This window comes from Micromonospora sp. U56, assembly GCF_018070095.1.
Classification (GTDB): Bacteria; Actinomycetota; Actinomycetes; order Mycobacteriales; family Micromonosporaceae; genus Micromonospora; species Micromonospora purpureochromogenes.
On sequence record NZ_JAGPYL010000003.1, the window covers coordinates 112,866 to 167,629 of the forward strand.

The 54,764-nt window shown below is 72.3% G+C and carries 58 protein-coding genes, 3 tRNA genes, 1 pseudogene and 1 riboswitch (2 of these 63 cut by a window edge); of the genes and pseudogenes, 31 read left to right on the forward strand and 31 right to left on the reverse strand.

Annotation, left to right across the window (positions count from 1 at the left end):
• The 3 genes in view from KBX37_RS02780 to KBX37_RS02790 are tightly spaced (at most 13 nt apart) and all read left to right on the forward strand, a layout consistent with a single transcriptional unit that may run on beyond the window.
• Positions 1-1,107, forward strand: the final stretch of a protein-coding gene (locus KBX37_RS02780; RefSeq protein ID WP_374103636.1) for a ribonucleoside-diphosphate reductase subunit alpha. The gene continues 1,254 nt to the left of window position 1, outside the view; 1,107 of the gene's 2,361 nt are visible here — the last part of the coding sequence; its start codon lies beyond the left edge, outside the window; it ends in the stop codon at positions 1,105-1,107.
• A gap of 2 nt (positions 1,108-1,109) precedes the next feature.
• On the forward strand, positions 1,110-2,105 hold the full coding sequence (locus KBX37_RS02785) for a ribonucleotide-diphosphate reductase subunit beta (protein WP_210774419.1): 996 nt from the start codon (positions 1,110-1,112) through the stop codon (positions 2,103-2,105).
• Positions 2,106-2,118: 13 nt separating this feature from the next.
• Entirely contained in the window at positions 2,119-3,189 is a 1,071-nt protein-coding gene (locus tag KBX37_RS02790) for a DNA glycosylase AlkZ-like family protein (protein WP_210774278.1), read from the forward strand.
• Between the two features lie 60 nt (positions 3,190-3,249).
• Here the strand turns inward: KBX37_RS02790 and bluB are convergent, their stop codons facing one another.
• Entirely contained in the window at positions 3,250-3,876 is a 627-nt protein-coding gene (bluB, locus tag KBX37_RS02795; RefSeq protein ID WP_210774280.1) for a 5,6-dimethylbenzimidazole synthase, read from the reverse strand.
• A 34-nt stretch (positions 3,877-3,910) separates the two neighbouring features.
• Positions 3,911-4,109, reverse strand: a riboswitch (cobalamin riboswitch).
• A 73-nt stretch (positions 4,110-4,182) separates the two neighbouring features.
• Between bluB and KBX37_RS02800 the strand changes: the two genes are divergently transcribed.
• Positions 4,183-4,944 (forward strand): crotonase/enoyl-CoA hydratase family protein, encoded by a 762-nt coding sequence (locus tag KBX37_RS02800; RefSeq protein WP_210774283.1) that lies wholly within the window; start codon positions 4,183-4,185, stop codon positions 4,942-4,944.
• On the opposite strand, the gene KBX37_RS02805 is transcribed toward KBX37_RS02800, so the two are convergent.
• On the reverse strand, positions 4,937-6,421 hold the full coding sequence (locus tag KBX37_RS02805) for an NAD(P)/FAD-dependent oxidoreductase (protein WP_210774285.1): 1,485 nt from the start codon (positions 6,419-6,421) through the stop codon (positions 4,937-4,939). The two genes, KBX37_RS02800 and KBX37_RS02805, sit on opposite strands and share 8 nt — an antisense overlap.
• A 92-nt stretch (positions 6,422-6,513) precedes the next feature.
• Here KBX37_RS02805 and KBX37_RS02810 point away from each other — a divergent pair, with 92 nt between their 5' ends.
• On the forward strand, positions 6,514-7,569 hold the full coding sequence (locus KBX37_RS02810; protein WP_210774287.1) for a serine hydrolase: 1,056 nt from the start codon (positions 6,514-6,516) through the stop codon (positions 7,567-7,569).
• A gap of 11 nt (positions 7,570-7,580) precedes the next feature.
• Here the strand turns inward: KBX37_RS02810 and KBX37_RS35855 are convergent, their stop codons facing one another.
• The 3 genes and pseudogenes from KBX37_RS35855 to KBX37_RS02820 all read right to left on the reverse strand — a co-directional run bounded on the left by KBX37_RS35855 (position 7,581) and on the right by KBX37_RS02820 (position 9,514).
• Complete coding sequence (locus KBX37_RS35855) at positions 7,581-8,135, reverse strand: FAD-binding domain-containing protein (RefSeq protein ID WP_374103639.1); 555 nt, start codon at positions 8,133-8,135, stop codon at positions 7,581-7,583.
• Positions 8,136-8,144: 9 nt separating this feature from the next.
• Positions 8,145-8,600 (reverse strand): annotated as a pseudogene (locus KBX37_RS35860) (deoxyribodipyrimidine photo-lyase); the annotation flags it as partial.
• Positions 8,597-9,514 carry a phytoene/squalene synthase family protein gene (locus KBX37_RS02820; RefSeq protein WP_210774289.1) on the reverse strand — a complete coding sequence of 306 codons (918 nt, stop codon included), beginning with the start codon at positions 9,512-9,514 and terminating at the stop codon, positions 8,597-8,599. The gene KBX37_RS02820 and the pseudogene KBX37_RS35860, both read right to left, overlap by 4 nt.
• 65 nt (positions 9,515-9,579) lie before the next feature.
• Between KBX37_RS02820 and KBX37_RS02825 the strand changes: the two genes are divergently transcribed.
• From KBX37_RS02825 to KBX37_RS02860, 8 genes are all read left to right on the forward strand, one after another.
• Positions 9,580-10,734 carry a polyprenyl synthetase family protein gene (locus KBX37_RS02825; RefSeq protein WP_210774291.1) on the forward strand — a complete coding sequence of 385 codons (1,155 nt, stop codon included), beginning with the start codon at positions 9,580-9,582 and terminating at the stop codon, positions 10,732-10,734.
• Between the two features lie 28 nt (positions 10,735-10,762).
• Entirely contained in the window at positions 10,763-12,244 is a 1,482-nt protein-coding gene (crtI, locus tag KBX37_RS02830) for a phytoene desaturase family protein (protein ID WP_210774292.1), read from the forward strand.
• A gap of 76 nt (positions 12,245-12,320) precedes the next feature.
• Entirely contained in the window at positions 12,321-12,926 is a 606-nt protein-coding gene (gene idi, locus KBX37_RS02835) for an isopentenyl-diphosphate Delta-isomerase (RefSeq protein WP_210774293.1), read from the forward strand.
• Complete coding sequence (locus KBX37_RS02840; protein WP_210774294.1) at positions 12,916-13,857, forward strand: MerR family transcriptional regulator; 942 nt, start codon at positions 12,916-12,918, stop codon at positions 13,855-13,857. Before idi ends, KBX37_RS02840 begins: the two co-directional genes overlap by 11 nt.
• 74 nt (positions 13,858-13,931) lie before the next feature.
• Complete coding sequence (locus tag KBX37_RS02845) at positions 13,932-14,732, forward strand: polysaccharide deacetylase family protein (protein ID WP_210774295.1); 801 nt, start codon at positions 13,932-13,934, stop codon at positions 14,730-14,732.
• Positions 14,733-14,886: 154 nt separating this feature from the next.
• Positions 14,887-14,959 (forward strand) — tRNA-Glu (locus KBX37_RS02850).
• A 33-nt stretch (positions 14,960-14,992) separates the two neighbouring features.
• Positions 14,993-15,069, forward strand: a tRNA-Asp gene (locus tag KBX37_RS02855).
• A gap of 102 nt (positions 15,070-15,171) precedes the next feature.
• Positions 15,172-15,245, forward strand: a tRNA-Phe gene (locus KBX37_RS02860).
• Between the two features lie 481 nt (positions 15,246-15,726).
• On the opposite strand, the gene KBX37_RS02865 is transcribed toward KBX37_RS02860, so the two are convergent.
• Positions 15,727-16,380 carry a hypothetical protein gene (locus KBX37_RS02865; protein ID WP_210774296.1) on the reverse strand — a complete coding sequence of 218 codons (654 nt, stop codon included), beginning with the start codon at positions 16,378-16,380 and terminating at the stop codon, positions 15,727-15,729.
• Positions 16,381-16,693: 313 nt separating this feature from the next.
• Between KBX37_RS02865 and KBX37_RS02870 the strand changes: the two genes are divergently transcribed.
• The 3 genes from KBX37_RS02870 to KBX37_RS02880 all read left to right on the forward strand — a co-directional run bounded on the left by KBX37_RS02870 (position 16,694) and on the right by KBX37_RS02880 (position 19,301).
• Complete coding sequence (locus KBX37_RS02870) at positions 16,694-17,164, forward strand: tyrosine-type recombinase/integrase (protein ID WP_247656910.1); 471 nt, start codon at positions 16,694-16,696, stop codon at positions 17,162-17,164.
• 170 nt (positions 17,165-17,334) lie between these two features.
• Entirely contained in the window at positions 17,335-17,748 is a 414-nt protein-coding gene (locus KBX37_RS02875; RefSeq protein ID WP_210774297.1) for a four-helix bundle copper-binding protein, read from the forward strand.
• Positions 17,749-18,251: 503 nt separating this feature from the next.
• A complete protein-coding gene (locus tag KBX37_RS02880) occupies positions 18,252-19,301 on the forward strand; it encodes a HupE/UreJ family protein (RefSeq protein ID WP_210774304.1) in 1,050 nt (349 codons plus the stop codon).
• A gap of 18 nt (positions 19,302-19,319) precedes the next feature.
• Here the strand turns inward: KBX37_RS02880 and KBX37_RS02885 are convergent, their stop codons facing one another.
• Complete coding sequence (locus tag KBX37_RS02885; RefSeq protein ID WP_210774306.1) at positions 19,320-19,679, reverse strand: metalloregulator ArsR/SmtB family transcription factor; 360 nt, start codon at positions 19,677-19,679, stop codon at positions 19,320-19,322.
• 39 nt (positions 19,680-19,718) lie between these two features.
• Here KBX37_RS02885 and KBX37_RS02890 point away from each other — a divergent pair, with 39 nt between their 5' ends.
• The gene (locus KBX37_RS02890; protein ID WP_210774308.1) at positions 19,719-20,816 is read left to right on the forward strand and encodes a cation diffusion facilitator family transporter; all 1,098 of its coding nucleotides are present in this window, start codon (positions 19,719-19,721) and stop codon (positions 20,814-20,816) included.
• A 114-nt stretch (positions 20,817-20,930) separates the two neighbouring features.
• On the opposite strand, the gene KBX37_RS02895 is transcribed toward KBX37_RS02890, so the two are convergent.
• From KBX37_RS02895 to KBX37_RS02910, 4 genes are all read right to left on the reverse strand, one after another.
• Positions 20,931-21,356 (reverse strand): GNAT family N-acetyltransferase, encoded by a 426-nt coding sequence (locus tag KBX37_RS02895; RefSeq protein ID WP_307848920.1) that lies wholly within the window; start codon positions 21,354-21,356, stop codon positions 20,931-20,933.
• A 91-nt stretch (positions 21,357-21,447) separates the two neighbouring features.
• The gene (locus KBX37_RS02900; protein ID WP_210774310.1) at positions 21,448-22,617 is read right to left on the reverse strand and encodes a CU044_5270 family protein; all 1,170 of its coding nucleotides are present in this window, start codon (positions 22,615-22,617) and stop codon (positions 21,448-21,450) included.
• Positions 22,614-23,138, reverse strand: coding sequence for an RNA polymerase sigma factor (locus KBX37_RS02905; RefSeq protein WP_210774312.1), 525 nt, complete (start codon positions 23,136-23,138; stop codon positions 22,614-22,616). Before KBX37_RS02905 ends, KBX37_RS02900 begins: the two co-directional genes overlap by 4 nt.
• Positions 23,139-23,309: 171 nt before the next feature.
• Complete coding sequence (locus tag KBX37_RS02910) at positions 23,310-23,624, reverse strand: hypothetical protein (protein WP_210774314.1); 315 nt, start codon at positions 23,622-23,624, stop codon at positions 23,310-23,312.
• A gap of 198 nt (positions 23,625-23,822) precedes the next feature.
• Between KBX37_RS02910 and KBX37_RS02915 the strand changes: the two genes are divergently transcribed.
• On the forward strand, positions 23,823-24,116 hold the full coding sequence (locus KBX37_RS02915) for a hypothetical protein (protein WP_210774316.1): 294 nt from the start codon (positions 23,823-23,825) through the stop codon (positions 24,114-24,116).
• 32 nt (positions 24,117-24,148) lie between these two features.
• On the opposite strand, the gene rox is transcribed toward KBX37_RS02915, so the two are convergent.
• Together rox and KBX37_RS02925 are read right to left on the reverse strand one after the other, a co-directional pair.
• Positions 24,149-25,576 (reverse strand): rifampin monooxygenase, encoded by a 1,428-nt coding sequence (rox, locus tag KBX37_RS02920; protein WP_210774318.1) that lies wholly within the window; start codon positions 25,574-25,576, stop codon positions 24,149-24,151.
• A 316-nt stretch (positions 25,577-25,892) separates the two neighbouring features.
• Positions 25,893-26,219 carry a hypothetical protein gene (locus KBX37_RS02925; protein ID WP_210774320.1) on the reverse strand — a complete coding sequence of 109 codons (327 nt, stop codon included), beginning with the start codon at positions 26,217-26,219 and terminating at the stop codon, positions 25,893-25,895.
• 100 nt (positions 26,220-26,319) lie between these two features.
• On the opposite strand from KBX37_RS02925, the gene KBX37_RS02930 reads away from it, so the two are divergent.
• From KBX37_RS02930 to KBX37_RS02940, 3 genes are all read left to right on the forward strand, one after another.
• Positions 26,320-26,679 (forward strand): helix-turn-helix transcriptional regulator, encoded by a 360-nt coding sequence (locus tag KBX37_RS02930; RefSeq protein WP_210774322.1) that lies wholly within the window; start codon positions 26,320-26,322, stop codon positions 26,677-26,679.
• Complete coding sequence (locus tag KBX37_RS02935) at positions 26,676-27,371, forward strand: cation diffusion facilitator family transporter (RefSeq protein ID WP_210774331.1); 696 nt, start codon at positions 26,676-26,678, stop codon at positions 27,369-27,371. Before KBX37_RS02930 ends, KBX37_RS02935 begins: the two co-directional genes overlap by 4 nt.
• Positions 27,372-27,591: 220 nt before the next feature.
• Positions 27,592-28,542 carry a CPBP family intramembrane glutamic endopeptidase gene (locus tag KBX37_RS02940; RefSeq protein ID WP_210774339.1) on the forward strand — a complete coding sequence of 317 codons (951 nt, stop codon included), beginning with the start codon at positions 27,592-27,594 and terminating at the stop codon, positions 28,540-28,542.
• Positions 28,543-28,604: 62 nt separating this feature from the next.
• Here KBX37_RS02940 and KBX37_RS02945 read toward each other — a convergent pair whose 3' ends face one another.
• Positions 28,605-29,651 carry a hypothetical protein gene (locus KBX37_RS02945; protein WP_210774341.1) on the reverse strand — a complete coding sequence of 349 codons (1,047 nt, stop codon included), beginning with the start codon at positions 29,649-29,651 and terminating at the stop codon, positions 28,605-28,607.
• Between the two features lie 172 nt (positions 29,652-29,823).
• Here KBX37_RS02945 and KBX37_RS02950 point away from each other — a divergent pair, with 172 nt between their 5' ends.
• On the forward strand, positions 29,824-30,339 hold the full coding sequence (locus KBX37_RS02950) for an SRPBCC family protein (protein WP_210774343.1): 516 nt from the start codon (positions 29,824-29,826) through the stop codon (positions 30,337-30,339).
• 168 nt (positions 30,340-30,507) lie between these two features.
• Here the strand turns inward: KBX37_RS02950 and KBX37_RS02955 are convergent, their stop codons facing one another.
• Entirely contained in the window at positions 30,508-31,212 is a 705-nt protein-coding gene (locus tag KBX37_RS02955; RefSeq protein WP_210774348.1) for a DUF2786 domain-containing protein, read from the reverse strand.
• Positions 31,213-31,330: 118 nt separating this feature from the next.
• Between KBX37_RS02955 and KBX37_RS02960 the strand changes: the two genes are divergently transcribed.
• Positions 31,331-31,744 carry a hypothetical protein gene (locus KBX37_RS02960; protein ID WP_210774350.1) on the forward strand — a complete coding sequence of 138 codons (414 nt, stop codon included), beginning with the start codon at positions 31,331-31,333 and terminating at the stop codon, positions 31,742-31,744.
• Between the two features lie 38 nt (positions 31,745-31,782).
• Here the strand turns inward: KBX37_RS02960 and KBX37_RS02965 are convergent, their stop codons facing one another.
• On the reverse strand, positions 31,783-32,172 hold the full coding sequence (locus KBX37_RS02965) for a hypothetical protein (RefSeq protein ID WP_210774352.1): 390 nt from the start codon (positions 32,170-32,172) through the stop codon (positions 31,783-31,785).
• 166 nt (positions 32,173-32,338) lie between these two features.
• Between KBX37_RS02965 and KBX37_RS02970 the strand changes: the two genes are divergently transcribed.
• Positions 32,339-33,694 (forward strand): ABC transporter substrate-binding protein, encoded by a 1,356-nt coding sequence (locus KBX37_RS02970; RefSeq protein WP_210774353.1) that lies wholly within the window; start codon positions 32,339-32,341, stop codon positions 33,692-33,694.
• A gap of 60 nt (positions 33,695-33,754) precedes the next feature.
• Here KBX37_RS02970 and KBX37_RS02975 read toward each other — a convergent pair whose 3' ends face one another.
• Entirely contained in the window at positions 33,755-34,498 is a 744-nt protein-coding gene (locus KBX37_RS02975) for an enoyl-CoA hydratase/isomerase family protein (protein ID WP_210774354.1), read from the reverse strand.
• Positions 34,495-35,373 carry a 3-hydroxyacyl-CoA dehydrogenase family protein gene (locus KBX37_RS02980; RefSeq protein WP_210774355.1) on the reverse strand — a complete coding sequence of 293 codons (879 nt, stop codon included), beginning with the start codon at positions 35,371-35,373 and terminating at the stop codon, positions 34,495-34,497. Before KBX37_RS02980 ends, KBX37_RS02975 begins: the two co-directional genes overlap by 4 nt.
• Before the next feature lie 160 nt (positions 35,374-35,533).
• On the opposite strand from KBX37_RS02980, the gene KBX37_RS02985 reads away from it, so the two are divergent.
• Positions 35,534-35,839, forward strand: a complete 306-nt coding sequence (locus tag KBX37_RS02985; protein WP_154940649.1) for a hypothetical protein — start codon at positions 35,534-35,536, stop codon at positions 35,837-35,839.
• Between the two features lie 51 nt (positions 35,840-35,890).
• Here the strand turns inward: KBX37_RS02985 and KBX37_RS02990 are convergent, their stop codons facing one another.
• Positions 35,891-36,670 (reverse strand): bifunctional 2-polyprenyl-6-hydroxyphenol methylase/3-demethylubiquinol 3-O-methyltransferase UbiG, encoded by a 780-nt coding sequence (locus KBX37_RS02990; RefSeq protein ID WP_210774356.1) that lies wholly within the window; start codon positions 36,668-36,670, stop codon positions 35,891-35,893.
• A gap of 54 nt (positions 36,671-36,724) precedes the next feature.
• On the opposite strand from KBX37_RS02990, the gene KBX37_RS02995 reads away from it, so the two are divergent.
• Complete coding sequence (locus tag KBX37_RS02995) at positions 36,725-37,105, forward strand: PPOX class F420-dependent oxidoreductase (RefSeq protein WP_210774357.1); 381 nt, start codon at positions 36,725-36,727, stop codon at positions 37,103-37,105.
• A 95-nt stretch (positions 37,106-37,200) separates the two neighbouring features.
• Here KBX37_RS02995 and KBX37_RS03000 read toward each other — a convergent pair whose 3' ends face one another.
• Both KBX37_RS03000 and KBX37_RS03005 read right to left on the reverse strand, forming a co-directional pair.
• On the reverse strand, positions 37,201-37,410 hold the full coding sequence (locus KBX37_RS03000) for a BldC family transcriptional regulator (RefSeq protein ID WP_007073996.1): 210 nt from the start codon (positions 37,408-37,410) through the stop codon (positions 37,201-37,203).
• Between the two features lie 252 nt (positions 37,411-37,662).
• On the reverse strand, positions 37,663-38,502 hold the full coding sequence (locus KBX37_RS03005; protein WP_210774358.1) for a hypothetical protein: 840 nt from the start codon (positions 38,500-38,502) through the stop codon (positions 37,663-37,665).
• Between the two features lie 169 nt (positions 38,503-38,671).
• Here KBX37_RS03005 and KBX37_RS03010 point away from each other — a divergent pair, with 169 nt between their 5' ends.
• Positions 38,672-39,754: a Glu/Leu/Phe/Val dehydrogenase gene (locus KBX37_RS03010; RefSeq protein WP_210774360.1), complete on the forward strand. Its 1,083-nt coding sequence runs from the start codon at positions 38,672-38,674 to the stop codon at positions 39,752-39,754.
• A gap of 289 nt (positions 39,755-40,043) precedes the next feature.
• Entirely contained in the window at positions 40,044-40,259 is a 216-nt protein-coding gene (locus KBX37_RS03015) for a DUF3073 domain-containing protein (RefSeq protein ID WP_179802609.1), read from the forward strand.
• A gap of 143 nt (positions 40,260-40,402) precedes the next feature.
• Here KBX37_RS03015 and amcA read toward each other — a convergent pair whose 3' ends face one another.
• From amcA to KBX37_RS03040, 5 genes are all read right to left on the reverse strand, one after another.
• On the reverse strand, positions 40,403-40,639 hold the full coding sequence (gene amcA, locus KBX37_RS03020) for a multiple cyclophane-containing RiPP AmcA (protein ID WP_179802608.1): 237 nt from the start codon (positions 40,637-40,639) through the stop codon (positions 40,403-40,405).
• Complete coding sequence (gene amcB, locus KBX37_RS03025) at positions 40,608-41,711, reverse strand: cyclophane-forming radical SAM peptide maturase AmcB (RefSeq protein WP_305798082.1); 1,104 nt, start codon at positions 41,709-41,711, stop codon at positions 40,608-40,610. The genes amcA and amcB overlap by 32 nt, the downstream gene beginning before the upstream one ends.
• Before the next feature lie 127 nt (positions 41,712-41,838).
• Entirely contained in the window at positions 41,839-42,993 is a 1,155-nt protein-coding gene (gene purM / locus KBX37_RS03030; protein ID WP_154940666.1) for a phosphoribosylformylglycinamidine cyclo-ligase, read from the reverse strand.
• Between the two features lie 55 nt (positions 42,994-43,048).
• Positions 43,049-44,587, reverse strand: coding sequence for an amidophosphoribosyltransferase (gene purF / locus KBX37_RS03035; protein ID WP_210774372.1), 1,539 nt, complete (start codon positions 44,585-44,587; stop codon positions 43,049-43,051).
• A 171-nt stretch (positions 44,588-44,758) separates the two neighbouring features.
• Complete coding sequence (locus KBX37_RS03040; protein ID WP_210774374.1) at positions 44,759-45,112, reverse strand: sterol carrier family protein; 354 nt, start codon at positions 45,110-45,112, stop codon at positions 44,759-44,761.
• A 152-nt stretch (positions 45,113-45,264) separates the two neighbouring features.
• On the opposite strand from KBX37_RS03040, the gene KBX37_RS03045 reads away from it, so the two are divergent.
• The gene (locus KBX37_RS03045) at positions 45,265-47,313 is read left to right on the forward strand and encodes a carboxypeptidase-like regulatory domain-containing protein (RefSeq protein WP_210774376.1); all 2,049 of its coding nucleotides are present in this window, start codon (positions 45,265-45,267) and stop codon (positions 47,311-47,313) included.
• A 62-nt stretch (positions 47,314-47,375) separates the two neighbouring features.
• On the opposite strand, the gene KBX37_RS03050 is transcribed toward KBX37_RS03045, so the two are convergent.
• The 4 genes from KBX37_RS03050 to purS form a co-directional block, all read right to left on the reverse strand.
• Positions 47,376-48,131 (reverse strand): 2-phosphosulfolactate phosphatase, encoded by a 756-nt coding sequence (locus tag KBX37_RS03050; protein WP_210774377.1) that lies wholly within the window; start codon positions 48,129-48,131, stop codon positions 47,376-47,378.
• A 4-nt stretch (positions 48,132-48,135) separates the two neighbouring features.
• Positions 48,136-50,928 (reverse strand): phosphoribosylformylglycinamidine synthase subunit PurL, encoded by a 2,793-nt coding sequence (purL, locus tag KBX37_RS03055; protein WP_210774378.1) that lies wholly within the window; start codon positions 50,926-50,928, stop codon positions 48,136-48,138.
• A 70-nt stretch (positions 50,929-50,998) separates the two neighbouring features.
• A complete protein-coding gene (gene purQ / locus KBX37_RS03060) occupies positions 50,999-51,682 on the reverse strand; it encodes a phosphoribosylformylglycinamidine synthase subunit PurQ (protein WP_210774379.1) in 684 nt (227 codons plus the stop codon).
• Positions 51,679-51,942 (reverse strand): phosphoribosylformylglycinamidine synthase subunit PurS, encoded by a 264-nt coding sequence (gene purS, locus KBX37_RS03065; RefSeq protein WP_210774383.1) that lies wholly within the window; start codon positions 51,940-51,942, stop codon positions 51,679-51,681. Before purS ends, purQ begins: the two co-directional genes overlap by 4 nt.
• 459 nt (positions 51,943-52,401) lie before the next feature.
• On the opposite strand from purS, the gene KBX37_RS03070 reads away from it, so the two are divergent.
• On the forward strand, positions 52,402-53,085 hold the full coding sequence (locus KBX37_RS03070) for a DUF1986 domain-containing protein (protein ID WP_210774385.1): 684 nt from the start codon (positions 52,402-52,404) through the stop codon (positions 53,083-53,085).
• A gap of 23 nt (positions 53,086-53,108) precedes the next feature.
• The gene (locus tag KBX37_RS03075; RefSeq protein WP_210774422.1) at positions 53,109-53,675 is read left to right on the forward strand and encodes a YbjQ family protein; all 567 of its coding nucleotides are present in this window, start codon (positions 53,109-53,111) and stop codon (positions 53,673-53,675) included.
• 104 nt (positions 53,676-53,779) lie between these two features.
• On the opposite strand, the gene purB is transcribed toward KBX37_RS03075, so the two are convergent.
• Positions 53,780-54,764, reverse strand: partial view of an adenylosuccinate lyase gene (gene purB / locus KBX37_RS03080; RefSeq protein ID WP_210774388.1) — the 3' portion only. It continues 440 nt past the right edge of the window; 985 of the gene's 1,425 nt are visible here — the last part of the coding sequence; its start codon lies off the right edge, out of view — the gene reads right to left on this strand; the stop codon is at positions 53,780-53,782.

A 54,764-nucleotide genomic window follows, 5' to 3' on the forward strand; every position in this document is an offset into this window, starting at 1 on the left:
AACCTCTGCACCGAGATCCTGGAGGTGACCAGCGACGACGAGACGGCCGTCTGCACGCTCGGCTCGGTCAACCTGGCCGCCCACCTGGTCGACGGTGGCGTGGACTTCGCCACGCTCGCCACGACGGTCCGGCTGGCCGTCGGGGCGCTGGACCGGGCGATCGACCGGAACTGGTTCCCCACCGAGCAGGCGGCCACCGCGCACCGCCGGTGGCGGCCGCTGGGGCTGGGCGTGATGGGGCTGGCCGACGTCTTCGCCGCGCTGCGGCTGCCGTTCGACTCGCCGGAGGCGTTGGCGCTGTCCACCCGGATCGCCGAGGAGGTCGCCCTGGCCGCGTACGACGCCTCCGCCGACCTGGCGGCGGAGCGCGGCGCGCATCCGGCGTACCCGCTGACCCGGGCGGCCGGCGGGGTGCTGCACCCGGACCACTGGGCGGACGCCCGGCCCACCAGGCCGCAGGCGTGGGCGGCGCTGCGGGAGAAGGTGGCCCGGCACGGGCTGCGCAACTCGCTGCTGGTGGCGATCGCGCCGACGGCCACCATCGCCTCGATCGCCGGCTGCGCCGAGTGCGTCGAGCCGCTGGTCTCCAACGTCTTCAAGCGGGAGACCCTCTCCGGGGAGTTCCTCCAGGTCAACCGGCATCTGGTCGCCGACCTGAAGCGGCTGGGCCGGTGGACCCCGCAGACCCGGGACGCGATCAAGCGGGCGGACGGCTCGGTGCAGGAACTGGACCTGCCGCCGGAGCTGAAGGCGCTGCACCGCACCGCCTGGGAGCTGCCGCAGAAGGCGCTGATCGACCTGGCCGCCGCCCGCGCCCCGTACGTGGACCAGTCACAGTCGCTCAACCTGTTCCAGGCCAGCCCGACCATCGGCCGGCTCTCCTCGATGTACGCGTACGCCTGGCGGGCCGGGCTGAAGACCACCTACTACCTGCGGTCCCGTCCGGCGACCCGGATCGCGCAGACCACGGTCGCCGCCGCGCCGGCCGCCGCACCCGTGCCCTCGCCACGACCGGCGGCGCCGGCCCTGCTCACCTTGTCCGTCGGCGAGAGCGACGCGGTCGCCTGCTCGCTGGAGAACCCCGAGATCTGCGAGGCCTGCCAGTGACGATGCTGCTCGACCCCGGCATGGACCTGACCCTGCGACCGATGCGCTACCCGGACTTCTACGAGCGGTTCCGGGCCGCCATCCGCAACACCTGGACGGTGGAGGAGGTGGACCTGGCCTCCGACGTACCCGATCTGACGACGCTCTCCGCCGGCGAGCGGCACCTGGTCCACCGCCTGGTGGCGTTCTTCGCCACCGGCGACTCGATCGTGGCGAACAACCTGGTGCTCAACCTCTACCAGCACGTCAACGCGCCCGAGGCCCGCCTCTACCTCTCCCGCCAGCTCTACGAGGAGGCGGTGCACGTCCAGTTCTACCTGACGCTGCTCGACACCTACCTGCCCGACCACGACGAGCGGGTGAAGGCGTTCGCCGCGGTCGAGCACATCCCGTCGATCCGCGACAAGGCCGAGTTCTGCTTCCGCTGGATCGACTCGATCGGCAGCCTGCACCGGCTGGAGAGCCGGGCGGACCGGCGGGCGTTCCTGCTCAACCTGATCTGCTTCGCGGCCTGCGTGGAGGGGCTGTTCTTCTACGGCGCCTTCGCCTACGTCTACTGGCTGCGCTCGCGCGGGCTGCTCTCGGGGCTGGCCACCGGCACCAACTGGGTGTTCCGCGACGAGTCGATGCACATGGAGTTCGCCTTCTCGGTGGTCGACACCGTCCGCGCCGAGGAGCCGTCGCTGTTCGACGAGGCGATGGCGGATGAGGTGCGGACCATGCTGGACGAGGCGGTGACGGCCGAGCTGGCCTTCGCCCGGGACCTCTGCGGGGACGGCCTGCCGGGCATGAACACCGCCGACATGCGCCGCTACCTGGAGTACGTGGCGGACGCCCGGCTCGCCCGGCTCGGCCTGCCGCCCGCGTACGGGTCGACGAACCCGTTCCCGTTCATGGAGTTGCAGGACGTGCAGGAGCTGACCAACTTCTTCGAGCGGCGGGTGTCCGCGTACCAGGTGGCGGTCGGCGGTGAGGTCAGCCTGGACGACGAGTTCTGAGTAGCCTCGCCTGATGCGGTTTCATCGAATCGATCGTCGTGAGGCCCGGCGCATCGCCGTCCGGGCCCAGCTGCTCGACGCGCACCGGCCGACGGACCTCTTGACGGTCCTGGACCGGTTGTCGTTCCTGCAGTTGGACCCGACGGCGGCGGTGGCGCCCAGCGCCGACCTGGTGGCGTGGACCCGGCTCGGCGCCGGGTACGCGCCGGCCCACCTGCGGCAGGCGGTGGAGCGTGACCGCACCGCGTTCGAGCAGTTCCAGCACCTGGCGATGGTGCGACCAATGGCGGACCTCGGGCTCCACCTCGCCGAGATGGCCACGTGTCCGGAGGATCCGCGGCGGCGCGCCTGGCTGAAAGCCAACGACTCCTTCCGCCGCGACGTGCTCGATCTGCTGCGCGCCTCCGGCCCGCTGCTGTCCCGCGAGGTGCCGGACACCAGCGTGGCGCCCTGGCCGTCGACCGGCTGGACGAACAACCGCAACGTCACACAGATGCTGGAGCTCCTCGCCGCCCGCGGCGAGATCGCCATCGCCGACCGGGTCGGCCGGCAACGTCGGTGGGACCTGGCCGAGCGGGTCTACCCGGCCGGCACGCTGGCCGTCCCGGCCGACGAGGCCCGGCGGATGCGCGACGAGCGGCGGTTGCGCTCGCTGGGCATCGCGCGGGCGTCGGTCGTCGGGGAGGCCGGTGAGCCGGCGCAGGTCGAGGGCACCTCCGGCAGCTGGCGGGTCGACCCGGCGGCCCTCGGCCAGCCGTTCGCCGGCCGTACCGCGCTGCTGTCGCCCTTCGACCGGCTGGTCCACGACCGGAAGCGGGCCCGGGAGCTCTTCCACTTCGAGTACGTCCTGGAGATGTACCTGCCGAAGGCGAAGCGCCGCTGGGGCTACTTCGCGCTGCCCGTGCTGCACCACGACCGGCTCGTCGGCAAGGTGGACGCCACGGCCGACCACCGGTCCGGGGTCCTGCGGGTGCACGCCATCCACCAGGACGTCCCGTTCGACCCCGCCGTCACCGCGGCGGTGGACGCCGAGCTGGCGGCGCTGGCCTCCTGGCTCGGCCTGTCCACGGTCAGCGTGGCGTGAAGAGTTGTCGTCGCTGGGACGACCACAACTCTTCACACAGTTCGCAACCGCGGCGACGGGTCAGTGGCCGCCCGTCCAGCGGTCGGTGTGCAGGGCCTCGGCCAGCGGGCGCTTCTGCCGCCAGCCGTGCCGGGCCAGGTCGGGCACCTGTTCCAGGTGCGTCACCGGCCCGACGCAGAGCCAGGCCACCGGCCGGATGCCGGTGGGAATGCCCAGCAGGTCGGCCAGGAACGGCTCCCGGTAGAAGGAGACCCAGCCGACGCCGAGGCCCTCGGCGGTGGCGGCCAGCCAGAGATTCTGGATGGCCAGGCAGACCGAGTAGAGGCCGGCGTCGGCGATGGCGTGCCGGCCCAGCACGGCCGGGCCGCCCCGCGACGGGTCGTAGGTCACCACGATCGACAGGGTCGACTCCAGCACACCGTCGATCTTGATGCGGGCGAACCGTGCCGCCGCCTCGTCGGAGAGGGTGGCCGCGAAGGTGTCCCGTTCCGTCCGGACGTGCTCGTGGAAGCGGCGGCGCAGCCCGGCGTCCCGGACCAGGACGAAGTCCCACGGCTGTGAGTAGCCGACGCTGGGCGCGGCGTGCGCGGCGTCGAGGACGCGGTGCAGGGTGTCGTCCGGCACCGGCGCCCCGGTGAACTCGGCCCGGACGTCCCGGCGACGGTGGATGGCGGTGTAGAGGTCCACGGCAGGCTCCCGCTGCGCAAGGCCCACCCGGACGGGTGGGCGGTCGACGCGAGGCCGGTCTTCGGACTCCCGGATCGACGCCTGGCCGCCCGCCTTCCCAGCCGTACGGCCAGTGGCTGCGCTCTCGCGCGTGGACGGTGGCTCCCCGGTCACCGCGGCGGGCCCGTGCCGGATTTGCACCGGCTTCCCGATTCTCCCCGCGCACGCGGGGCACCTCGCATGATCGTTGCCGTCCGCGATGCTAGCGGCCCATCGGGCGCCGGCACGCCCTGGCGTGCCGGCGCCGCCGGGCGGCATGCTGTGCCGATGGCCGTACACGTCACGCACGACGGACCGGTGACCACGGTGATCCTCGACCGGGCGGCGTCGCGCAACGCCGTCGACGGTCCCACCGCGCGGGCGCTCGCCGACGCGTTCCGCGCCTTCGAGGCCGACCCGCAGGCCCGGGTCGCGGTGCTCTGGGGCGCCGGCGGCACGTTCTGCTCCGGCGCCGACCTTAAGGCGATCGGTACGCCCAGCGGCAACCGGGTCGAGTCGGACGGCGACGGCCCGATGGGTCCGACCCGGATGTCGCTGTCCAAGCCGGTCGTCGCCGCGATCTCCGGGTACGCCGTGGCGGGCGGCCTGGAGCTGGCGCTCTGGTGCGACCTGCGGGTCGCCGAGTCCGACGCGGTGCTCGGGGTGTTCTGCCGGCGCTGGGGCGTACCGCTGATCGACGGCGGGACGGTCCGGCTGCCGAGGTTGATCGGGGAGAGCCGGGCGATGGACCTGATCCTCACCGGCCGCCCGGTGCCCGCCGAGGAGGCGTACGCGATGGGGTTGGTCAACCGGTTGGTCCCGCCGGGTGAGGCGCGGGCGGAGGCCGAGCGGTTGGCCGCCGAGATCGCCCGACACCCGCAGACCTGCCTGCGCAACGACCGCGCGTCGGTGCTCGCCACCGCCGGCCTGACCGAGCCGGAGGCGCTCGCCACCGAGCTGGCGTACGGCGTGCGGTCGCTGGCCACGGACGCGGCGGCCGGCGCGGCCCGGTTCGCCGCCGGCGCCGGCCGCCACGGCACCGTCAGCTGAGGTCGCGCAGGGCGTCCTCGATCGCCCGGTGGAACGTCGGGTACGCGTAGATCATGTGTCGGAGGTGGCTCAACGGCACCGCCGCGTGCACCGCCACCACCAGCGCCGACAGCACCTCGCCGCCAGCCGGGCCGACGGAGGTCGCGCCGACCAGCACGCCCTGGTCGGCGTCCGCGACGAGCTTGATGAAGCCGTCGTTGCCGGCCTTGTGGATCCAACCCCGGGCGGAAGACGACAGCTGGGCGATGCCGACCTGCACGTTGATGCCGCGCTGGCGGGCCTGGTGCTCGGTGAGGCCGACCGCACCGACCTCCGGATCGGTGAAGGTGACCCGGGGCAGCGCCCGGTAGTCGGCGCGGGGCGGGGTACCGGCGGCACCGCTCGGGCCGGTCGCGGTCATCGCGCCGCCGACGGCGCTGGCCGCGCCCATCGCACCGCCCACCACGCTGGCCGTCCCGCTCGGGTCGGGGCCGCTGTCGGCGTGCCGGGTGCGGTCCAGCACGTCGGCGATGACGATCGCCGCCTGGTACATCGCGATGTGGGTGAAGGCCCCCTCACCGGTGACGTCGCCGACCGCCCAGACACCGTCGGTCACCCGCATCTGCCCGTCGACCGGCAGGTAGCGCTGCCCGGGGTCCACGCCGATCGTGTCCAGGCCCAGTTCGTCCAGGTGCGCCCGGCGCCCGGTGACCACCAGCAGCCGCTCCGCGTGGAACGCGTCGTCGCCGGCGTGCACGGTGAAGGTGGCACCGTCGTGGCTGACCCGGTCCGCCTTGACGCCGGTGCGGATCTCCACCCCGTCGGCGCGCAGCGCCTTCTCGGCCACCTCGGAGGACTCGGGCTCCTCGACCGCGAGGACCCGGTCCGCCGCCTCGACCACCGTCACCCGTACGCCGAACCGGGCGAACACCTGCGCCAGCTCCAGCCCGATCGCGCCGCCGCCGAGCACCAGCAGCGACTCGGGCAGCTCCTCGACCTCGATCGCCTGGTGGTTCGTCCAGTACGGCGTGTCGGCCAGCCCGTCGATCGGCGGCACGGAGGGCCGGGTGCCGGTGCCGAACACGATCCCGTGCCGGGCCCGGATGACCTGGTCGCCGACGCGTACCCGGCCGGGGCCGTCGAGCCGGGCGCTGCCCCGCAGGAACCGCCCACCTTTGCCGGTGAACCGGTCGACCGCCACCGTGTCGTCCCAGGTGTCGGTGGCCTCCTCGCGGATCCGCTTGGCCACCGGCGCCCAGTCCGGCTGGACCTGGGCCGAACCGGCCAGCTCGTTGACCCGCCGCGCCTCGGCGAGCGCGTTCGCCGCCCTGATCATCATCTTGCTGGGGATGCACCCCCAGTACGGGCACTCCCCGCCGACCAGGTCCCGTTCGATGCCGACGACGCTCAGGCCGGCCTCGGCGAGCCGCCCGGCCACCTCCTCGCCGCCGACGCCCAACCCGACCACGACCACGTCCACCACTTCCGGCTCCGCCATGCCGCCAGCATTCCCCAGCCATCGGACGCCGGCCAGCGACTGCACCAGAATTCCCGCGCCCGTAATCATTCCTAACCGCCTACGGTGGCCGCATGCCCGATCGCTTCGCCCCGGTCCGCGACTGCTTCCACGATCTGCTGGCCACCGGCCGGGAGACCGGCGCCGGCCTGACCATCTGGTACGACGGCCGCCCGGTGGTCGACCTGGGAGCCGACAGCCGCGGGGCGTGGCGGCCGGACACGCTGGTGAACGTCTACTCGGTCGGCAAGCCCGTCGCGGCGCTCTGCCTGCTGCTGCTCGTCGACCGTGGTCGGCTCGACCTGGACGACCCGGTGGCGACCCACTGGGCCGGGTTCCACGCCCCCGCCACGGTCCGCCAGGTGCTGAGCCACACCGCCGGCCTGCCGACCTTCCCGGTGGCCCGGCCGGCCGAGGCGGTCGCCGACTGGGAGCTGCTCTGCGCCGACCTGGCCGCCGCCGACCCGGAGTGGGAGCCGGGCAGCGTCGCGGGCGAGCACGCCTGGACGTACGGGCACCTGGTGGGCGAGCTGGTCCGCCGGGTCGACGGGCGGTCGGTGGGGCGGTTCCTGGCCGAGGAGATCGCCGACCCGTGGCGCCTCGACCTGGGTTTCGGACTCGGGACGGCGGACCAGCGGCGGTGCATGGACCTGTCGTACGGCGATCCGGCCTGGCCGGTGCGGATGCTGGGTGAGCCGGGGTCGCTGCGGGCCCGGGCGCTGAGCAACCCACCCGGCGGCCTCGACCTGGCGGTGGCCAACAGCCCGCTCTGGCGGGGCGCGCAGGTCCCGGCGGTCAACCTGCACGCCACGGCGTCCGCGCTGGCCCGGCTCTACGCGGGCCTGGCCGCCGGCGGCACCCTCGACGGGGTACGCCTGTTCAGCCCCGAGCTGGTCGCCGAGGCCACCCGGGTCCAGTACGACGGCCCGGACCTGGTGCTCGATCGCCGGGCCTACTGGACGCTGGGGATGCAGCGCGAGCCGGACGGGAGCTGGGGCATGGGCGGGATCGGCGGCAGCAGCGCCTGGGCCGATCCGGAGCGGGGCTACGTCTTCGCCTACGCCACGGCACATCTGGCCGACCACGACCGGGTGGACGAACTGGTCGAGGTGCTGCACTCCTGCCTCTAGCCCGGGTCGGGTCAGCGCATCCAGACCGGGTCGGCGCCGGGCACCTCCAGCGGCGGCGGATAGTCCAGCTGCCGGCGTACGTCGTCGGGGAGCCGCCACGGCTGGTGCACCGCCTTCCCCGCCACCGACGTGCGTCCCTCGGTCCAGGCGGCGAGGGCGTCCGCGTCGTACCGCCAGCCCTCCGAGGCCCCGCGCCGGTAGGCGCTGGTGGAGATGTCCGGGAAGGCGGCGGTGACCTGGTGGTAGAAGTCCCGCCAGCAGAGCTGCCGGACGAACGGCCCATCGGTGCCGCCGGCCCGGTTCGCCACGGCCAGCGGCGACAGGCAGCCGAACCGCAGGTACGGGCTGAGCCGGGAGGTCTCGTCGCCGGCCAGGTCGTCGTGGATGTCGTCGTACCGGTCGAGGGTGGGCAGCCACTGCGTGAGCCGGCGCTGCCCGACGCTCTCGCCGCCGACGGCGGCCCCGGGCGACTCGCCCTTCGGCGGCGCGGGCAGCCGGCCGGGCCGCACGCCGTCGGGCAGGGTGACGCGCCGGGGCGCGGCCAGCTCCTCGCGACGGTCGGCCACCGCCCAGGCGCGGTGGTACGGGCTGAAGACCCGGTAGTGGTCGCCGCCGCCCGGGCGCAGCGCCCCCGGCTCGACGATCGTCAGGCCGGGAAAGAGTCGCAGGAAGAGGCGGTGCCGGTCGCACTCGGCACGCAGCCGGCGCTCCCGACGGCGGGCGTACCGGCTGACGTCGGCGGAGAGCCCGATCCCCTCGGCGCCCACCTACAGGGCCAGCCGGATCGTCTCGGCCACCGGGTCGCCCTGGCGCACCATGAGGTCACCGCCGCGCCGGCGCAGTTCCTCGCGCAGGTCGGTCAGGCTCTGGTGCAGGAAGCGGGTGCGGTTCGGCGACCTGTCGGCCAGCGCCGGGTCGAGCACGTACAGCGGCACCACCCGGTCGAACGCCGCGCAGGCGGTGGCGAGCGCCGGGTGGTCGTGCACCCGCAGGTCGCGGGTGAACAGCACCACCGCGGTCCGCGTACTCACCGCGGGACCAGGCTCGGCCCGGGTACGGCGACCGGGCTGCCGGTCGGGGTGAGCAGGGCCCGGGCGGCCACCGCCAGCCGGCGGCGCTGCGGCACCAGCGCCCGGCGGACGAACACGTCGTAGCCCTGCGCGGCGACCTCGTCGAGGATCCCGCCGTAGAGCGCGTACGCGGTCCGCATGCACGCCTGCGAGGCGGAGTTGAGCAGGGTGATGCCCGGTGCGGCGGCCTCATAGTGCGCCTGGGCGCGGCTCACCTCGTACTCGATCAGGTCCCGGATCCTCGGCGTGGTGCGGGCCTGTTCCTTCGCGGCGAGCAGGTCGTCGCGGGTGACGCCGAACTTGGCCAGATCCTCGTCGGGCAGGTAGGTGCGGCCCCGGTCGAGGTCCTCGGCGACGTCCCGGATGAAGTTGGTGAGCTGGAAGGCGATGCCGAGCTGGCGGGCCGGCTCGCGGGCCGCCGCCGGGTCGGAGCTGCCGAGGATCGGCAGCATCATGGTGCCGATGACCGCCGCGGAGCCCTCCATGTAGTCGAGCAGGTCGTCGTAGGTCGGGTACGACAGCACGGTCAGGTCCATCGCCATGCTGCGCAGAAACGACGCGAAGTCGGCGCGGTCCAGATCGAAGACGGCGATGGTGTGCAGCACGGCCGGGAGCAGCGGGTCATTGACCGGCCCACCGTGCAGGCCGGCGACGAACTCCGACGACCACTCGTCCAGCCGGGCGGCGCGCTCGGCGGGCGGCAGCTCCTCGGTGCGGTCGACGATCTCGTCGGCGTAGCGCGTGAATCCGTACAGGGCGTGCACATGACGTCGTTTCCACGCGGGGAGCAGCCGGGTGGCGAGATAGTAGGTGCGACCGTGCCGTCGGTGCAGCTCCTGGCAGCGGGCATAGGCAGCGGTGAGATCGGCGTCCACCGGCCCTCCTCGAAATTCGACGCAGCAATCGACGCAACTCGTAACCCTAGGGTACGCTCGCCGACATGGCCAACGACGCAGTCGCGGGTAATACGCTCCGCGTCGCGCCGGCACAGCCGGGAGCGACGGACGATCCGGTCCGCGGCGTACTGGCCGCGTTCACGAAAGAGCTGATCAAGGGGGTGGACGACACCCTGGCGGCGTTCCTGGCCGCCGAGGTCGGCTCACTCACCGAGATCGACGCAGCGATGGGTGGCTTCGCGGCCACCGCGCGCGACTGCGTGCTGGCCGGCGGCAAGCGGGTCCGGCCGACCTTCGCGTACTGGGGCTGGCGCGGGGTGGTCGGCGGCGCGGAGCCGCTCCCGACGGTGCTGCCGGCGTTCGCCGCCCTGGAACTGCTGCACACCTTCGCGCTGGTGCACGACGACGTGATGGACGGCTCCGACACCCGGCGCGGCCGGCCCACCGCGCACCGCGCCGCCGCCGCCCGGCACGTCGCCGCCGGGTACGCCGGCGACCCGGCCCGGTTCGGCGAGGCGGTGGCCGTGCTCGTCGGCGACCTCTGCCTGGTCTGGGCCGATCGGCTGCTCAGCCACGCCACCGTGGCGCCGGCCCGGCTGTTCGAGGTGCGGCGCTGCTACGACCAGATGCGGATCGAGACGGTCGCCGGGCAGTACCTCGACGTGCTGGGCGAGCACGATCCGGTGGACTGGTCGGTGGACCGGGCGCTGCGGGTGGCCCGCTACAAGACCGCCAGCTACACCGTCCAGCGCCCGCTGCTCTTCGGCGCCTGCCTGGCCGGTGTCGCCGCCGACGCGCCACTTATCGCGGCGTACACCCGCTACGGCCTGGCCGTCGGGGAGGCGTTCCAGCTCTGCGACGACCTGCTCGGCGTCTACGGTGACCCGGCGACCACCGGCAAGCCGGCCGGCGACGACCTGCGTACCGGCAAGCCGACCGCGCTGCTGATGCTGGCCCGCCAACTGGGCACCCCCGGCCAGCGGCGGGCGCTGGAGCGGGCCGGCCGGGTGACCGGCGCCCGGGACGTGGCCCGGCTCGCCGAACTGGTCGCCGACACCGGCGCGGTGTCCCGGGTCGAGCGGATGATCTCCGACCGGGTGTCCGAGGCGCTGACCGCGCTGGACACCGCGTCGATCGACGAGACCGCGCGCACCGCGCTGACCGGCCTCGCCACCGCCGCGACCAGGCGGCGGGCATGATGAGCGACCTTGCGAAGGAGGTGGTCACGTGCGAACCGTGAACGGGCGTACGGACCGGGTGGTGGTCGTCGGCGCGGGCCTGGGCGGGCTGGCGTGCGCGCTGCACCTGGCCGGCAGCGGCCGGCAGGTGACCGTGGTGGAGCGCGAGCCGGTGCCGGGCGGCCGGGCCGGCCGGCTGGCCGTCGACGGGTACGAGTTCGACACCGGCCCCACCGTGCTCACCATGCCCGACCTGATCGCCGAGGCACTGGGCGCGGTCGGCGAGGAACTCGGCGACTGGCTGGACCTCACCCCGGTCGACCCCGCCTACCGGGCCTACTATCCCGACGGCTCGACGCTGGACGTCATCACGGACACCACCCGGATGGCCGCCGAGATCGCCCGGGTCTGCGGCCCCCGCGAGGCCGACGGCTACCTGCGCTTCGTGGACTACGCGCGCAACCTGTGGCACTGGGAGCGGACCGACTTCATCGACCGCAACCTGGACGCCCCGACCGACCTGCTCACCGCCAACCTGGTGAAGCTGCTGGCCAACGGCGCGTTCCGGCGACTCCAGACGAAGATCAACCAGTTCTTCCGCGACCCGCGTACCCAGCGCATCTTCTCCTTCCAGGCGATGTACGCCGGCCTCGCCCCGCACGACGCGCTGGCCATCTACAGCGTCATCGCGTACCTCGACTCGGTGGCCGGGGTCTACTTCCCGCGCGGCGGCATCCACGCGGTCTCCCGGGGCATGGCCGGCGCCGCCGAGAAGCACGGCGTGCAGTTCCGGTACGGCACCACGGTGACGCGGGTGGAGACCGCCAACGGCCGGGCCACCGGAGTGCTCACCGCCGACGGCGAGCTGATCCCGGCCGACGTGGTGGTGCTCAACCCGGACCTCCCGGTCGCCTACCGTGACCTGCTGCCCCCGGCCCGCCAACGGAAGTTGACCTACTCACCCTCCTGCGTCGTGCTGCACGTCGGCTCGACCCAGCGGTATGAGAAGATCGCCCACCACAACATCCACTTCGGACGGAAGTGGAAGGGCACCTTCGACGAGGTCATCCGGCGCGGCGAGCTGATGACTGACCCGTCGCTGCTGGTCACCAACCCCAGCCGGACCGACCCGGCGGTGGCCCCGGCCGGGCGGCACACCTACTACGTGCTGGCGCCGGTGCCCAACCTGGAACGGGGCCCGTTCGACTGGCGCGGCGACCTGGGCCGCCGCTACACCGACCAGCTCATGGCGACGCTGGAGGAGCGCGGGTACGTGGGCTTCGGCGCCGGCATCGAGGTGCTGCGTACGATCACCCCCGCCGAGTGGGAGGAGCAGGGCATGGCCGCCGGTACGCCGTTCGCCGCCGCGCACAGCCTCTTCCAGACCGGCCCGTTCCGCCCGTCGAACCTGCATCGGCAGCTGCCCAACGTCGTGTTCACCGGCTCCGGCACCCAGCCCGGCGTGGGCGTGCCGATGGTGCTGATCTCCGGGAAGCTGGCGGCCAACCGGATCACCGGTGCCGGGCGGTGAGCGCGCGGAGCGCGGCCCGGCGGCGCGGCACAGGCAGGACGGGCGCGATGCACACCCGGAACGGGGGGCGGGTCCGGTGACGTCCCGGGAAGGGCACCTGGTCGAGCTGGTCGACGACCGCGGCAACGTGCTCGGCGAGGCCACCGTGGCCGCGGCGCACCAGGCGCCGGGGCGGCTGCACCGCGCCTTCTCGGTGCTGCTGGTCGACCCGGCCGGCCGGGTGCTGCTGCAACGGCGGGCCCCGATCAAGACCCGGTTCCCGCAGCGCTGGGCCAACTCCTGCTGCGGCCACCCCCGACCGGCCGAGTCGCTGGTGGAGGCCGCCAACCGCCGGCTGGCCGAGGAGCTGGGCGCCGCCCCGGTCACGCTGACCGAGGTCGGCGTCTACCTCTACTACGCCGAGGACCCGGCCACCGGTCGGGTCGAGTTCGAGTACGACCACGTGCTGCGGGCCGACGTGCCGGCCGACGTCACCGTGCTGCCGGACCCCGACGAGGTGTCCGAGCTGCGCTGGGTCGACCCGGTACGGCTGATGGCCGAAATCGACGCGGACCCCCGCGCGTACGCGCCCTGGCTGGGCGGGGTGGTGAGCCGGCTGCTGCGCGCCGGCGGCCCCGCCGACACCACCATCCCGTCCGGCGTTCCGGCGGACGACGCGTCGGAGCGGTCGGGTGGCCGATGAGGCGCTGAGCGCGGGGGCCGTGGCACGCCGACTGGGCGTGGCGGTCACCACGCTGCGTACCTGGCACCAGCGCTACGGCCTCGGTCCCAGCCAGCACGTACCGGGTCACCACCGACGCTACACGCCGGCCGACCTCGCGCGCCTGGAGATCATGCGTCGGCTCACCGCGGAGGGGATCACCCCGGCCGAGGCGGCCCGCTGGGCGAAGCAAAGCCCCGGCGTCGGTCCCGCCGCCGAGGTGCGGCTGCGCGCCGGGGCCCGTCGGGACGGCGGCGGGCAGACGATCCCGGTCGGCCGGGCCGGGCCGGTCGCCCGTGGCCTGGCCCGGGCCGCCATGCGACTGGACTCCGCGGCGATCGGCGAGACGATCGCCAACGCCCTCGCCCGGGACGGCGTGGTCGCCACCTGGGACGGCCTGCTGCGCCCGGTGCTGGCCGGCATCGGGGAGCGGCACGCCGCGACCGCCGGTCTGATCGAGGTCGAGCACCTGATGTCCCGGTGCGTGTCCGAGGCGTTCGCCACGGTGGCCCGGCCCGGCCCGGCCGCCGGCCCGGCCCGGATCCTGCTCGCCTGTGCCGACGAGGAACAGCACACCCTGCCGTTGGAGGCGTTGGCCGCCACGCTCGCCGAGGCGGGTGTGGCGTATCGCATGCTGGGTGCCCGGGTGCCGCTCGCGGCGCTGATCGAGGCCGTGAACCGGACCGGACCGGCCGCGGTGGTGCTCTGGTCGCACACCCGCGCCACCGCCGACCCGCGGCAACTGTCCGCCCTGCTCGGGATGGTTCGACGCCCCCTGCTGGTGCTGGCCGCCGGCCCCGGCTGGCAGGCCGACACACTGCCCGCCGGAGTGGTCCGGCCGGTCGACCTGACCGAGGCGGTGTCGCTGGCGCTGGCCGTCCGGGACTCACTGGATCAGTCGAGCGGGGCCTGACCGACCCTGCCGGATCGGCGTGTCGTCCACTACCGTCGGGGCCTACCGCGTACCCGACCCCCCTCGGAGTGACGATGCGTGCACGCCCCGTCCTGGCTGCCGCCCTCGGCCTGGTCCTGCTCCTCACCGGCGGCTGCGGCGAACCGCAACGGGACCCCCAGCAGGCCGCAGCGCCCGCCCCGACGGCGGCGGCGAGCCCGTCGCCGGTGACCACCCCGTCACCGACAGCGACCCCGCGGCCGACCACGAAACCCAAGCCCAAGCTGCGGCCGAAGCCCACCACGCTGCCGGCGGGCCTGCGGCGCGCCACCGGGGTACGCGCCGTCGCGCTGACCTTCGACGACGGTCCGGACCCGGCCTGGACGCCGAAGGTCCTCGACCAGTTGCGAGCCGCCCGGGTCAAGGCGACGTTCTGCCTGGTCGGCACCGAGGTACGCGAGCACCCGGAGCTGGTCGTCCGGATCGTCCGTGAGGGTCACCAACTCTGCAACCACAGCTGGCGGCACGACTTCGACCTGGGCCGACGGCCGGTGGCCGAGATCCGGGCCGACCTGGCCCGGACCAACCGGGCCATCCAGGCCGCCGTGCCGGGCGCCAAGGTGCCGTTCTACCGCCAACCGGGCGGCCGGTGGACCCCGGAGGTGGTGGCGGTGGCCCGGCAGCTCGGCATGCGGTCGCTGCACTGGAGCGTGGACCCGCAGGACTGGGCGAAGCCAACCGCCGCCACCCTCGCCAAGCGGGTCCACGGCGCCGCCCGCCCCGGCGCGATCGTGCTGATGCACGACGGCGGGGGCGATCGCAGCCGCACCCTGGCCGCCTGCCCGCACCTGATCATCGACCTGAAACGGCGCTTCGGCGTCGCCCCACCCCGGTGACACCCCTCTGACCTGCGGTTTTGCCCGGCAATGTGCCACCGGCCATACCGGTTTGGCCCACTGACCGGGCATGGCATATGCTTCTCATGCCTCCGGCGGGGCCGGATGGGAGCAAGTCCGCTTGAAGTTGCGAGTGTGCAATGATGGCGGGGCCGCCCTCATCGTCTAGCGGCCCAGGACGCCGCCCTTTCAAGGCGGTAGCACGGGTTCGAATCCCGTTGGGGGCACGGTCCGGCTCGCGCCGGATGCAACACCAGCCAGGTCCTGTGGAGCAGTTGGAGTGCTCGCCGCCCTGTCAAGGCGGAGGTCGCGGGTTCAAGTCCCGTCAGGACCGCCAGCGCCGACGCCGCGTGAACCATTGCGCGGCGTTCTGCGTATCGGAGCATGTGACCCTTCCGGCGGAGACCCCGCCTTCCGGGTAGCATGGACCGAGCATCACGGCCAGGTAGCTCAGTTGGTACGAGCGTCCGACTGAAAATCGGAAGGTCGGCGGTTCGACCCCGCCCCTGGCCACATAGCCTTTCGCCGGGCTACAGAGGTCCCCACCAGCGGAAACGCCGGTGGGGATCTTGCTTTGTGCGCCGAAAGTCCGTCTGTCTGGTCTGACCCTCGTTGACCCCGGAATCCCGCTGCTGGCCGACCCTTATCGCACGGGGATCGCACGGACGGAGCTCGCTGCACGTGGAGCCGGGTCGCCTTGTGGGTGGCCTTTTACACCTGGCACGGCAGCCGTAAGCGCCCGCCCCTCGGGCCACACGCCGCTCGGGAGCCTCAGTTTAGAAGAGCGTGATCAACCGACCGCGATGTCCGAAACGCCTGCGGCCGGCGGTTCACCCAGCTGCTTCTCGTGCCCGCTCGTGACCGCTACGCGCCCCGGTTACTGGCCCACGGATGGCCCGTGACGGCCTCGGCACCCCTAGCACGGCGACCGCTGTCGCTGTGCTGGAGGTGCCGGGGCACGGTAGCGTCGCGGGGCGCGTCGTTGTGCGGATGCCTACCAGTCGGGCAACTCAAGATCGAAGACGTCAGAACCCACGCCCGAGCGCGCGCTCCATTCGGCCCTCTGGTCGTTGTCACGGCTGCCGTTCAGGGCCTTGGTCCGTTCGTCGTCCCCCGCCACAACCAGCGGCCAAGCGGGCGTTCCGCGCTGGCCGTCCCCGCCAGTGAACGAGAAGGGCGCAGTAAAGGTCCATTGCCGACCCCGGGAATCAGCTACCCGCGCGCCGTCGTCCAACATGGCGAAAGGTCGGTAGACCAGTTCACCGTCGAGGTTCCACTCCGATGCAGGATCGAAGAACAGACCGTAGTCCGCGAACTCCGATGTGGGTGGTTGCCCGGTTCGCCAGGCAACCCAGCCCTTTCCCGACGCCTTGTACGGGTTCGTCGCGATCTGGAGGATGTAGACCTCGGTCTCCGGGACGAAGACCTGCGCCTGATCGCCGGCGTAGAGCGTTTCCAGATCCTCGCGAAAGCGCTGCAGAGTGTGGTCCCAGTCCCTCGGGCCAATCCCGTAGCCCGATTGTGCTGGTTCGGCGTCCAGACGAAACCCAACCGTCTGCTCGTATCGCTCCTTTATGCGCACAGGCATGTCATCGGCGCGAAGTCTCCAAATGTCACCTGGACGGCCTGCGTCAATCGGTATTGCCACGATGACCTCCGTTGCCCGCGGCCCGCGTGCCGCAAGTCATGCAACCGCAGGCCGCCAGTCTGCTCCCATCCCCTGAATAGGTGCCAAGACTGCGGCGCCCGGTCGGGGTCAAGGGTGGCCGTAGGCCATCGGCGTGCCGACGCGCAGCGCCCTTGACGCCGGCCGGGTGGCGTAGAGAATCGGGCACCCGGGGGATGGGTCACGCCCTGGTCCTCGTCGTCACCAGACCGAAGACAGCGCCCCCGAGACTCCGGCGGCAAGCAGCTCTGCTGCGCGGCAGCGATCGCCCCGCCATTAACGGAGAGCAACCGCGATGGCGATCGTCCCGGCTCAGCCCTTCGTCTCTCTGGTCCTCCGCAGCGTGGCCGGCCGGCCCGGCCGATGCCGGCCGGAGGTCGCCAGCAGGCCGGGGCCGGGCCGGCGCGGCCCGCTTGCGGGCCGCCTTGATCAGTACGCGGGCACGGATCGGCTGTTCGTGAGCCGCGATGGCACGCCGTTGCGGGGTAACACCTTGTACCAAGCGTTCGTCCGGGCGCGGAAGAAGGTCGGGCTCGATGGCCTTACCTTCCACGACCTGCGGCACACCGGGCAGACCCTCGCCGCACAGACCGGCGCGACCCTAGCCGACCTGATGAAGCGACTCGGGCACTCGTCCATGGCGGCAGCTCGCCGGTACCTGCACGCCGTCGACGGGCGTGACCGTGAGATCGCCAAGGCGCTATCGGAACTCGCCGCACACGGTGATGTCGCACGCCTGCCTCGGCACATCACCATGCGCAACTAGTCGCCGGTGCAAGGAGCCTGTGACTTGTGGAAATACAGGGGCCAGAGTCTGGAGGGAGTTGGCGCGCTGTTGGCGGTGGAGGTCAAATAGAACTTGGTTGATACAGCGGTGGACGGCTTGGCATGGATGCGAGAGTGAACCGGACGGAAGAGACCAAAAGGGAGCAGGGCATGGGACACACCTACACGCGGGCGATGCTCGACACCCACCCGCTCGGATCCGCCGGGCTGGACCCGAACATTCTGGTCACCTGTATCGAGCAGTGCTTCGCCTGCGCGCAGGCATGCACGGCGTGCGCGGACGCCGACCTGAGCGAGCAGATGGTGGCCGAGCTGGCCAGGTGTGCGCGGTTGGACCTCGACTGTGCCGACATTTGCGAGACGACGGGGAGGGCGCTGTCCCGGCAGACCAGCCGCGATGTCAACCTCATACGCGCGCTGGTTCAAGCATGCGTGACCGCTTGCAAGGTATGCGGCGACGAGTGCGAGAGGCACGCTGCCATGCACGAGCACTGCCGGGTGAATGCCGACGCGTGCCGGCGCTGCGAGACGGCATGCCAGGATCTTTTGGCAGTGCTCGGCTAGGTGGGTAGCTGCTGCCCCGGCACATCAAGATGCGCAACTGGTCGCACGAGCCGTTGCACGGCAGACGTCGACGGCCCTCCCACCTGCGAAAATGTAGGTGCCTGAAAATCGGAAGGTCGGCGGTTCGACCCCGCCCCTGGCCACATAGCCTTTCGCCGGGCTACAGAGGTCCCCACCAGCGGAAACGCCGGTGGGGATCTTGCTTTTGGGTATCCCTGCTGCATCGATCGCTGTTGGCCGTGGTTGGCCACTCCTGACCCTTGATCACCGCCACTCGTTGCACGTTCACGGCACGCCACTCCGCTGGTTGTCAGGTTGATCAGGCCTGGCGGGGCTTCCCGTGTCCTGACGCCGACCACCAGCGCTATCAGGCGGCGGACTGCTCGTTGCCCCGGTCACTGCGGGAACCAACCGGGGCTGCGGAGCGACTACCCGGGCGACGCGGCAGGCCTCCGGCTTGCGGGCGGCTACGGAGGAAAGGGCGGTGCGGGGTGCTCGCTGCGGTGCGACAAGGCGCGATCGCCGCTGGTGTGGTGACGGCCACGGTGCTGATGCTGCCGGGCGCTGCCTGGGCTCACGGTGTCGGTGGATCAAGCGAGACGGTCGGCGGGTTCGTGTGGCTGGGCACGAAGCACATGCTGGCCGGCTGGGACCACTTGCTGTTCGTCGGGGGGGTGCTGCTCGTGGCCGGTGGGATCCGGCGGGCGGCGAAGCTGATTTCCCTGTTCGCGCTCGGGCACAGCATCACCCTGTTCACCGCCACCGTAGCCGACTGGCACGTCAATCCGGTCCTGGTCGACATCGTGGTTGCGCTGAGCCTGGTGTTCGTCGGCGTGGTCGGTCTGCGCGGCCGGCCGAAGAACTGGACCTGGTTCGCCGCCGCTGTGCTCGCCTTCGGCCTCGTGCACGGCCTGGGCCTGGCCACCCGGTTGCAGGACGTGGGCCTGCCCTCGGACGGGCTGATTCCTCGGGTGCTGGCCTTCAACCTCGGCGTCGAGGTCGGCCAACTCATCGCGGCCGTGGCCATGCTCATGATCGGCGACGTGCTGCGTCACTACCTGCCCCGCCTGCGGGATGTCCGGCTCTCACACGGTGCGCTGATCGCCGCCGGTGTCGTCGCCGCAGCGGTCCTGGCCATCACCTCCGGCCCTGACGCGCTGCGCCCGGTGCAAGCCGCTGCCGATCCGGCGAGCAGCTGCGAGGTGCGCAACCGCACGGAGACGTTCCCGGCCGGCGGTGGGCACCCGGTCAAGGACTTCTTCGAACCGGGCGAGGTCGTGCCGGCCACGTCGTTCGGGCACGTCATCGGTGACGGGTACGTGATCGTCACCTACCGGCCGGACCTGCCAGCCGAGCAGCTCGCCCAGGTGCGGGCCCTCGTCACCGATTCCACCGCCGGCCGGGTCGTGGGCGGCGCTGCCCCTGACCAGGCTGAGGCGGTCAAGGCCGTGCACGCATACCGCACCATCGCCTGCGACGCGGTCGACGTCGACGCGGTCCGTGGGTTCACCCGCGAGTGGTTCGCCGACCCCCGTTCCAAGGTCGGCGAGTAGCCGCACCCGCCTCGCACGTCAATCGTGGTCGGGGATGCCGCCCACCCGGTGAGACGCCGCCTGCATGACCTCGGTCACCAGTCGCCGCACATGCCCACCTCGGGCGGAGTAGAGGGCGCGCCGGCCGTCACGCCGCACGACGACCAGCCCGGCCAACCGCAGCTTGCCGAGATGCTGCGACACCGCCGGCCGCGCCACCCCCAGCGCCTCTACCAGCGCCGTCACGTCGTGCTCGCCGCCGACGAGTAGCCACATCAACCGCAGCCGAGTGCCGTCGGCCAGCATCCGCAACATCTCCGTAGCCGCCTCTATCTGGCCATCAGCAGGGAGGCGTTGTTGCAGGTCACTGGCACCTGCACCATTGTCGCGTGCGTACATGAGCACATATTATCGCCGCCGTCGGGGGTATCGACTGTCATGCCGCCCGGGACGTTGGGAGACGCGGTGAACGACCACGACCACCAGCCGGACCACGGTCACGACCACCCGCACGATCACGGCCACCAGCACGGTGGTCGACTCGCCGCCTGGTGGCATCGGCTGACGCATGCCGTCGTTCCGCATTCGCACGACTCCCGCGCGAAGGTCGACCCCGCGCTGGAGTCTTCCCGCGAAGGGCTACGTGCCCTGTGGATCTCGCTGGTCGGCCTCGGAATCACGGCCATCGCCCAGGCGGTCATCGTCGTGCTGTCCGGCTCGGTCGCCCTGCTCGGTGACACCCTGCACAACGTCGCCGACGCCCTGACCGCCGTGCCGCTGGGCATCGCCTTCCTCCTCGGCCGGCGCGCCGCCACCCGCGCCTACACCTACGGCTACGGCCGGGCCGAGGACATCGCCGGGATCATCATCGTCGCGGTCATCGCCGCCTCCGCCGTCGCCGCTGCCTGGACCGCCATCACCCGGCTGCTGCACCCGGCCGAGGTGACCCACCTGCGCTGGGTGGCCGCCGCCGGCCTCGTCGGCTTCATCGGCAACGAACTCGTCGCCCGCTACCGCATCCGCGTGGGCCGTCGCATCGGCTCCGCCGCCCTGGTCGCCGACGGCCTGCACGCCCGCACCGACGGCTACACCTCCCTCGCCGTGCTCCTCGCCGCCGGCGGCGCTGCCCTCGGCTGGCACTGGGCCGACCCGGTCGTCGGCCTGGTCATCGCCGTCGCCATCGCCATCGTCCTCAAGGACGCCGCCCGCGAGGTGTATCGAAGGCTCATGGACGCCGTCGATCCTGAGATTGTCGACCAGGCCGAGAGCACCCTCCGCGCCGTAGACGGCGTCCGCGACGTGGCCGCGGTTCGGCTCCGCTGGATCGGTCACCGACTGCACGCCGAAGCCGAGCTGGTCGTAGACACCCACCTCAGCCTCGTCGCCGCACACGAAATCGCCGCCGACGCGGAACACCAACTCGCGCATGCCGTACCCAGGCTGACCAGCGCTACCGTGCACACGGATCCGCATTGCCACCCCGGCGGACACCACCATGCCGAGTTGTCACATCGACGCCGGCAATGCCTTGACTGAGATCGGAAGGCGGCAATCCGCCTCGGTCCGTGGCGTCCGAGCCGTGCCTACCCCTCGTGGCCTCGTTGACCTCGGAATCCCTCTGCTGGGCGCTAGCCAGGTGGTTACCGACTCCTACGGGAGCGGCTTGACCCACCGTGACCACTCGGCCTGCCGCTCGTAGCCGCATGCTTGCCAAGCAGGGTGTGCCCCGGCGTTGTCGTCGAGCACCATGGCGTCGACCCGGATACCGCCCAGTCGGTGGAACCGTTCCTCGGCTGCCTTGACCAGCAGGCGACCAATGCCCTGCCGGCGCCGCTCGGGTGCTACCGCCAGCCGGTAGATGTGACAACGCCAGCCGTCCCACCCGGCGATGACCGTGCCGATCAGCGCCGAGTCGTCCACGGCGAGGAGGAGAGCCTCAGGATCACGTTCGAGAAGCACCTCGAGCGCCTGCGCACTGTCCGGCGGGCGGTGCGCTCCCTCGGCAGCGGTCTGCCAGAACTCGAGTACGGCAGCGATGTCGGCGACAGTCGCCGAGCGCATGGTCCAGACGGGCACCGACAGGACGATAGCGAAAGCCGGCCGCGCCGGCGGGGGTGACGGCCGGCGGCGCTGCTGCTGTGCCGCCGCCGGCCGGGTGTTCAGGAGGTCAGTCCCTGACGTCCACCGCCGGCGGGTTGTCGTTGGTGTTCTTCGATACGAGTACCAGGTCATACGTGTACAGCGCGCCCGGAGCGAGCCACGACCACGAGCCACGCGGCTCCATCACGCGCATCTCCTTGGCCAGGGCCTGCCCGGTGTCCGGGTTGATGATCAGACGCACCTCGAAGCGGCCGTTCCCGGGGCTGTCCTGCGCGAACGCAACCGCCTGCCCGGGCCGACCACGCATGTCGTGAACAACTCCCAGCCCGCGCACTCCGGGCACCGTGGCGAGCATCCGGTATGCGGCGGCGCGGACCTCGTTGCTGACCGGCAGGTCGATCACCAAGTGGGCGCCGACGGTGAACAGCCACTGGTCACGGTCGGTGGGCATGTCGCCACCTCCCCCGTCGAAGCGGTTGAGCAGTGCGGCGCGGAGAGCGGCCGGGTCGGTCGGCAGCCCATCGAGTTGCGCCTGCGACACGTTGCGGTCGCCGAGGGCGAAGAGGTGTGCGGGGTCCACCCTGTCGCGGTAGATCTTGCCCGGGGCGATCTGCAGGTCGTACGGCTTCGGCTTGGTGATCCTGACAACGGTCGGGGAACCGTTGCGGCGCCAGGCGGCCTCGTCGCTCGGTGTGGCGGGGGCGGCGCCGAGCGGCTGCGAACTTGCCCAACTGCTGCCGGCGCTGGAGCGGGCCAGCCAATACTCGCCACCGGTCTTGTGGAACATGGTGTACGTGCCGTCGGCGGCCTCGACTGGCACCGCGTGGCCGCTCTCCGTTTGGATGGTCAGATAGCGCCCGTCGGTCTGCGGGGCTTTGTCGCTGCGTTCGGCTGCCACGAGCAACAACCGCCTGGAGTCCATCGGCGCCTGCGTGGCGGTCGACGCGACGTCGGGTGCGGCGTCGGGTGCGTTGCGCGGAGCGGTGCCTGGTCCGGGCACGGCCACCACGACGGCGGTGACGGCCGCCGCGGCCACCCCCATCGTCCCGAGCACAGCCAGCCGTACCCGCCCAGGCCTGCGGGGCCGGTCGGCCACGGCCTGCCCTCGGGCCGCCCGAACGTTGGCCGAGATGCCGGCAACGGCCTGTGCGGTGTGCTCGCCCCGGTTCGGCGGTGGGTCCAGTCGTGCCGGCCGGGCCTTGGCAAGCAGGTTCATGACATCTGGTGATCGGCTCATCGGATCGACTCCTTCGGGACGAGCGTGGCGGCGGGTCGAGGCAATTCCAGGTCGGGGGCGACAGCCATGGCGTCTTTCAAGTGCCGCCGGGCGCGATGCAGGCGCACGTAGTACGTCGCTGTAGAGCAGCCGAGGACCCGAGCTGCGTGACCTGGCGTCAGCCCATGCCAGGCAACCAGCGTCAACAATTCGCGGTCGCCGTCGGACAGTTGAGCCAGCGCACTGAGCACCGCGGCCCGCTCGGCGACGCCGTCTGCCACGTCGGCGACGGACAACTCCTCGTCGGTGATCCACGCGCGCATCTCGGCGGCGATGGCCTGCTGCCGTTCCTCTGCGCGGTATCGCTCACCCACGACATTGCGGGCGACGGCAAGCAGCCACGGCAGCGGCGTCGCCCTCGGCAGCTCCGTCAACCGCCGCCACGCCACCAGGAACGTTTCGGCCACGACCTCATCGGCCAGCTGGCGACCGGCGCGCGTGACGGCATACGCATACACCTGCCGGTAGTGCGCCTGGTACACAGCGTTGAAATGATCGTCCGATTGGGGTTCTGACACTGGCTTCGGCCCTTCCTGTCAGAGTTTCTCCGTCACCAGGAAATGTCTCGGGCACGCCGCTTCTTACATCAGTCACCGTTTTCGACACGGTCACCCTGCGGGAGGTGGACATCGGACCATGTCCTCTGGGCCTTGTCAGAGCAGAACGAACCATCCCGCCGCAGTCATGAGGAGAAGCAGTGCAACCGCGAACAGGGCAGCGCCGACCGCGAAGGGCACGGGGATGAGAAACGGTGCCTGCTGGATCAGCAGACTCGCCCCAACCAGCGCCACGCCGCCGCCGGCGCGGACGGGCTCGGACCGCCGGCTCGCCGTCAGGCGCGTACCCCGAACCCAGGCCATGGGAAACCGTCGCGACACGGCGGCACGCACGCCGAGTATGACCGCGACGAGGCTGAGGACCACGATCACGAGGCGCAAGGCGATCCATAACGGGTCGGGGTCAGTCACGCTTATGCGGCCCATCATTCAAGGGATGTCAAGGGCGCACGCCTGCCGACCCACGGCAGACGGAGATGTTGCACGGCACCCGACAGACTGCGATGCGGAGCGACGTTGCACGGTAGTTGCACGGCGACCTCCGGCGGCACAGGGCCTGGGATGCTCAAAGCGGCTGGTAGAGGCGGTGCCCTCTCCTATCATCAGGTGGTGGCGGAGGAGAACCCGGAGCTGATGACCATGTTTCGGAACGCCATCAGGCGGGTCCGCCAGGCCGCGGTGAAGCACCATGACGAGGATCTGCACCAGGCTGCGTCAGAGATCAGCTATGCAGTGTGCACCGTGCGGCGCGGTCGAGGGCAGCCATGCCTGGAGCCCGAGGACATGTTCGACTGCCCGATCTGCGGAGCTCACCCCGGTCAGTACTGCATCTCCACGCCGGGTCACCCTGTGGAAGGTCAGCCGTTTCACTTGGAGCGCCAGCATCAGTGGGAGAAGGAGTAAGGCAGGCTCTCGCCAGAGGCAGCGCTGCGCGCTCAGCTGGCGGCAGCGCCGAACCACCTCGGCAGCTGGCTGAGGAGATCCGCCTGGTCTTCACCGGCCCAGGCCACGTGACCGTCCGGCCGCAGCAGCACGGCGGGCACATCCAGTTCGTCGCTGCCGTCGACGACATGGTCGATCCGGTCGGCCCAGCCGGTGACCGAGAGGCGGCCGGTTCGGTCGAGGAGCAGTCCGCGACCATCGTGCAGCAGCTCGTACAGGCGGCCCCGCTTCAGGCCGATGTCGCGCATCCGCCTGCCGAGCAGTTCATGCCCGGCGCCGAAGTCGTAGCTGACTCCGATCGCAGTGATCTTTTCGATCAGGTACCGGTTCACGTTCTCGAAGTCCATCAGTTCCGACACCAGCCGGCGCACTGCCTGGGCGCCCGGCTCGGGGGACAGCAGTTGCATCTGCGCCCGGGTGTTCTCCAGCACGTCGGCGGCCACCGGGTGCCGTTCCGTGTGGTAGCTGTCCAGCAGCCCTTCCGGCGCCCAGCCGTTGATCTCGGCGGCCAGTTTCCAGCCGAGGTTGAACGCGTCCTGGATGCCGAGGTTGAGCCCCTGCCCGCCGACCGGCGGGTGGATGTGCGCCGCGTCGCCGGCCAGCAGCACCCGGTCGACCCGGTAGCGCTCGGCCTGCCGGGTGGCGTCGCCGAAGCGGGAGAGCCAGCGCGGTGAGTGCACGCCGAAGTCGGTGCCGGCGAACACCCGCAGCTGTTGCCGGAACTCCTCGATGGTCGGCGGGACCATGCGATCCTCGGCCATCCCCTCGGCGGGCACGACGACGCGGTGCACCCCTTCTCCGAAGGGCGCGACGCCGAACCGCTTGTGGGTCTTGCGGACTTCGGCCACGACGGCGGCCAGCTTCTCCGGTGGGGCGGTCACCTCCATCTCGCCCAGCAGCGTCTCGACCCTCGTGGGCTCGCCGGGGAAGCCGACGCCGAGCAGCTTGCGTACCGTGCCGCGGCCGCCGTCGCAGCCGACGAGGTAGCGCGAGCGCAGCTGCGTGCCGTCGGCCAGCTCAGCGGTCACCCCGTGGTCGTCCTGGCTCAGCCCGACCAGCTCGCAGCCGCGCCGGATCTCGGCGCCGAGCTCGGTGGCGCGCTCGGCCAGCAGGCGATCGGTGATGGTCTGCGGGATGCCCAGGACGTAGGGATGCGCGGTGTCCAGCCGGACGGGCGAGGGCTTGTCGATGCCGGCGAAGAAACCACCGACCGGGTACTGCTGGCCGTGCGCGAGGAACCGGCCCAGCAGACCGCGCTGGTCCATCACCTCGATGCTGCGCACGTGCAGGCCGAGCGCCCGGACGAACGCGGTCGGCTCCGACTCCTTCTCCAACACGAGCGCGTGCACGCCGTGCAGCCGCAATTCACTGGCCAGCATCAAGCCGGTCGGTCCGCCGCCGACAACAATCACGTCGAACATGAAACCCCCCATTGCATTTCGGCCAGCTGCTACCGCCCACGTATCTTCACTAATCGCTGATTTCCGCAGGTCCTGGCCTCGGCCGGCAATTCTGCGGCACGACCCGGGTCTTGCCGCAAGGCCCCTCGTGCGCTATATGTTGAGAGTGGCAGGGGATGAGCCTCTGATCCTGCCCCTGGCCACATAGCCTTTCGCCGGACTACAGAGATCCTCGCCAGCGGAGACGCCGGTGGGGATTTTGCTGTTGGTGCCCCCGCCGGGGAGTTGGCGGCGCACGGAGCTGTCGCACGACTGCCCCGGAGCGGGCGGTTGGTGACTAGTCCCGCCGCAGGACGAACCATCCCGCCGCGGTGGCGGCAAGGAGCATCGCCACCGCGAGCAGTGCGGTGCCGGGCACAAAAGACGTAGGGATCAGAAACGGAGCCTGCTGGATCAGCAGACTCGCCCCCACCAGCGCCACGCCGCCGCCGATGCGGACGGGCTGGGATCGCTGGCTCTCCGTCGGACGCCCGGAGCGGAGCCAGGCCCGGGGAAACCGTCGCGACAGGGCGACGCGCACGCCGAGTACGAGCCCGGAGAGGCTGACGACCACGATCACGAGACGGCCGGCCACCAACAGCGGGTGCGTGTCACTCGGGCCCATGCGGCCATCATTGACGCGGTGTCAAGGTCGCCCTTGAGAGCCGGCCGTCCCTGTTGGCGCGGATTGCAGATCGATCGCTGGTTTTGGCTATCATCACGGCATGGCGATTGATTGCGCTCCCGGGCTGGCCCCAGCGGTGGCGTTGTTCCGCTCTCTCGGCGACCCGACCCGGCTGGCCATCCTGCGCCGGATCGCGACCGGGGAGGCCCGGGTGGTGGACCTGACCGACGAGCTGAGGTTGGCGCAGTCGACGGTGTCGAAGCACCTGGCGTGTCTTCGTGACTGCGGGCTGATCGACTATCGGGCCGAGGGCCGCCAGTCGTTCTACGCCCTGACGCGGCCGGAACTCCTGGACCTGCTGCGCTCGGCCGAACAGGTTCTCGCCGCGACCGGCGAGGCGGTCGCCCTGTGCCCGACCTCCGGGACGTCGACCGAGCCCTCGGCGGAGGTGACGGCGTGAGCGCCTCGCTGCTGACCCCCGAGCGTCGGGCGGTGCTGTCCCGGCGCAGCCTCTGGCTCGCCTACACCACCGCCGGCTACAACCTGCTGGAGGGTCTGGTCGCCATCGCCGCCGGCGCGGCCGCCTCGTCGACGGCGCTGATCGGCTTCGGCCTGGACTCGTTCGTCGAGGTGTCCAGCGCGGCCGTGCTGATCTGGCAGTTCCGCTCCCGGGTGCCCGAGGCTCGGGAACGCCTGGCGCTGCGGCTCATCGGCGTGTCGTTCTTCGCCCTCGCGGCCTGGGTGACCTTCGACGCCACCCGCTCGCTGCTGGCCGGCGGCGATGCCGACGCCAGCCCGGTGGGGATCGGCCTCGCCGTGGCGTCGCTGCTCGTGATGCCGCTCCTCGTGGCGGCCAAGCGCCGCACCGGGCGGGAACTCGGCTCGGCAACGGTCATGGCGGACTCGACACAGACCATGCTCTGCACCTACCTCTCGGCGGTGTTGCTCGTCGGCCTGGTTCTCAACGCCGCCTGGGGCTGGTCGTGGGCCGACCCGATCGCCGCGCTCGTCATCGCCGGGGTCGCGGTCAAGGAAGGCGTCGAAGCCTGGCGGGGTGAGCAGTGCGACGACTGCGGACCCCTGCCTGTCGTCGACGGCACCGGCGAGTCCCCGGCCTGCGCCGATGGCTGCTGCACCGACCGGAAGGCGTGACCGGACCGTCGTCGAGCGCCGGGCCGACGATTTCTCTTGCAATTCCCGTTAACAGCCGCAGCAACAATTTACAACGTGTCACGATCTTGACAAAAGGTGGTTGCCAATACGGCACCCCTGCTGCTCGTGACCGCAGATGACGATTGTCGGCGGGTCGCATAGATCGCCGCCACAGGAAGGCGACGATCGATCAGACGGATCGTCGGTCTAGCCTGTGCGCATGGACGGCGGGCTGACCTACGAACGACTGGCGCGGCTGGGCCTCCATCGATGGTGGATGCCGCCGGTTGCTCTGGCGGCAGCGGTGTCGATCGCCGCCGTGACGGCGTGCGGGCTCGCCGGGATCGGGCTTCTCGCGGCCCACGCCATCGGCCTGGACAGTGCCGACAGCGAGTCGATCGGTACTCCCCTGCTGGACAACATGCTGGGGCTTGCCTCGCTGGCCCTGCTCATCCCGGTCACGCTGGGCGTCGCCCGGGTCGTGCAACGGCGGCCGGCCGGGACGTTGCACTCCGTGGCCGGACGTTTCCGCTGGCCCTGGTTCGCCGTCTGCCTCGGCCTCGCGTTCGCGACGGCGGTCCTGGTCATGGCGGCGCTGGTTCTGCTCTACGACGGCGGAGCCGACGTGCGGGTGACGATCGACCCGTGGCGGTTCATCGGCATCGTGGTGGTGCTCGTCGTGCTGGTTCCGCTACAGGCGGCCGGTGAGGAATACGCGACCCGAGGGTTCCTCCTGCAAACCTTCGGTGCGTACCACCGCTGGGTCGGCATCCTCGGCTCGGCTCTCGTCTTCACCATGATGCACGGCATCGGCACCTGGTCCGACTTCGTCGCTCTGCTGGTCGGCGCCACGATCTGGGCGCTCCTGGTCATCCGGACCGGCGGCCTCGAGGTGTCCATCGCCGCCCACGCCGCGATGAACCTGCTGGCCTTCATCGCCACCGCCGCCTCCGGCGGCCTGGACGTCGCCGACGACACCACCGCCGCCGACGCACCGATCGGCGCGACGCTCGTCATGCTGGGCGGCGACATCACCTACGCGGCCGGCGTTCTCTTCGTGCTCCGCCTCGTCACCCGACATCGCCCGCGGTGGGCCCCGGCGAGCCGCACCGTCGGCCGGCGGCCCGACGCCGGTCACCCCGTCGTCCGGGACACCGCCGGCGTTCCCTAGGACCCACGACGGTTTCCCCACTCGTCATCGGAAGCCGCGGAGCTGAGGCACCGGGTTTCGCGTCAGCGGTCCCGGCGCTGCTGCCCCTGGCGTCGCTGCGCCATGCCGCCCTGGATCGCCTCCCAGACGCTCCGACCGGCCTGCCGCAGCGTCTCGCCCGCCTGCCCGGCGAGCTGGGACGCCTGCGCGGTTCCACCCTGCTGCCGCCCGCCCTGGGTCGATCCGCCGCCCTCGGCCTCGCCGCGCGACTCGCGATCGCCTGCGGTCGTACCCCGGTCGGCGGGCCGGCCCCCCTTGGCGCCCGCCCGGCCGGACGGCGCCGGGCCCAGCGGCGGCTCCTGCGGCGACCCCGCCGGCAACGGACCGGCCGGCGACTCCGGGCGAGGCCCTGCGGGCCGCTCCGGTGCGGTCGGCGCCGGTTGGCCGGCGGTGCGCCCACCTGACGGGCCCTCGGGGCCCGCCGGCCTCCCACCGGGGCCTACGCCGGCGGCCGCGCCGCCCTGCTGGCCAGCCTGGCCCGTCTGAGGTCCGGCCTCAGCGCCCTGCCGCCCCGGCCGCCCGCCGTGCTGCCCGGCCTCAGCGGCCCCACCCACCTGTGCTCCGGCCGGCATCCCCTGCTGCTGCGCCACGTGCCCGGCCTGGCCGACCTGCTGGCCGGCCACCTGCCCGAGCTGGCCCACCTGCTGGCCGGCCTGGTTGACGACCGGCGTGGCCGCGTTGACGACCCGGTCGGCCACCCGGTTGACGTCGTTCAGCGTGAGGTTCGCGCTGTTGGCCAGCGCGGCGATGATCTGTGGGTTGCGGTCGATGGTGCTCAACGCCCGGTCCAGGATCTCCAGCACCTTCTCCAGCCGGACCTTCAGCACCGCCTCCGCGCGGACACCCTCGATGTCCAGCTCCACCTGTTCCAGGTGCACCCGCACGCCGGCGTCGAGCTGGAGCAGGTTGGCCAGCCGGGCGCGCAGCGACAGATCCGCGTCGAGCCCGTCCACCGCCAGCCGGAGCGAGTCGACGGACAGCCCGGGGACGTCGAGCAGGACGTCCGGCTCGACCTTCGGACCCCCGCCGGTCCGGTCCGGTCCGCGCGCCGCCGCCCCGCTCTCGCCCATGCTTCCCGCTCCCTCACCCGAGGCCCGGCCGTCGGCCCACGTCAGGCGCGGTTACCCGGTTTCCCGGTGGCCATCCGTGGCGAATCCGACACGGTGGGTTCCGATCGACTGTCCGGAAGGGGGCAGTACGCGAAGCTGCACAGCGAGGCATCAGCCGGTATGGTCCGGGCCTATGGGACAGGAGATGGCGGACGTCCGGCAGGACGTCGAGCGGTACGCACTCCGCAACGCCCTCCTCGCCCCAGCCACGGCAGAGCAGGCGTTCGCGGTGTTCACCGGGGCGCTGGCCGACTGGTGGGTCCGCGAATACACCTGGTCGGGGCCGGAGGCGCTGGCCGAGCTGGGGATCGAGCCGAAGGCCGGCGGCATGCTCTACGAGATCGGCCCGTACGGCTTCCGCAGCGACTGGGGCCGGGTGCTCACCTGGGATCCCCCGAAGCGGCTCGTCTTCACCTGGCAGATCGGCCCCGACCGGGTGCCGGTGCCGGATCCGGCGCGGGCCAGCGAGGTGGAGGTGCTGTTCCTGCCCGACGCGTCGGGGCAGACCCGGATCGAGGTGGAGCACCGGCACTTCGACCGGCACGGCGCGGCCGCCGAGGGCTACCGGGAGGCGCTCACCGCCGGCTGGCACGAGCTGCTCAGCCGCTACCTGGACACCCTCACCCGGTACGACGCCGGGCCGGGCTGAGCCAGCCCACCGGCCGGCCCGACCACGCGCTCACCGGCGGGCCGTTGAGCCGGCGACAGCGGAACGGCGACGGCTGATCCGGGCGGCGGCCGAGCGACGGCGACACGAGCGGCAGGTGGGGCCCCGGCCGGAGCCCCACCGCTCGGCCGGGGACGGGAGCAGCGTGGCTCAGCCCGCGATCCCCCGATCCCCGGCACCGTCGACCACTCCGCGACCGCCGAGGTCCGCCCGGCGGCCCGCCTCGGCCCCGGCGCCGAAGCCCGTGCCGGCCAGCCGGCGGACCGGGGCGGTACGCAACCTCGGGTAGACCTCGGTCACCCGGCGGGCCACCCGGTCCGAGCGGTCCGCCAGGACCAGCGCGACCGACGGGCCGTCCCGCTCGGCCACCGCGCCCGCCTCGGCGGCCCGCAGCCGCTCCCCGACCACCCGGGCGAAACCGGCCAGCCAGGAGCGGCGGAAGGCGGCCGGATGCTCGCCGGCCGGCACGGCCGTCCCGGACAGCCCGTGCGCAGCCTGCACCAGCAGCGACGTGAAGAGCAGGTCGACCCGTTCCAGGTCGCTGGCGAAGCCGAACAGGTGCAGGGCGAAGCCGTCACCCCGGGCCCGGCGTACGCAGCGGCAGCGCAGCGGGTCGGCGACCGCGGCGAGCAGCCCGGCCTTGTCCCGGGCGTACGGGGCGAGGACGTCGACCACCCGGTCGCCGACCGGGTCGGTGGCCGGGTCGCGGGCGGCCAGCAGCGCTCGGTCGACGCCGTAGCGGGCGATCAGCTCGGTGGCCTTCGCGGTGAAGGCCGCCGACTCGGCGGGCGTGCAGGCCGGGTCCTCGGCCTTGGCCAGCAACTTGCGCACCTTGCTCAGCATCGCCTCGGACATGTCACCAGAGCTATCACATCGACGGGATGGTCCACTGCGGACGAACCGCCGGTACCATCACCACGCTCGGCACCCTGTCCGCAACGCAGGGTGCACCCCCATCCCTGGAGGCAACCGCATGGTATTCCCGGTCGCCCGCCTGGCGGCAACCACGGCGGCGCTGTCGCTGCTCGCCCTCGGCTCCCCCGCACAGGCCGCCCCCGAGACCAACCTGTTCGAGTCGTACGCCACCTGCTACGGCGGCGCGGTCCGCTCGTACTTCCAGACCGGCGGCTGGGGCGGCGACGCCGGCCCGTACCGCACCAGCACCCGGTGCAAGGACATCAACGTCCGCAACGCCAGCGAGTTCGGCGTCGAGGCGTGCGTGATCTTCGTGGACAAGACGGACCGATGCAACTACCGGACGTACCTGCCGTCGAAGTCGGGCTTCACCACCGTGGCGACGAACGTGCGGGACGGGGTCCGGTTCCAGGTCCGCTTCGAGACGCTGCGTTACGAGTACGAGCCGCTGGTGGCGTACCACGCGTACTGAGGGAGGCGGGCGCGGCGCCCGAACCGGGCGCCGCGCCGTCAACCGGCCCGACTGCGCAGGGTGGCCACGGTCGAGCCGGCGAGGGTGAGCAGACAGTCCGGCAGCAGGCCGTCGGCGGCCGCCGCCCCGAACAGCGCCTCGCCGGTGTCCGCATCGTGGTTCGCGTACGCGCTGACGAAGCGGGCCACCCAGCGGGTGTCGTAACCGGCCTCGTCGATGCCGGGAAAGTCCAGCGCGCAGGCGCCGGGCGGCGGCGCGTCGCCGACCATGGTCGCGGCCAGGCACCAGGCCACCCCGTACGCCCCGGCGAGCCCGGACCGGTCGACCACGGCGTCGAACGTTCCCACCACCGCGTCACCGTCCCCGGCCAGTGCCGAACGGAGCACGGCGGTCGCGTCGTCGAGCGTCTGGTCAGGCACTTCGGTCACCTGCCGAACAGTAGGACGGCGGGTCAAGCGGTGACCCGGAACAGCCCGTTGATCACGGAGCGTATCCGTGACGGATGGCCGACGCCTACCGGTGGCATCCACGCTCCCACCCGCCGCCCCGGCGCGCTATGGTGCCCAGCGGAACTCCCCAAAGGTAAGGACGACCATGCTCGTAACACGCGGCCCGCGCGCTGCCATCCTGGCGGCGGGTGCGGCGTTCCTGCTCGTCACCAGCGCCTGCGGGACCACCGACAAGCCCGAAGACACAGCCACCCAACAGGTGCGTCTGTACGGCACCGACGGCAACATGCTGAACTCCTTCGCCGGCGAGCTGAAGGAGCGCGCCGACCTGGTCGACGGCATGAAGGGCACAACCCCGCTGACGCCGCTGACGGACGACTTCAAGGAACGGCTACTGTCGGTCGATCCCAAGCTGGCCGACTTCCTCTACGCCGCCGAGGCGTACGACGCGGTCATGATCAGTGCGCTGGCGGCGCAGCTCGCCGGCAGCACCGACCCGGCGGACATCGCCAAGCAGATAGTCGGCGTGACCAACAACGGTCAGCGCTGCTCGGACGCCGAGACCTGCCTGACCCTGGCCCGCGACGGGCAGGACGTGGAATACCGCGGCCCGTCGCTGACCCGGGCCGGCTTCACGGACGAGGGCGAGCCGGCCACCGCCAGCTACGCGACGCTGCACTTCGACGCCCAGAAGATCAACGACGCGAAGACCGAGTTCGTCGGCGCGGGCTTCGAGACGGCGGCGAGCACCAAGGCCCCGCCGAAGCCCAAGAAGCAGCGCGGCGGCAAGAACGACCGCAGCGACGGCTCCCCGCTGATCCTCGGCGGCCTGCTGCCGAAGACCGGTGACCTGGCCCTGGCCAACCCGCCGATCGCGGCGGGCGCAGCGCTGGCGGTCAAGGAGATCAACGCGGCCGGCGGCGTGCTGGGCGAGCCGATGGTCTGGATCGACGGCGACGACGGCACCAGCCCGACGGTCGCCAAGGCCACGGTCGCCTCGCACATCCGCAACAAGGTGCAGGTCATCATCGGCGCCGGCGGTTCCGGCATCTCCAGCTCGGTGCTGCCGGACGTGGTCGCCGCCGGGCGGATCCTGTTCTCCCCGTCGAACACCGACTCGGGGCTGACCAAGGCCGACGACAAGGGCCTCTACTTCCGCACCGCCCCGCCGGACAGCCTCCAGGGCCGGGCGCTGGCCGACGTGATACTGCGCGACGGTCCGCACAAGATCGTCGTGGTGGCCCGCAAGGACTCCTACGGTGAGGGTCTCCAGGAGACCGTCCGCGCCGAACTGGAGCGGGCCGGGTTCGGCAGCGACCGGGTGAAGCTGCTGACCTACGAGCCGCCGGCGGACGGCGAGGGCGCCGACGGCGTCGACTTCGTCGGCACCGCGAAGGAGATCAAGAGCTACGGCCCGGAGGCGGTACTGGTCATCGGCTTCGCCGAGTCGGCCGGGCTGATCCGGGCGTTGGACGACGCGGACGTGTCGATCCGGCACTGAGCACCGACGACGACGGCCGCACCGGGACATCCGGTGCGGCCGTCGCGCGTACGGGGTCGGTCAGCGGGAGCGGCGCCGTTCCAGGAACTCGGTCATCCGCCGCCGCTTCTCGTCGTCCTCGAAGAGCACCGCCTGGCTGACCAGGTCGAGGTGGGGGTGCGCGGCCGGCGGCGCGTCCACGGCCAGCTTGGTCAGCCGAAGCGCCAGCGCCGAGCCCTTCGCCATCTCGTCGATCAGCTCGTGCGCGGTGGGCAGCAGCTCGGCCGGTTCGGCCACCACCCGGTTGACCAGGCCGATCCGCAGCGCCTCCTCGGCGTCCACCCGCCGGCCGGTGAAGAGCAGCTCCTTGGCCCGGGCCTCGCCGACCAGCGCGGGCAGCCGGTAGGTCGCGCCGGCGCCGGCCAGGATGCCCAGCCGCACCTCGGGCTGGCCGAACACCGCCCGCGCCGTGCAGACCCGCAGATCGCACGCGTACGCCAGCTCGGCGCCACCGCCCAGCGCCGGCCCGTCCACCGCGGCCACGCTCGGCATCGGCAGGGCCCGGATCCGGGCGAAGGCCGCCTGGTTGATCGCGGCGAGGGCGTCGGTGCGGCCGCGCTCGCGCAGCTGGCCGATGTCCGCCCCGCCGGCGAAGATGCCCGCGGTGCCGCCGGTGAGCAGCAGCAGCCGGGGCCGGGCCTCCAGCTCGGCGCAGACCTCGTGCAGTTCGCCGATCAGGTCGGCGTCGATCGCGTTGCGCTTCTCGGGCCGGTCCAGCGTCACCACCAGCCGGTCCGGCAGCTCCTCGATCCGCAGCCCGCTCACCGGCCCGCCCCTTCCCCGTCGGCCTTGCGGCCGTCGATCCAGCGGTAGAAGCCCTGGCCGGACTTCTTGCCGAGCTTTCCGGCGGCGACCATCTCCACCAGCAGCGGCGGCGGCGCGAAGCGGTCGCCGTAGGCTGCCTGGAGGGTGCGCGCGATGTCGAGCCGGACGTCCAGTCCGACCAGGTCGGTCAGCTCCAGCGGGCCGACCGGGTGCCGGTAGCCGAGCACCATCGCCTTGTCGATGTCGGCGGGGCTGGCCACCTCGTCGGCGACCATCCGGATCGCCTCCAGGCCGAGGGTGACCCCGAGCCGGGAGGTGGCGAAGCCGGGCATGTCGCGTACGACGACGGGGTCCTTGCCGAGCCGGCCGGCGAGCGCGACGGCCGCCTCGGTGGTCTCCCGGGCGGTCGCCGGGCCCGCCACGACCTCCAGCAGGGCCATCGCCCAGACCGGGTTGAAGAAGTGCAGCCCGAGGAAGCGCTCCGGCCGCTCCAGCGGGTCGGCCAGCTCGGCGATCGGGATGCTGGAGGTGTTGCTGCCCAGCAGCACCGGGCGCAGCCCCTCGGCCTCACGCAGCACGGCGCGCTTCAGGTCGAGCCGCTCGGGCACCGCCTCCACGACCACGTCCGGCTCCGGCGCGACCTCACCCAGCGCCGCGCGCAGGGTCAGCCGGGCCCGGTGCCCGGCGGCCTCGTCGGCGCTCAGCTTCCCGCGTTGCACGGCCCGGTCCCACAGCTCACCTAGGCGCGCGGCCGCCGCCTCCGACCGGCCCCGGTCCACCTCGACCAGTTCGACGGCGTGTCCCGCACCGGCGGCGACGTAGGCGATCCCGAGCCCCATCGTGCCGGCACCGACGACGACAAAACGACCACTCATGACGCTCCCTCGCTGCGCGCGACGACGCGCCGGGGTCTCCGTCGCGCCCTGCCGCCCGCTCCTGGGTGCGACCCTATGCAGCAGTGCCCCGGGCGGCATGCGTGGGGGACCGCCGGACCGGGTACAGACGGCCCTCAACGTCAAGGGAAGGACGTAGCGCATGAGCCAGGCACCGGAGACCGTGGACGGCACCGGCACCAGCGAGGGTGGGGAGACCGTGGAGACGCGCGGCGACGAGCGCGTCGACCTGCTCCGCGCCGACACCAACAACGACGGGAAGACCGACGTGTGGGTGGTGGACACCGACGGTGACGGCAAGGCCGACCTGTTCCAGTTCGACACCGACGGTGACGGCAAGGTCGACATCACGATGGTCGACATCGACGAGGACGGCACCCCGGACGAGGTGGTCGACGGCGACGGCGGGCTCCCGCCGGAGCAGCTGCCCCCGACCGTGCAGGTGTAGGCCCGCGCCGGGGCCCCGGTCCGGGGTCCCGGCCCGGAGTCCCGGCGGCGCTCAGCCCGCCAGCCCCAGGGTGGCCAGATAGTACGGGGCGTCCCGGTCGTCCACGTCGGTCAGCCGCCAGGCGGTGTCCCGGACCAGCTCGGCCAGCTCCTCGGCCGAGCAGACGAGGTAGTCGAACCATTCCGTGCCCAGCTCGCGGTAGCGCAGCCGCAGCCGCAACTGGCCGCCGAGCCGGCCGCGCCGCCGGTTGAGTTCGTGGTAGCCGGTGTGCACCGGGTCCTTCGTGCCGTACGGGTCGGTGCCGTGCGCGATGACCTGCGCGCCGGGCGCGGCCATCGCGGCGAGCGCGGCCAGGAACGCCGCCGCCCGGTGCCGCCCCTCGATCAGCCCCAGGTTGTTGCCGAGCAGCAGGAACGTGTCGTAGCGCCGGCCGTCGGCGGCGTGCTCGTCGACCGTGCCGAGGACGAGGTCGCGTACCCCCCGGTGCCGGCACACCCGCAGCGCGCCGACCGAGGTGTCCAGTCCGGTCACCGGTACGCCGCGCTCCTGGAGCAGCAGCGCGATCCGCCCGCCCCCGACGCCGATGTCGAGCGTCGCGCCCCGGGCCCGGTCCACGGCCCGGTGGTCGTACGGCTGCCAGTCCTGCGGCCCGTCGAGGTAGTGCGCGGCGGGCGCGCCGTTGATCAGCCCGTCCTCCCGTTCGATGATCTCGATGACCGGTCGGGGCAGCCGCCCGCCCACCAGCGGCCGGGGACCGATGCCGGTGTGCACGGCGTACGCGTCGCGCAGCATCTCGCCGAACACGTCGCCGATCCTCGGTTCCCCGGTCACGGGGTTCACGCTATCCGTGCGGCCGGGACCTGTCGCGGTCGTATCCTGGGCGGCGTGACCGACCTGGACCGCCTGGCGGCGGAGAAGTACGTCCTGCTGACGACGTTCCGCAAGGACGGTCGGGCCGTGCCGACCCCGGTCTGGGCGGTGCGTGACGGCGACACGCTGGCGGTCTGGACGGCGGCGGACTCGGGCAAGGTGAAGCGGATCCGGCGCGACGGCACGGTGACGGTGGCCCCCTGCGACGTGCGGGGCCGCCCGCGCGGTCCGGCGGTCCCCGGGCACGCCGTGCTCTGCTCCCCGGCGGAGAGCAACCGGGTCCGCGACCTCATCAAGCGGAAGTACCGGCTGCTGGGCCGGCTCAGCCTGCTGGGCAGCCGGCTGCGCCGGGGTGAGCGGGGCACGATCGGGATCCGGATCAGCGTCCAGGAGTGAGCGTCGGAGCCCGGACATGGTTCAGGGGCGGTGGATCGTCGCTGTCGCGACGTCCGCCCGCCCCTGAGACCGGAACGCTTCTCGGTGTCGGTAGGTCAGTCTCCCTGACGCTGCTGCGGGATCTGCCCCTGAAGCAGGGCCCGAACCTCCGACTCACGGTACCGACGGTGGCCGCCCAGGGTCCGGATCGCGCTGAGCTTTCCCGCCTTGGCCCACCGGGTCACCGTCTTCGGGTCGACACGGAACATCGACGCCACCTCGGCCGGCGTGAGTAGCGGCTCTGGTTCGTGCGTTCGCGATGCCATCGGTCACTCCTCCACATGTATAGACATCGGCCGGGGTCCCGCCGGCCGACGCGTCTCCCATGGTCCGGCTAGTCCCCGATGTCCGACATGGGCCGAACGGCCGAAGGTCCCTAGACGGACGGATGAACCATGCCCGATTTATCTGACTTTTACACGGCAGAAAGTACCTTATTCGGACTCATGATCACGGTTCGTGATGCGTCAACTACGAGATCGTCTCGGATCTGACAGCACCGCTGGGTGGATTCGTGGTCAGTTGCACCGCTCGAGCAGCTGCACCGCACGCCAGCGGGCCACCAGCCGGTCGTACGCCGCAGAGGCCTCCTCCGCCTCGCCCCGGGCGAGCCCGGCCAGGCCGGCGGCGACCAGCTCCGTCGAGTCGTCCGCGGTCAGCGTCTCGTCGGAGAGCAGCTGCACCAGGCCGCCGTAGTCCAGCTCCACCACCGAGCGCGGATGGAACTCCTCCAGCCATCGGGCGGCCTCCTCGACCGCCTCGGTGATCGGGGCGTCCCCGACCGACTTGCGCAGCACCGACAAGGCCCGGGACGACCGCCTGCGGGCCTTGGAGATCTCGGTGCGGTAGCGCAGCGCCCGCCGCCCCGGGTGGGTGACCAGGTCCCGCTCCGCCGGCTCGAAGAGCACGAACCACCGCAGCGGCACGCCCCAGGTGGCGATCTGCTCGTGCAGCCGCGGGACCCCGTGTTCGAGCACCCGCGCCCCGCTGCGCCAGTCGTCGACCACCGCCTTGGCCTGACCCGCCAGCACGGGTGGGACGAACGCGTCGGCGAGCACCGACGGCACCCCGTCCCGCGCGCTGAGCGCCGCCTCGGCCACCCGGATCCGCAGGTTCCACGGGCAGACCAGCAGCGTGTCGTCGGCCTCCAGGACGTACGCCTCGTCCGGCAGGTCGGGCAGCCGGGTCCAGCCCGCGCCGAGCGCCTCGATCACCGAGGTGCGCTGCCGTCCGGGGCCCTCCAGCGGGGCGACCGCCCGCCCCTCCCGCACGTAGCGCCGCCAGTACGACTGACGGTCCCGGTCGAAGGCGGTCAGCGGCTCGTAGACGCGCAGATAAGCAGCGAAGAGCGACGGCACGGCGCGATCCTCCCACGAGACGGGGCCCCAGCGCCGTCAGCGCCCGGCAGGCACGACGTGGACGGCGGTGCGGCGTGGACCGATATTAGGCTCAGCAGCACCGGCAGCATCCCGCCGGCGTCCACCAGGTCCGCGTCCCACAAGGGCGCACCCGAAACAGGAGCAAGCCATGGGCGTATTCGCGAGCACCGACGATCCGGGATCGACCGGTCACGAACAGGTCGTCTTCTGCCAGGACAAGCAGACCGGCCTCAAGGCGATCATCGGCATCTACTCGACCGCGCTGGGTCCCGCGCTCGGCGGCACCCGGTTCTACCCGTACGCCAGCGAGGAGGCGGCGCTGGCGGACGTGCTCGACCTGTCCCGCGGCATGGCGTACAAGAACGCCCTCGCCGGACTGGACCTGGGCGGCGGCAAGGCGGTCATCTGGGGCGACCCGGAGCAGATCAAGAGCGAGCCGCTGCTGCGCGCGTACGGCCGGTTCGTCGAGTCGCTGGCGGGCCGCTACTACACCGCCTGCGACGTCGGCACCTACGTCGCCGACATGGACGTGATCGCCCGGGAGACGCGCTACGTCACCGGCCGCAGCGTGGAGCACGGCGGCGCCGGCGACTCCTCGATCCTCACCGCCTGGGGCGTGTTCCAGGGCATGCGTGCCGCCGCCGAGCACGTCTGGGGCGCGCCGACGCTGGCCGGCAAGCGGGTCGGCGTGGCCGGTCTGGGCAAGGTCGGCAAGTACCTCACCAAGCACCTGCTCGACGACGGCGCCGAGGTCGTGGCGACCGACGTCAACCCGAAGGCCCTGGAGTGGGTGCGTACCACCCACCCGCAGGTCGAGCTGGTCGACGACGCCTCCGCGCTCGTCGCCGCCGACATCGACGTGTACGCCCCGTGCGCGCTGGGCGGCGCCCTCAACGACGACACCGTGCCGGCGCTGCGCGCCAAGGTCGTCACCGGGGCCGCCAACAACCAGCTCGCCCACCCGGGCATCGAGAAGCTGCTCGCCGACCGGGGCATCCTCTACACCCCCGACTACGTGGTGAACGCCGGCGGCGTGATCCAGGTCGCCGACGAGATCGAGGGCTTCAACTTCGAGCGGGCCAAGCTGCGCGCCACGAAGATCTACGACACCACCCGGGAGATCCTGCAGCTCGCCGACGACGAGGGCGTGCCGCCGGCGGTGGCCGCCGACCGGCTGGCCGAGCGCCGGATGGCCGACGTGGGCCGGCTGCGCGGCATCCTCCTGCGCTGACGGCGGCCCCCGGGGTGCGGGCACCGCCCCGCGCCCCGGGGCTCCCCCGAGTAAGCTCCATTCGGGGAGTTCGTCACGCTCTGTCCGGTGTCACGGCCGGCCCCGGCATCCGCTCCTTACCGGGTACACTCGGTGACGGCCGGATCGCTGCGACGCGCAGGGCCGGCTGACGGTAACCCGAGGTGCCGAACGGTGGCATCCCCATGTACCGTAAGAGCCACGAGAGATGCCTGACGTCATCGGGGCCCGCCTTCGGGCTGCCCCGCATTCTGTGCGAGGGGGTCGAGCCATGGGGCGCGGCCGTGCTAAGGCCAAGCAGACGAAGGTGGCCCGGGAGTTGAAGTACCACTCCCCGAACACCGACCTCACCGCCTTGCAGCGCGAACTGGCGGGTGCTGGTAAGTCTGAGCACAACTTCGACGACGACTACAAAGAGTATGTCGACGACGATGATGAGGATCACGCGGACGACGACCCGGATCCCTGGGTTCCTCCGACCCGCTGACCTCCGGTCACATCTGAGCACGCGGTAACTCCCCGCGTGCTCACGCATGTGCCCGACAGGAGCGGCACCACGACCGACGATCAGGGACCTCGCCCCGCCGGAACGCTCTCCGGCCGGCCGGCAGGTCCCTGATCGCGGCCTGTTCAGCGCGGGCGGTTGTTCCAGTTGTAGAACGTCGGAATGTTCTCGAAGTGGTTCCACGCGCAGACCGCGCTGGCGCCGTCGGAACCCGACACCTCCGCCCGTGACCGACGCGCGGCCTCGGCCTCGTGGAGCAGGGCGGTAAGCCCCGGGGCGGCCTGCCGGACCCGGTCCACGACCGGATCGACGGCACCACTCCCGACGTGCTCAGGCTGCCGGTGACTGGTGGTCTCGGGCATGCTCCAACACTCCCTCCAGTAGGCGGATCTTGCTGTTGCGGCAGTGCTCGGTCTCCGTACCGTCAAAACGCCCCAGCTCGAAGTAACGGTTGGCCGCGTGGCCGCCACCGCAGAAGCCGAAGTACGGGCAGGACGACCGGCACGCCTCGACCCCGGCCAGGAACTCGCCGACCCAGGGCGTGCCCGCCGCGCCGGCCAGGATCTCGGCCAGCGGGGTCGCCAGCACGTTGCCGCTGCTGAAGTCGCCGTAGCGGGGGTGGGTGAAGCCGGCCAGCTCGGGGGAGAGCACGGTCACCGACCCGTCGTGGCCGATCGTGGGGATCGGGTCGAGCTGCCGGGGCAGCAGGTCGTCCGCCGCGCCGTCCAGCACCGCCGCGGCGTAGCGCAACGACCACTCCACCTCCCGCAGGTGGATCCGGGGCGCCCGGCGCCAGGCCGCGACCAGCTCCGCCCAGAACGCGGTCACCGTCGCCGCGTCGTGCGCGTTGCCGCGGGTGTTGACCCCCTCGGTCTCCTCGATGTTGACGCCGAGCACGTCGCAGCCGAGGTCGAGGAAGTAGTCGTACAGCTCGGTGGCGTAGCCGGGAGCGGGCCGGCTCACCACGGCGAGCGCCGAGAACGGCAGGCCGTGCCGGCGCAGCGCCGTCACCCCGCGCACGATTCGGTCGTACGCCGGCTGGCCGGCCCGGCTCACCCGGTCGCCGTTGCGCTCCCGGGGGCCGTCCACGCTCACGCTCACCCGCACCCCGTGCTCGACGAAGAACGCGCACCAGGCGTCGTCGATCAGCGTGGCGTTGGTCTGGACGTGGTGCTCCACCTGCGGCCCGAACGGGGCCATCAGGGCCGCCAGGTGCTCCCGGCCGGCCGCGAGGGGCTCACCGCCGTGCCACACCACCGAGAACCGCCCGGTGGCCGCCCACGGGTCGACAGCGGCGGCAACCGCCTCCGCGACCGCCACCGGCATCCGCCGGTCGACGGCGCGGAACGGCAGGTAGCAGTAGACGCAGTCCAGGTTGCACAGGGTCGTCGGCTGCATCACCACGTACGAGGGAACTCCGGCGATGCCCCGCATCCCCGTCACGGGCTGTGCCCGAGCAGCCATCGGCCCTCCTCCCCGTGCCTGAGGCCCTTCAGGCTAGGCGGCGATGGCCACTCGGGTGAAGCCCTGATCAGGTACTCGGATGATCAACGCAGCGTGATCAGCCGCGGGTGTGCTGCCCGATCATCTGCACGTTGCCGGAACCCTCGATGATCTCGCCGGCCTGCCAGGCGTCGACGCCACGGCCGGTCAGGGTGGCCAGCGCCCGGTCGGCGTCCTCGGCCGAGACGATCGCGAACATGCCGACGCCCATGTTGAAGGTCGCCTCCATCTCCGGGTCCTCGATCCGGCCCTTGGACTGGATCAGGTCGAAGACCGGCTGCGGCTTCCAGGTGGAGCGGTTGACCACCGCGTCGACGTGCTCCGGCAGGACCCGCACCAGGTTGCCCGGGATGCCGCCGCCGGTGACGTGGGCCAGCGCCCGCACCTCGGCCTCGGCGATCAGCTTCAGGCAGTCCTGCGCGTAGATCTTGGTCGGGGTGAGCAGCTCCTCGCCGAGGGTGCGCTGCCGGCCGAAGTCCTCGATCACCACGTCCAGCCGCATCCGGCCCGCGCCGAGCAGCACGTGCCGGACCAGGGAGTAGCCGTTGGAGTGCAGGCCCGAGGAGCGCATGGCGATCACCACGTCGCCGACCTCGACCCGCTCCGGGCTGAGGATGTCGCTCTCCTCGACCACGCCGACGCCGGTCGCGGAGATGTCGTACTCGTCGGGGCGCAGCACACCCGGGTGCTCGGCGGTCTCGCCACCGAGCAGCGCGCAGCCGGCGTACCGGCAGCCGTCGGCGATGCCGGCGCCGATCTCGGCGACCTTGTCCGGCACGACCTCGCCGGTGGCGATGTAGTCGAGCAGGAACAGCGGCTCGGCGCCGCAGGCCACCAGGTCGTCGACGACCATCGCGACCAGGTCGATGCCGACCGTGTCGTGGATGTCCATCTGCTGCGCGATCACCAGCTTGGTGCCCACGCCGTCGGTGGACGAGGCCAGGATCGGATTCTTGTACTTCTTGGTGTCCAGGCGGAACAGGCCGGCGAAGCCGCCGAGGTCGCCCATGACCTCCGGCCGCCGGGTCTGCTTGACCTTGGACTTCAGCAGCTCGACCGCGCGGTCGCCCGCCTCGATCGACACACCGGCGTCCGCGTACGAGACCGAGCGTTTACGCGCCGTGCGGCCGGAGCCGGCCGTCCAGGGCTGGCGGTCGCCGCCGGCACCCGTCGGGCTGCTTCCTGCGCCGCTGCGCTCGGACACGTGCGTCACGGTTCTCCCCTTTGGTTCTCGGTGCCGCTCGGGGTGCCGGGCGGCGCCGGTGGTGCTACGGGTGGACGGTCGCGCCGCCGGGAGTGGCGACGAGCGGTGGGGCGGTGTGCCCGAGGTCGGCGGAGGGCTGGTTCGTGACCCGCCGCCCCACTCCTTCGAGCACGTGCTTGCCGATCAGGTTCCCGGCCGGCAGCTCGATCGGGTACTCCCCGTCGAAGCAGGCGCGGCAGAGCCGGGTCTTGGGCTGCTCGGTCGCGGCGATGAGACCCGGGAGTGAGACGTACCCGAGGGTGTCGGCGCCGATCGACCGGCGGATGCCCTCGTTGTCCAGCCCGTTGGCCAGCAGTTCGGCGCGGGTGGCGAAGTCGATGCCGTAGAAGCACGGCCAGTTGACCGGCGGGGAGGAGATCCGCACGTGCACCTCCAGCGCGCCCGCCTCGCGCAGCATCCGCACGATGGCCCGCTGGGTGTTGCCGCGCACGATCGAGTCGTCGACCACCACCAGCCGCCTGCCGCGCACGTTCTCCCGCAGCGGGTTGAGCTTGAGCCGGATGCCGAGCTGGCGCAGGGTCTGCGACGGCTGGATGAAGGTGCGCCCGACGTACGGGTTCTTCATCAGGCCGGCGCCGTAGGTGATGCCGGACTCCTCGGCGTACCCGATCGCGGCCGGGGTGCCGGACTCCGGCACCGGGATCACCAGGTCGGCCTCGACCGGGTGCTCCTTGGCGAGCTGACGACCGATCTGCACCCGGGCGGAGTGCACGTTGCGCCCGGCGATGGTCGCGTCCGGGCGGGCGATGTAGACGTACTCGAAGAGGCAGCCCTTGGGCTCCGGCGCGGCGAACCGGGCCGACCGCAGCCCGTCGGCGTCGATGGCGATCAGCTCACCCGGCTCGACCTCGCGGACCACGCTGGCGCCGACGATGTCCAGCGCGGCCGTCTCGCTGGCCACCACCCAGCCGCGCTCCAGCCGGCCGAGCACCAGCGGGCGTACGCCGTGCGGGTCCCGGGCCGCGTAGAGCGTCGACTCGTCCATGAAGACGAAGCTGAACGCGCCCCGCAGCTGCGGCAGCACCTCCAGCGCGGCGGCCTCCACGGACAGGTCGGGGCGGCTGGCCAGCAGCATGGTCACCAGCGAGGTGTCGTTGGTGGCGCCGTCGGCGACCAGACCCCGCTCGGCGACCTCCTTCTGCAGCTCGGCGGTGTTGACCAGGTTGCCGTTGTGGGCCAGCGCGATGGTGATGCCGGAGGTGGTGGACCGGATGGTCGGCTGGGCGTTCTCCCAGGTCGAGCCGCCGGTGGTGGAGTAACGGGCGTGCCCGATCGCGACATGGCCGCGCAGGCTCGCCAGCGTCGGCTCGTCGAAGACCTGGGCCACCAGACCGAGATCCTTGTAGACCACGACACCGGAACCGTCGCTCACCGCGATGCCGGCGGCCTCCTGACCCCGGTGCTGGAGGGCGTAGAGGCCGAAGTAGGTCAGGTTGGCGACCTCTTCGCCGGGGGCCCAGACACCGAAGACGCCACAGGCGTCCTGCGGGCCGGGTCGTTGGGGATCAAGGTCGTGGCTCAGCCGGCCGTCGCCTCGGGGCACCCTGCCGCTCCCTCATGCTGGTCTGGAACTGGCCTGGCGGAATCAGAGGTGCTGATCCGCGTTCCTCGGCCGGGACCACTGTCGTCGCCTGACAGTGTACGCGAATGGCAGTCGATACAGATAGTCACGATTTAGCTCCACCGCGTCACCGTGACGGCCGTGGAGTCGCTGCTAGAGGGGTAGATGCGCGGAGAGGTCCGCCCGGTTCCCACTCACCTGTACGCGACCCTCGGTGACGGCTTCGGCCCACGAGAGCCGTCCGGTCGCCAGCGCCAACCAGGTCGCCGGATCCATCTCGACCACGTTCGGCGGGGTGCCCCGGGTGTGTCGGGGGCCCGGAAGGCACTGAACTGCACCGTAAGGTGGGACACGCACCTCCACCGATCGGCCGGGGGCGCGCTCCGCGAGGGCGGTCAACAAGGCACGGACCGCCTCTCGGTACACCGGCCGTTCGGGCGTACGCCCCTCGTCGAGCGCCGACAACGCCGCCGCGACCGCGGCGGACTTAATGTGCGGAGAGGACACGACGGGACGATACGACTCGGCGGCGGCGTCCGCGACGCTGGCCCTGGGTCGCGCTGATCCGGTCAGACAAGGCATAGTTGCCGACGGCGTATTCGTACCGTGATGATTCCGGGCCCACCCGGCCCGGGAAGTCAGTCCGGAAGGCGGTGGACGTGTCAACACACCGACGTGCCTGGAAGCAGCGGGCCGGTGTGGTCGTAGCGCTGGTTGCCGGCGCCCTGCTCACCGTCCCCGCCACACCGGCCCTCGCGGCCAAGATCACTTCGTCCGACGGCTCGGTCACCATCGACGCCGGCCGCAGCAGCCGCATCAGCGTCCAGGTCAATCCGGACGACGGCGAGAAGACGGCGAACGTCAGCGTCACCGGTCTTCCGCAAGGCGTGTCCTGCGGCGGCTGCGGGGAGGTCGACTTCGGCCTGATTCCCGGGCCGCAGCGGGTGACCTTGACCCTGTCGGCCAGTGACGACGCGCCGGCAGCCAACGGGACCCGGGCGACCGTGCGCGTCGAGGGCGACGGGGGCTCCGACTCCAAGCCGCTCAGCGTCACCGTGAACGCCAAGGCTGCGCCGCCGACCACCCCGCCGCAGAACCAGACGGTCAAGTTGGTCTCCGGCAAGGTGGTGGTGGCCGCCAACAGCGACGCGGTGCCCAACGCCGTGGTGATGCTGCGCGACTCGCAGGGCCACCAGTACCAGACCACCAGCGACGGCAGCGGCAACTACCGCTTCAGCGGCTCCAGCTCGCAGCCGATCAGCCCGGGCCGGATCGACCTCGGCGCGAGCAAGGACAACATCGTCGCGACCAGGACGGTCAACGCGAGCGCCGGGCAGAGCCTGACCAGCCAGCGGATCGCCCTGGCGATCAAGGTCGAGGTCTCCCCGAGCGCCACGCCGTCGGCGACCGAGGAGCCACTGCCCACCGACGAGGCAACCGACGAGGATGCCGAGGAGAGCGCCGAGGCGGCCGCTCCCGGGCAGTCCCAGGCCGCGTCCGACGGCGGCGGCGCCACCTCGTTCATCATCATCCTGCTCGGCGGCCTGCTCGTCGCGGCCGGCGTCGGCACGATCGTGCTGCTCTGGATGCGGCGCAAGAACGCCGACGAGGAGGACGACGACGCCCCGGCCGGCGCCGCCGCAGGCGCGGTTCCCGGCGCGCGGGGCGCGTTCCGGGGGGCCGACGACCAGACCCGCGTGGTCAACCGGGTCGGGGCGGCCGGGCCGGACCCGACCATGGTCGGCGGCACCTCGCTCAGCGACGCGCCGACCATGATGCACCGTCCGGTCGTGGACGACGTCCCGCCGGACCCGTACGGGGCTCCGCCGCAGCCGTACGGCGCCGCGGGTGCCGCGGCGGGCGGCTGGGCCGGCAGCGGCTACGGCGACGAGCCCGCCCAGGGCGGCTACGGCCAGCAGGGCGGCTACGGCAACGCTCCCGCCTCCGGCGGCGGCTACGGCAACGCTCCCGCCTCAGGTGGCGGCTACGGCGGCGCCCCGTCCGCCGACGCCGGTTACGGCGCGGCCGGCGCGGCGGCCGGCGGCTACGGCAACGCTCCCGCCTCCGGCGGCGGCTACGGCAGCCGGGACTACGGCGCTCCGGCCGGCGGCCCCGGCTACGCCGGCCAGGAGCAGGCTGGCGGCTACGGCGAGCGCTACGACGAGCCCACCGGCCGGTACACCGGGGAGAGCACCGGCGCGTACGCCCCGGCGGCCGACCCCTACCCGACCAGCACCTACCAGCCCGACCAGAGCAACGGCTACGGCCAGCCGGACCCGGCGCCGTACGGCCGGGGCCAGGAACCGGCCGGCGGCTACGGCGGCGGCAACGGCTACGGCGGGCCGGGCGGCGGCTACGACGCCGGCGGCCAGCAGCCGGGCTACGACAACGGCTACGGCGCAGCGCAGGGCGGCTACGACCAGCAGGGCGGCGGCTACGGCGCCGGCCAGGGCGGGTACGACCAGCAGGGCGGCGGCTACGAGCAGCCGGCCGGCGGCTACGGCGCCGGCCAGGGTGGCTACGGCCAGCAGGGCGGCTACGACCAGGAGCCGCCGCAGCAGCGCACCGGCGGGTACGACGACCGGGGCTACGACCCGCAGCAGGGCGGCGGCTACTACGGCGACCAGGCCCAGGCGGGTCGGGGGCGGCCGGACGCGGCGCCACAGCAGGACCGTGGCGGTCGTCGCCTCGACTGGCTGGACGACTGACCCCAGGAACCGACGTGTAAAGGGCCGCCCGGAGCACCGGGCGGCCCTTTCGCATTGCCTGGTCAGGCGGCGGAGAAGACGCCCTGACGCAGCAGCGGCACCACCTCGGAGACGCCGACCCGCACGGCGACCTCCACGTCGCCGGCGAAGCCGCCCTCGATCAGCTCCCGGCCGGAGACGCAGCCGCGCACGGCCGCCGGAACGTCAGGGGTGCTGGCCAGCGCGGCGAGCGCCATCGCCGCCTCCACCGAGAGCCCACCCGGTACGCCGGAGAGAGCGTCCAGCACGCTCGCCGCGCCCAGCTGGTCCTCCACGCAGGGGCGCAGCGAGCCGTCCGGCCAGCGTTCACCGGCGGCCACCACGCCCACCGGGGCGTCGGTCGAGCCGTACCCCTGGCGGCGCAGCCAACGCCCAACGGCGCGGGCGTTGCGCAGGCACGCCGCGACCACCGGCAGGCCGGTGGCGCTGGCGGCGGCGCTGATGGCGGAGCCGTTCGGCGACGGCAGCACCAGGTCGGTGACGACCGGCGCCGTGCTCAAGGCCGCCGGCGAGAGCGACCACGGGTGCTCCGGGGTGGCCTGCCGGCGGCCGACCGCGGCGACCGCGCCGACCCGCCGCGCGAAGTCCGCCGCCTGCTCATTCCAGGGGAACGGGTGCACCCGCATGCCCCGGCCGACCGCCACCTCGACGGCGGTGGTGAACGAGAGCACGTCCACCACCACCAGCACGGCGCAGACCCGGCCGAGTTCGGCAGCCCCGGTCAGCCCCCAGTCGAACCGGGCGCCGGCACCGGGTTGGGCGTAGATGGCCCCGGCCAACGCCTCAGCGCTTATCGGGCGCGGAGGACCGCTCGTCGTCACCCTCGTCGGACGGGGCCGCCGGAGCGTCGGGAGCCGTCGCATCTGCGGTGACCTCCGTGGTCGGACGCTCCCGCTCCGCCGCCTCGACGGCGGTGGGCTCGGCGACGGTGCCTTCGGCGACGCCGGTCTCGGACCGGGGCGACTCGTCGGCGGCGGCCGGCTCCGGCCGCGCGTCCTCGTCGGCCTCGGCCCGCTCGGCCTCCGCGTCGGCGGCGGTCGGCACGTCCACCGCCTGCACGGCGGTGGCCGGCGCGACGGTGGTGGTGCCGGTCCGGGTCGCCTCGACCTCGACCTGGGCTGCCTCGGCGCCGCCGAAGAGCCGCGGCAGGGTGGCGGTGTGCACCTCGCGCAGCTCGTCGAGGCCGATCCGGAACTGGCCGTGCACCTCGAGGGCGCCGCCCGCCGGGTCGGTCACGCCGATCAGCTCCCACGGCACACCGCGCTCACCGCAGAGGGCGGTGAACGCCTTCTCGCGACCGCGCGGCACCGAGACCAGCACCCGGCCGGCCGACTCGCTGAACAGGAAGACGAACGGCAGCGAACCGTCGGCGAACCGCTCCGGCACGGCGATCCGGGCGCCGACCCCGCGCCGCAGGCAGGACTCGACCAGGCTCTGGGCGAGACCACCGTCGGAGAGGTCGTGCGCGGAGCTGAGGTGACCCACCCGGGCCGCCTCGGCCATCAGCTCGGCCAGCACCCGCTCGCGGGCCAGGTCGACCTGCGGCGGCATGCCGCCCAGGTGCTCGTGGGTCACCCAGGCCCACTCCGAGCCGGAGAGCTCGACGTGCGTGTCACCGAGCAGGAAGAGCTGGTCGTGGTCGCCACCGGCCCGCGGGGCGAAGCCCATCGGCACCCGGTCGGCGACGTTGTCCAGCACGCCGAGCACGCCGACCACCGGGGTCGGGTGGATCGCGGCGGCGCCGGTCTGGTTGTAGAAGCTGACGTTGCCGCCGGTCACCGGGATGCCCAGCTCGAGGCAGCCGTCCGCCAGGCCGCGCACGGCCTCGGCGAACTGCCACATCACGCCCGGGTCCTCCGGCGAGCCGAAGTTGAGGCAGTTGGTCACGGCGATCGGCTTCGCGCCGGTCACCGCCACGTTCCGGTACGCCTCGGCCAGCGCCAGCTTCGTCCCGTTGTACGGGTCGAGGCGGGCGTACCGGCCGTTGCCGTCCACCGACAGGGCCACCCCGAGGCCGGTGCGCTCGTCGATCCGGATCACGCCGGAGTCCTCCGGCTGGGCGAGCACGGTGTTGCCCAGCACGTACCGGTCGTACTGCTCGGTGACCCAGGTCTTGTCGGCCAGGTTCGGCGACGCGATCATGCGGAGCAGGGTCTCCCGCAGCGCCTCCGGCGTGCTCGGCCGGGGCAGCGTCTCGGCCCGGTCGGCCTGGAGCAGGATCAGGTCGGCCGGCTCGCGCATCGGGCGGGCGTAGACCGGGCCGTCGTCCACCAGCGAACCCGGCGGCACGTCGACCACCACGTGATCGTTCCAGGTGACCAGCAGCCGGCCCGGCTGCCCGTCCGGGGACGGCGCGGTGACCTCGCCGATCGCGGTGGCCAGCACGCCCCACTTGTCGGCGGTCTTGAGCACCGCCTCCAGCTTCTCCGGGGCGACGACCAGCAGCATCCGCTCCTGGGACTCGCTGGCCAGGATCTCGTGCGGCTCCATCGAGGGCTCGCGCAGCGGCACCCGCTCCAGCCACACCCGCATGCCGGTGCCGGCGGAGGCGGCGGTCTCGGTGAGCGCGCAGGTCAGGCCGGCGCCGCCCAGGTCCTGGATGCCGACGACCAGCTCGGCGTCGTACAGCTCCAGGCAGGCCTCGATCAGCAGCTTCTCGGTGAACGGGTCACCCACCTGCACGGACGGGCGGCGCTGCTCGCTGCCCTCGTCGAAGGTGGCGCTGGCCAGCACCGACACGCCGCCGATGCCGTCCCGGCCGGTCTTGGCGCCGAGCAGCACCACGATGTTGCCCGGGCCGGTGGCGTCCTTCTTCTGCAGCCGGTCGACCGGCAGCACGCCGAGGCAGAGCGCGTTGAGCAGCGGGTTGCCCTGGTAGCAGGGGTCGAAGACCAGCTCGCCGCCGATGTTGGGCAGGCCGAGGCAGTTGCCGTAGCCGCCGACGCCGGCCACCACGCCGGGCAGCACCCGGGCGGTGTCCGGGTGGTCGGCCGCGCCGAAGCGCAGCGGGTCCATCACGGCGACCGGGCGGGCGCCCATGGCGAGGATGTCCCGGACGATGCCGCCGACGCCGGTCGCCGCGCCCTGGTACGGCTCGACGAAGCTCGGGTGGTTGTGCGACTCGACCTTGAAGGTCACCGCCAGCTCGTCGGAGATCCGCACGACGCCGGCGTTCTCACCGATGCCGGCGAGCAGCCGGTCGCTCGGCGGGGCCTTCTCGCCGAACTGGCGCAGGTGCACCTTGCTCGACTTGTAGGAGCAGTGCTCGCTCCACATGATCGAGTACATGGCCAGCTCGGACTGGGTGGGGCGGCGGCCGAGGATGTCCCGGATCCGGTCGTACTCGTCGTCCCGCAGGCCCAGCTCGGCGTACGGCTGGAGCTCCTCGGGAGTGCCGGCGGCCTGCGACACGGTGTCCACACCGGCGGTCCAGTCGGCGGCCGGCGCCGAGCCGGCGTGCCGGCCCGCGTCGGCCGGGCCGCCCTGCGGCACCACGGTTGCCGCGCGCGGCTCAGTCGGGGCGGCCGGGAAGGTGCCCGGTGTCTCCCGTACGACCGGGTCCGGATGGGTGGTCATGACGTCTCCTCGCTGCGCTCGTGGCCGCCCGTCGGGCGGGGGAGCCGACCGATGATCCCGCCGCGCACGGTCACGCCGGCGCCCCCACCAGGTGCTTGAGCACCGAGGTGAAGAAGCCGAGACCGTCCAGGGAGGGGCCGGTGAGCGCCTCCACCGCGTGCTCGGGGTGCGGCATGATGCCGACCACGTTGCCGGCGGGGTTGGTGATCGCGGCGATGTCGCGCAGCGACCCGTTGGGGTTGCCACCGACGTAGCGGGCGACGACGCGCCCCTCGCCCTCCAGCTCGTCCAGGGTCGCGGTGTCCGCGACGTAGCAGCCCTCGCCGTTCTTGACCGGGATCAGGATCTCCTGACCGGCCTGGAAGGCGTTCGTCCAGGCGGTGCCGGTCGACTCGACGCGCAGGATCTGGTCCCGGTTGCGGAAGTGCAGGTGCTGGTTGCGGGTGAGCGCGCCGGGCAGCAGGTGGGCCTCGCAGAGGATCTGGAAGCCGTTGCAGATACCGAGCACCGGCAGGCCGCCCCGGGCCGCGTCCACGATCCGGTCCATCACCGGGGCGAACCGGGCGATGGCGCCGCAGCGCAGGTAGTCGCCGTAAGAGAAACCACCCGGGAGGACGACGGCGTCCACCCCGTGCAGCTCCGCGTCACCGTGCCAGAGCCGGACCGGCTCGGCCCCGGCGATCCGTACGGCCCGGGCCGCGTCCCCGTCGTCCAGCGAACCGGGGAAGGTCACCACACCGACGCGGGCGGTCACGAGTGTGCGTCCACGGTCTCGTCCGCCTCGACCACTCGGACGGTGAAGTCCTCGATGACGGGGTTGGCGAGCAGCTTGTCGGCGATCTCGCGGGCCCGGTCCAGGTCCGGTTCGCCAGTAAACTCGATCTCGATCCGCCTGCCGATCCGGACAGAGGCGACGTCACTGACGCCGAGCCGCGGCAGCGCGTTTGCGACGGCCTGGCCCTGAGGATCGAGGATCTCGGGCTTGAGCATGACGTCGACGACGACGCGAGGCACTGGGCACTCCTGACTGTGTACGCAGTTGGGTGCCGGCCCACTACGGGCGAGCGCAGCCAGCGTACCTGGCAGATTCCGGTCCGGACGCACCGGCCGGGGGCAGTTCAGGCAGTGATCGACATAACGACGCGCCCCGACGGAGGGCCGATGCGTGTTCGTTGCCGGGCCGATGCGGTTTCGTTGCCTGCTGCGTCGACGGACCGCCGTCGCCACCCCGCTGACCAGGCAAATCCCGGGAAGAGTTCGCCAGGGCTGACCGGTTCCCGACAAACACGGACGAGCAGGCCCCGAGGCCGCGGCGTCACATCCGTTAATCTCGATTAACTCTTGTGAACGGGACTCGCGGGCTCTAGCCTACATCGGCAGATGTCGATGCTTTCGACGTCCCCGGCGGGTCACCCCCACCCGCCGAGGCCGCCTCCCCGGCGACCCCGGGCCCCCCGACCAAGGAGTTCCCCCATGCGCCTCCGCCCCCTGCTCGCGGTGCTGACCACCGCGCTCGCCGGCGTCCTCGCCACCGCCTCCGGCGCCACCGCCGCCCCGGCCGGCCCCGAGCCGATCATCGGCGGCAGCACCGTCTCCTCCGCGCCGTGGGCCGCGGCGGTGTTCAGCAACGGCTCGTTCACCTGCTCCGGCAGCGTGATCTCGGCGCAGTGGGTGCTCACCGCCCGGCACTGCATCAGCGGCTCGATGTCCGTCCGGGTGGGCAGCGTCTACCGCTCCTCCGGCGGCGTCACCCGTACGGTCAGCGCCACCTACACCCGCTACGACCTCGCCCTGATGCGCCTGTCCAGCCCGGTCACCACCAGCGCGGTGACGCTGGCCAGCAGCAACCCGCCGGTCGGCTCCACCAACACGATCTACGGCTGGGGCATGACCTGCTACAGCGGCTGCTCGGCCTCCAGCCAGCTCAAGACCGCCTCGGTCCAGGTGACCAGCAACAACGTGACCGACGCGTACGGCGGGCAGGCGATCCGCAGCACCGAGATCAGCGGCAACGCCTGGCGCGGTGACTCCGGCGGCCCGCAGTTCTACAACGGCCGGCAGGTCGGGGTGGCCTCCACCGCCGACGGCGTGAGCATCCAGAACTACGGCAGCGTCGCGTACAACCGGGCCTGGATCACCTCGGTTTCCGGTGTCTGACGGTTAGCGCCGTGGCGGCGCGGATGGCCGGCCGAGCGCCCGCCGTCCGCGCCGCCTCGTTTTGCAGCATCCGATCAGGTGAACACGGCTCGCGAACGGCCCGGGCGTGGACTGACAGCATCGGAACCGTGCTGGTCGTGACGACGGATCAACTGCCTGGCTACGAGATCCGCCAGATCCTCGGCGAAGTGGTCTCATCGATGGCCCGGACGCGCAACCCGTACCGCGAGGGGGTCAAGAACCTGCGCGGTGGCGCGTACGACCCGATGGCGCCGGACAACCTCACGCGGTGGCGGACCGACTCGGTGGCCCGGCTCGGCGAGGAGGCCCTCCGGCTCGGCGCGAACGCCGTGGTGGGGATGCGCTTCGACAGCCGCGACTGCGGCGAGATGTGGATGGAGATCTGCGCGTACGGCACGGCGGTGATCGTCGTACCCAAGGTGCCCGACGTCATGCCGAGCGACCAGCCGCTGGTCGCGGCGGAGACCGCCCAGGAGCCCGGCTTCACCGAGGCCCCCGGCGGCATCGCGGAGCCGGCGAGCGCCCCCAACCTCTCCTCCGCCGCCGACACCCCCACCCGCAACTCCTGACCGGGCCGGCGACGCCCCACCTGATCCACTCGGCTTGCGGCGTGTCGGGGTGTCGTCCGGCCCGGACACCGCGACACGCCGCAGACGGAGGCGACCGCCGAGGGTCAGAGGATGGGCGGCGGGGAGTAGGTGGCGGCCTCGGGATGGGCCGTCACGACCGCGGTGATGCGCTTGGTGACCGCGTCGACCTGGGCCTGGGCGGCGCCGGTGAAGGTGGTGGGGTCGGCGACCAGGGCGTCGATCTCGGCGCGGGTCAGGCCGAGGCGACCGTCGGCGGCGAGGCGGTCGAAGAGGTCGTTCTCGGCGGCGCCCTTCTCCCGCATGGCGAGCGCCACGGCGACCGCGTGCTCCTTGATCACCTCGTGGGCGACCTCGCGGCCGACGCCCCGGCGTACCGCCGCCACCAGGATCTTGGTGGTGGCCAGGAAGGGCAGGAACCGCTCCAGTTCCCGGTTGATCACCGCCGGGTACGCCCCGAACTCGTCCAGCACGGTGAGGAAGGTCTGGAAGAGCCCGTCGGCGGCGAAGAACGCGTCCGGCAGGGCCACCCGGCGGACCACCGAGCAGGAGACGTCCCCCTCGTTCCACTGGTCGCCGGCCAGCTCGCCGACCATCGACAGGTAGCCCCGGATGATCACGGCGAAGCCGTTCACCCGCTCCGACGAGCGGGTGTTCATCTTGTGCGGCATCGCGCTGGAGCCCACCTGGCCGGGCTTGAAGCCCTCGGTGACCAGCTCCTGGCCGACCATCAGCCGGATCGTGGTGGCCAGCGAGGACGGCGCGGCGGCGACCTGGGAGAGCGCCGCGAGCACCGCCACGTCGATCGAGCGCGGGTAGACCTGCCCGACGCTGTCCAGCACCCGGTTGAACCCGAGGTGCCCGGCCACCCGGCGCTCCAGTTCGGCCACCTTCTCCGCGTCGCCGTCGAAGAGGTCGAGCTGGTCGGCGGCGGTGCCGACCGGGCCCTTGATCCCGCGCAACGGGTACCAGCTGATCAGGTCTTCCAGCCGCTCGTACGCGATCAGCAGCTCCTCGGCCGCCGACGCGAAACGCTTGCCCAGCGTGGTGGCCTGCGCGGCGACGTTGTGC

Excerpts from the sequence above, each read along its gene's own strand:
- KBX37_RS02785 (WP_210774419.1), top strand. The coding sequence starts at position 1,110 with ATGCTGCTCGACCCCGGCATGGACCTGACCCTGCGACCGATGCGCTAC.
- KBX37_RS02790 (WP_210774278.1), top strand. The coding sequence starts at position 2,119 with ATGCGGTTTCATCGAATCGATCGTCGTGAGGCCCGGCGCATCGCCGTC.
- KBX37_RS02800 (WP_210774283.1), top strand. The coding sequence starts at position 4,183 with ATGGCCGTACACGTCACGCACGACGGACCGGTGACCACGGTGATCCTC.
- KBX37_RS02805 (WP_210774285.1), bottom strand. The coding sequence starts at position 6,421 with ATGGCGGAGCCGGAAGTGGTGGACGTGGTCGTGGTCGGGTTGGGCGTC.
- KBX37_RS02810 (WP_210774287.1), top strand. The coding sequence starts at position 6,514 with ATGCCCGATCGCTTCGCCCCGGTCCGCGACTGCTTCCACGATCTGCTG.
- KBX37_RS02825 (WP_210774291.1), top strand. The coding sequence starts at position 9,580 with ATGGCCAACGACGCAGTCGCGGGTAATACGCTCCGCGTCGCGCCGGCA.
- KBX37_RS02845 (WP_210774295.1), top strand. The coding sequence starts at position 13,932 with ATGCGTGCACGCCCCGTCCTGGCTGCCGCCCTCGGCCTGGTCCTGCTC.
- KBX37_RS02870 (WP_247656910.1), top strand. The coding sequence starts at position 16,694 with ATGGCGATCGTCCCGGCTCAGCCCTTCGTCTCTCTGGTCCTCCGCAGC.
- KBX37_RS02875 (WP_210774297.1), top strand. The coding sequence starts at position 17,335 with ATGGGACACACCTACACGCGGGCGATGCTCGACACCCACCCGCTCGGA.
- KBX37_RS02885 (WP_210774306.1), bottom strand. The coding sequence starts at position 19,679 with ATGTACGCACGCGACAATGGTGCAGGTGCCAGTGACCTGCAACAACGC.
- KBX37_RS02890 (WP_210774308.1), top strand. The coding sequence starts at position 19,719 with ATGCCGCCCGGGACGTTGGGAGACGCGGTGAACGACCACGACCACCAG.
- KBX37_RS02900 (WP_210774310.1), bottom strand. The coding sequence starts at position 22,617 with ATGAGCCGATCACCAGATGTCATGAACCTGCTTGCCAAGGCCCGGCCG.
- rox (WP_210774318.1), bottom strand. The coding sequence starts at position 25,576 with ATGTTCGACGTGATTGTTGTCGGCGGCGGACCGACCGGCTTGATGCTG.
- KBX37_RS02925 (WP_210774320.1), bottom strand. The coding sequence starts at position 26,219 with ATGGGCCCGAGTGACACGCACCCGCTGTTGGTGGCCGGCCGTCTCGTG.
- KBX37_RS02930 (WP_210774322.1), top strand. The coding sequence starts at position 26,320 with ATGGCGATTGATTGCGCTCCCGGGCTGGCCCCAGCGGTGGCGTTGTTC.
- KBX37_RS02940 (WP_210774339.1), top strand. The coding sequence starts at position 27,592 with ATGGACGGCGGGCTGACCTACGAACGACTGGCGCGGCTGGGCCTCCAT.
- KBX37_RS02945 (WP_210774341.1), bottom strand. The coding sequence starts at position 29,651 with ATGGGCGAGAGCGGGGCGGCGGCGCGCGGACCGGACCGGACCGGCGGG.
- KBX37_RS02950 (WP_210774343.1), top strand. The coding sequence starts at position 29,824 with ATGGGACAGGAGATGGCGGACGTCCGGCAGGACGTCGAGCGGTACGCA.
- KBX37_RS02955 (WP_210774348.1), bottom strand. The coding sequence starts at position 31,212 with ATGTCCGAGGCGATGCTGAGCAAGGTGCGCAAGTTGCTGGCCAAGGCC.
- KBX37_RS02960 (WP_210774350.1), top strand. The coding sequence starts at position 31,331 with ATGGTATTCCCGGTCGCCCGCCTGGCGGCAACCACGGCGGCGCTGTCG.
- KBX37_RS02970 (WP_210774353.1), top strand. The coding sequence starts at position 32,339 with ATGCTCGTAACACGCGGCCCGCGCGCTGCCATCCTGGCGGCGGGTGCG.
- KBX37_RS02980 (WP_210774355.1), bottom strand. The coding sequence starts at position 35,373 with ATGAGTGGTCGTTTTGTCGTCGTCGGTGCCGGCACGATGGGGCTCGGG.
- KBX37_RS02985 (WP_154940649.1), top strand. The coding sequence starts at position 35,534 with ATGAGCCAGGCACCGGAGACCGTGGACGGCACCGGCACCAGCGAGGGT.
- KBX37_RS03000 (WP_007073996.1), bottom strand. The coding sequence starts at position 37,410 with ATGGCATCGCGAACGCACGAACCAGAGCCGCTACTCACGCCGGCCGAG.
- KBX37_RS03010 (WP_210774360.1), top strand. The coding sequence starts at position 38,672 with ATGGGCGTATTCGCGAGCACCGACGATCCGGGATCGACCGGTCACGAA.
- KBX37_RS03015 (WP_179802609.1), top strand. The coding sequence starts at position 40,044 with ATGGGGCGCGGCCGTGCTAAGGCCAAGCAGACGAAGGTGGCCCGGGAG.
- amcA (WP_179802608.1), bottom strand. The coding sequence starts at position 40,639 with ATGCCCGAGACCACCAGTCACCGGCAGCCTGAGCACGTCGGGAGTGGT.
- amcB (WP_305798082.1), bottom strand. The coding sequence starts at position 41,711 with ATGCGGGGCATCGCCGGAGTTCCCTCGTACGTGGTGATGCAGCCGACG.
- purL (WP_210774378.1), bottom strand. The coding sequence starts at position 50,928 with ATGACCACCCATCCGGACCCGGTCGTACGGGAGACACCGGGCACCTTC.
- KBX37_RS03070 (WP_210774385.1), top strand. The coding sequence starts at position 52,402 with ATGCGCCTCCGCCCCCTGCTCGCGGTGCTGACCACCGCGCTCGCCGGC.
- KBX37_RS03075 (WP_210774422.1), top strand. The coding sequence starts at position 53,109 with ATGGCCGGCCGAGCGCCCGCCGTCCGCGCCGCCTCGTTTTGCAGCATC.